We start from the raw sequence: 57,031 nt of genomic DNA, 5'->3' as shown, positions 1-57,031 counted from the left end.
CTCCGCCGAAATCGACGTCGGCAGCGGCGCATTTATAGGTCATGCCGCGCGACAGACGCAAGACATCGTCCAGTGCTTCATCGACGGTCGCATACGGTGCCATACGACAACCGCCGAGTGCCGGACCAAGTGTCGTATCGTGAATCGCGATGATGGCTTGAAGTCCCGAAATCGGATCGTTACAAAAGATGACCTGCTCGTGTCCTGCGATTTTTTCCATGATTGATAAAGATGTGTTTGTAGATGGATTGATCATGTTCATGTCAAAGCCTCCTTGGATTTCTAAGTAAGCGCTTTCATTTTTTAGTTTAAAAAACGTGTGTCGTCAACTTGTCCTCAATAAATCGTTTATCCAAAATGATTTGCGTGACTTCGCCGACGCCGATCAACCCGTGTTCGTTCGTGACGTCGATTTTTGTCCGGACGCGGTTGTCCCGCAGTTCCGTCACCGTCGCTATGATGCTGACCTGTGATCCGAGTGGTGCCATATTCAGATGTTTTACGTTGACTGCTCCCCCGACGCCTTCTTCTGACGATTCCAGATAAGGGAGGATGATTTTGCGGGCGGCCCACTCCATATGATAAACCATCGACACAGTGGAGTAGGCGGGATGGACGACGGTTCCTTCGAACTGTGCGAACATCTCTTCCGTGACGGTCGTTTCGACGCGTGCCGTCTGACCAAGGGCTAAACCAGGTTTCATAGAATCCTCCTCTATCTTCAAAACATATCTGTTTCTCTCCAAGTGGTCTTACCAAAAATAGTATAACACTTGTCACACGATATTTTATCAATCAGTTACAAAATGAGCAAACCATTTCAGAAATTTTTTCCAAACAGTAGTATGTTATGCCGTTTTATGATGGTGAAAAGACCTTAAATCCGAAAAATGACGAAGATTCGATTGGGTGACGAAAGATATGGGAGCTTTTAACAAAATGAATCATTGACAACATTGTGAACGTATCGTAGGTTTAACGTATAACTAAATTTAAACGGGCGTATTTTTATTGTGTTAAATGAATGGGGAGGTGCGCTATGTTTTATGATGAGGCACTTGAGACGATGACGCATGAAACACGACAACGACTGCAACTCAATCGTTTACGTGAAACGGTCCGGTATGCGATGGAACGTGTGCCGTTTTACCGGAAACGTTTTGAGGAAGCCGGGCTTGATGCTGTTGCCTTTGATCAGCTAGAAGATATCCAAAAACTTCCGTTCACCGGAAAAAGTGATTTACGTGAGAACTATCCGTTCGGGCTGTTTGCCGTCAAACAAGAAGAGGTTGCGCGCATTCACGCCTCGTCCGGAACGAGCGGCAAAGCGACGGTCGTCGGGTACACGCAGGAAGATTTGGACGACTGGGCAGGTGCCGTCGCACGTGGTCTCGTCATGGCAGGTGCAAAACGGACGGATTTGTTGCATAACGCGTATGGTTATGGACTGTTCACGGGTGGGCTCGGTTTACATGCCGGAGCAGAAAAACTCGGGATAACGGTCGTCCCCGTATCAGGCGGGAATACGGATCGGCAAATCACATTGATCGAAGACTTCAAACCGGCAGGGATTTGCGGTACACCTTCTTATGTGCTGCGCCTTGCAGAACGGATGGAAGAGCGGGGCATCAATCCCCGGACAACGGGCTTACGTTATGGAATTTTCGGAGCTGAACCGTGGTCGGAAGAAATGCGTCGGACGCTCGAAGAAAAATTGAATATTACTGCACTTGATATTTACGGACTGAGCGAAATCATGGGTCCGGGCGTCGCAATCGAATGTCCAGCGCAACAGGGATTACACATCATGGATGACTTGTTCATCACGGAAGTCATTGATCCCAGCACGGGGGAACCGTTACCAGAAGGGATGGTCGGGGAACTCGTTTTTACAAGTTTAAAAAAGAAAGCGCTTCCAATTATCCGCTACCGGACGGGGGACCTCGCTTCGATTACACGTGAAACATGCGCTTGCGGTCGAGCGACGACCCGGATGTCCCGGATTACAGGACGAACGGATGACATGATGATCATCCGCGGTGTCAACGTCTTCCCGTCGGAGATTGAACGTGTCCTATTGAAACAAGATGGTGTCACACCACATTATCAAATTCATCTCGTCAAACGACATGGACTTGATGCGATCGAGCTGCACGTCGAGCTCGAAGAACAGACGCAGCAGGAAGCAGTCATGCGAACCGTCTGTGAAGCCATCAAATCAGAATGCCTGATTTCGATTGAAATGATCTGTCACCCACGGTATGGCGTCAGCCGTTCAGAAGGAAAAGCAGAGCGGATTGTCGATCGTCGGACCGAAACGTCGGATAAAGAACCTGTTTAAGACAAGAGGAGGAACTCAACATGTACGATGCAACACACTTGTTCGAACCGGAAGTCATGACGGAAGATGAAAAGCTCGCCCGGTTCACGGAACGAATCGAGAACGGTGAAAAGATTGAAGCCGATGACTGGATGCCTGCGTTTTACCGCGATACGTTAATCAAATTGATTTCGATGCACGGAATCAGCGAAATCATGGGCGCCTTACCAGAGAAGGAATGGGTCCCGAAAGCCCCGTCCCTGCGCCGGAAGCTCGGCATCATGGCGAAAGTCCAGGATGAAATGGGGCACGGACAACTGTTGCTCCGCGTCGTCGAGGATTTGATGAAACCGTACGGGAAAACGCGCGGTGATTTGATGGATGACCTGTTTACGGGACGTCTGAAGTTTCACAACGTCTTCCACATGCCGACCCGTACGTGGGCAGATGCCGGAACGATCGGTTGGCTCGTTGATGGTGCAGCAATCATCACCCAGACGAACATGTTAGGGGCGTCATACGGTCCGTATGCCCGTGCCTTACAACGAATTTGTGCGGAAGAAGTGTTCCATGCGCAGCATGGTGAATCAATCATCATGGCACTTGCTGAAGGAACACCCGAACAAAAAGCGATGATTCAGGAATCACTGGATGAATGGTGGGAGTCGCTCTTGATGTTCTTCGGTCCGGCGACAAAAGAAACGACCGGAACATCGAAACAAGACATCACGATTGCCTATAAGATTCGGACGAAGACAAACGAAGAACTCCGCCAAAATTTCTTTACGAAGTATGTCCCGCGGATTCAATCGCTTGGACTGGTCATTCCGGATCCAACGCTCCGTTTTGACGAAGAATCGGGACAATGGATTTATGCCCAGCCCGATTGGTCGGAGTTTAAGAAAATCATTCAAGGCGGAGGACCGCGTTCGAAGGAGCGTCTCGCCTTACGCCGGACGTCTTATCAAAATAACGCGTGGGTCCGTGAAGCGTTGGCCAAGACGATGGCATGAAGGAGGGGAACGACATGACGGAAACATTTTATCAGGAGTTCGAAGTGTTTAGTAAACGGACGCCGAACGCCGCGATCACGCATCAATTCAGCTTGCTTGCACCAAACAAGGAAATGGCGTTACTGATGGCGCAAGAAAACTTCATGCGCCGCGAACCGGTCGTCGACATTTGGGTCGTCAAACGGACGGACGTCCGCGGCCTGACTCCGGACGAAAAGCAGATGTTGACGCGACTCGATAACAAGGATTACCGGACGACGAAAGGGTACGGCTACTTGAAGAAAAAGTGGCGCCATTATGAACAGCAGATGCTCGACGAAAAAGAAATCATGTCTTGGCAGGGAGGCGACTCGAAATGACGGAGCAAGAACGGACGGCGCTCGCAGCGTTACTGTATCAGTTAGCGGATGACGATTTTCTTTATGCGTTCCGCGGCTCGGAATGGCTTGGTCTGGCACCGCATATCGAAGAAGATGTTGCGTCCTCATCCATTGCCCAGGATTCGATGGGACACGCGGCGATGTATTATCAATTGCTCGAAGAGTTAGGGGAAGGGAAGGCGGACGCATTGGCACACGTCCGGCTGGCGCATGAACGAAAAAATTCGATTCTCGTCGAACGGGTCAACGGTCCCGGATACTACATGGAGACACCGGAATATGACTGGGCGTATGCCGTCGTCCGGAACTACTGTTACACGCTGGCGAAAAAAATCCGCATCGATGCTTTAAAAAACAGCAGCTATGCCCCACTCGCGGCAGCCGCCGTCAAAATCAATATGGAATTGTACTATCACCTGCTCCACTGGCAAACGTGGTTCACGCAACTGTATCAAGCGACTCCGACGGCACGTCAAAAGATGGATGCAGCACTTGAACAAGTGTTGGCGGACTTCGGCGACATGTTTGACTACGGGGAGCACGGTGACATGATCGAAGAGATGCAATTGATTGAAGGACAGGGGATCTTACTTGATCGGTGGTATCAGACATTGACGCCGACGCTCGTCGAGTTGAATGTCACGTTACCGGAGATGCGGATGTCAGCCAATGGCCGCAACGGTGAACATTCGGCTGACTTGAACGATGCCTTGTCGACGCTCGGAGAAGTCTACTTGATTGACCAGTCCGCCGTATGGTGAGGAGGGATGCGTCATGACGACGCTTGCGTTACAACAAGAAATCCAGGCCGCGCTCGATACCGTCAAGGATCCGGAAATCGATGCCGTCAGCATTCTTGATCTCGGTATGTTCGACAAGATGGAGTTGACGGAATCTGCGACCGGTTACGCGATTCGGGTGACGTTGCTTCCGACATTCCTCGGATGTCCGGCACTCGACATCATCAAAAAAAATACGATTGCAGCACTCGAGCAAATTACGGCGTTACAAACAATCGACGTCGTCTTCATCTTTGACCCGCCGTGGACGTCGGACCGGATCACTGAGCAGGGCATCGAGGGACTGAAGTCATTCGGGATTGCACCACCACGCGTCGTCGACGGATCTTGGGAAATTGATTGTCCGTACTGTGGTTCGACGTTCGTATCGATCGAAAACCTCTTTGGTCCGACGGCATGTCGCAGCATTCTGTACTGTAAAACGTGTAAAAATCCATTCGAGGCGATGAAACCCGTCTCTACTCTCATGTGAAGGAAGGTAATTGATATGGTAAAACTAATCGCGCTTTATAAACACCCGGAGAACAAGGAACAGTTTGACGAGCACTACTTCAATGTTCATGGTCCGATTACGGCTAAAATTCCCGGCTTACAAGAGATGACCGTGACGAAAATCGTTGGTTCACCGATGGGTGGCGAAGGAAAATATTATTTGATGTGTGAAATGGTCTACGAAAGTCACGAGACGATGCAGGCCGGTATGCGTTCACTTGAAGGGAAAGCATCCGGGAAGGACTTGATGAGCTTCGCTGGGGATCTCGTCACATTGATGATTGGTGAAGAAGTCCATGCCGATGCAACAGTACGTTAAAACAGCGATTGATGGAGCGGTCGGACGCATCACTCTCAATCGGCCGGAGCGGTACAACGCCCTCAACCGGGCGATGATTCGTGAAATCGTTGAAGCGATGGAGCAGTTCGACCGCGACGAAACGATTGGTGCCATCGTATTGAGTGGCGCCGGAAAATCATTTTCTGCCGGAGCAGACATCGACGAGATGGTAGAGGCAACACCGATTTCGATGGAGCTCCTGGACCCGTTCGCCGATTGGGACCGCATCAGTCGGCTGAAGAAACCGCTGCTCGCTGCCGTTCACGGCTATGTCCTGGGTGGCGGGTTTGAACTGGCACTTGCCTGCGATTTGATTTATGCAACAGATACGACACGGTTCGGTTTCCCGGAAGTCAATCTTGGTGTCATGCCGGGAGCAGGCGGAACACAGCGACTGACGAAACGGATCGGCCGGACACGTGCCCTCGAATGGTTATGGACGGGGGAGCAGATGACAGCAGATCAAGCGGAGCGTTTTGGGCTCGTCAACCGACTCGTCGAAGCCGACCGACTCGAAGCGACGGTATTGACCGTTGCCCACCGGATTGCGGCGCAACCGAAGATGTCGGTCCGCCTGATTAAGGATGCCGTCGATAAAGCCGGCGACTTGTCGATTCAGGACGGAATGGAACACGAGCGGAGAAATTTCTACTTGTTATTTGCGACAGACGATCAAACGGAAGGCATGCAAGCCTTTCTCGAAAAACGTCAACCTACATTCAAAGGAAACTAAAAAGGGAGTGGATGTCATGTCAACGGTACACGAAAAAACAATCGAAATGAAACGGTCGGTCTACCACCTCGTCATCAATGGGGAGCAAGTCGAAGGCACGACAGGCGAGACGTTTAAGACCTATAACCCGGCGACCGGAGAAGTCCTGGCAGAAGTGGCGAAAGCGTCCAAAGAAGATGCCGACCGTGCCGTCAAAGCAGCACGTGAGGCGTTTGACCATGGCAAATGGAAGATGTGGCCAGTTGGTCGTCGTGCGCAAATCCTGAACAAAATCGCAAGCATCATGCGGTCGCGCTTCAATGAAATCGTGGAACTCGAGATTCTCGATACCGGGAAATCGTTAGCGGCTGCGCAAGGACAAGTCACGCAGGCAATCGAAGACTTCGAATTTTATGCCGGGGCGATCGTCGGTCACCGCGGTGTCGTCAATAACGTGCCGGGACAATTCCACAACTACACAGAAAAAGAAGCAGTCGGTGTCTGTGCCCAAATTATTCCATGGAACTATCCGTTGATGATGGCTGCCTGGAAAGTCGCACCAGCGATCGCGGTCGGTTGTTCCGTCGTCGTCAAACCGGCAACGCTGACGCCGCTGACTGCCATCATTCTCGGAGAAATTTGTCTGGAAGCCGGTGTCCCGGCAGGCGTCGTTAACGTCATTCCGGGATCAGGACGCGAAATCGGAAACCATCTCGTCGAGCATCCGCACGTCGATAAAGTAGCCTTCACCGGTTCGACACCGGTCGGGAAAGACATCATGGGTCGGGCATCCGAGACACTGAAGCGTGTCACGCTCGAGCTCGGCGGCAAGTCACCGAACATCGTCTTTGAAGATGCGGATATCACGGCTGCTGTCGACGGCTCATTGTTCGGCATCTTCTATAACAGCGGTCAATCGTGTGAGGCACGGTCACGTCTTTACGTCCATGAAGACATCTACGAAACATTCATGGAACAATTCGTCGCGAAGACAAAGCAACTTGTCCTCGGGAACCCGTTCGATAAAGGGACACATGTCGGGGCAATCATCGATCAACAGCAACTCGATGTCATCGACGGGTACGTCCAATCGGCAAAAGCAGACGGGGCGACGATCCTTGCGGGCGGTCAAGTCGAACAGGTCGAAGGATTCGAAAAAGGCTTCTGGTATGCACCGACGATCATCACGGACGTCACGCACGAGATGAAAGCGGTCAATGAAGAAATCTTCGGACCGGTCGTCGTCGTCATGCCATTCAAAGATGAAAAAGAAGCGGTTCGTCTCGCGAACGATACGGAATTTGGTCTCGGTTCAGCGGTCTGGACGAAGGACGGGGCGCGGGCGACACGAGTCGCGAACCAAATCAAAGCCGGGATTGTCATGGTTAACTGTCCGTTCTCAGCCTTCCCGGGTACGCCGTTCGGTGGCTACAAACAATCCGGTTTCGGTCGTGAACTCTGTATCGAAACGCTTGATTTATATACGGAAACGAAAAGTATCTTATCGTATTACGGAAGCCGTCCGCTTAATCCGTTCGGACTGTAAACACCAACGTGCGGACGCGAGTCCGCACATTTTTTTATAAGGAGGAATTCAGATGATTAATCAGATTGTCGTTGTTGGATCAGGCGTCATGGGGCGCGGAATCGCCTACGTCGCAGCCGCAAAAGGATTCGAAGTCACACTCGTCGATATCGAAACTGCCTTGCTCACTTCTGCCAAACAGGAGTTGGAACGGATTGCCGAAAAAGGAATCGTCCGCGGGAAGATGTCGGCGGATGAAGTCGAACAACTGTTTTTGCACCTTCGTTTTTCGACAGACTTAACAGCGGCCGCAGCACACGCCGATCTCGTGATTGAAGCCGTCCCGGAACGGCTCGAGATTAAACAGTCCGTCTTCCGGACGATTGAAGCCGCAGCCCGGCCGGCATGTTTTTTCGCGACGAACACATCGACGATGAGTCCGACGGAAATCGCCTCGTTTACGATGCGACCGGACCGTGTCATGGCGATGCATTTCTTTAATCCGGTTCATCTGATGCCGCTTGTCGAACTCGTCCGTGGACTTGAGACGTCGGATGAGACCGTGACGGCACTGACGGGCGTCGCCGAACGGATGGGGAAAGAAACGGTCGTCATTCAGGAGTTCCCGGGGTTTGTCACGTCACGGATCAGTGCGCTCGTTGGTAACGAAGCCTTCTACATGCTGCAAGAAGGACTTGGAACGCCGGAAGAAATCGATAAGGCAATCAAGCTTGGGTTGAATTATCCGATGGGACCGTTCGAACTGGGAGACTTAGTCGGACTCGATACGCGCCTGCATAATTTACGTTACTTACATGAGAAGCTCGGAGAAAAATACCGTCCGGCTCCATTGCTCGAGCAATACGTCAAAGCGGGACGACTCGGTCGTAAGACGGGACGCGGAGTATATGACTATGCGGAAAGCGGGGTGAAGGCACCATGAGGCGTGTCGCGATCATCGACGCCGTCCGGACACCGATCGGACGGTACAATGGGGCGTTAAAAGACGTCCGGCCGGATGACTTAGGAGCAATCGTCATCGAAGCCTTACTCGCCCGTAATACACAAGTTGCCCCTGAAACAATCGAAGAAGTCATTTTCGGCAACGCGAACCAAGCGGGCGAAGACAATCGGAATGTCGCCCGGATGTCGGGCTTACTTGCCGGTTTACCGGTCAGCGTCGCCGGAACGACGATGAATCGGCTATGCGGTTCCGGACTTGATGCTGTCATCGCAGCCGCACGGGCGATTGCCTTAGGCGAAGGCGACGTCTATATCGCCGGCGGGACGGAAAGTATGACGCGTGCTCCATTCGTGATGGGGAAACCGGATGCGGCGTTCCCGCGTGGCAATCAAACGTTATACGATACGACAATCGGCTGGCGGTTCGTCAATGAACGGCTGGCCGAACAATACGGAACCGACTCGATGCCGGAAACGGCGGAAAATGTCGCGTCGCGTTACGGAATCAGCCGGGATGCCCAGGACGACTTCGCGTATACAAGCCAGTTCCGGGCGAAACAGGCGATCGATAGTCAACGTTTTGCGGACGAAATCGTTCCTGTTCGTTACGCAAATAAACGAGGAGCGATGCTTGAGGTCAGTCAAGATGAACATCCGCGACCGGAGACGACGCGCGAGAAGCTCGGCACATTGCGCCCGTTGTTTCCAAACGGAACGGTCACGGCGGGGAATGCGTCAGGTGTCAATGATGGTGCATCCGCTTTGTTATTGATGAGTGAGGAACACGCACGCGAGCTTGGACTGACGCCGCTCGGGTTTTACCGGGCAAGTGCGACGGCAGGTGTCGAACCTGCCATCATGGGGATTGGTCCGATTGACGCGACAAAAAAAGCGTTACGCCGTGCGGAACTGACGATCGAGCAACTCGACCTGGTTGAACTGAATGAAGCATTTGCGGCACAAAGTCTAGCCTGTATTGCCGAACTTGGTCTTGATGCAGACAAGGTCAATGTCAACGGAGGGGCGATCGCTTTTGGTCATCCACTCGGTGCAAGTGGTGCCCGGATTTTGACGACCTTGTTGCATGAAATGAAGCGGACGAACCGGACATACGGGCTGGCGACGATGTGTGTCGGGGTCGGACAAGGAATCGCCTTGATAGTCGAACGGGAGGGACTGACATGATTCATTTTGAACGAAGTGGACAACTTGCGCTGATTCGGATTGATCGTCCGGAACGGATGAATTGTTTTGATTATCCGACGCTGGTCGAGCTACAGGAACTTGTGGATGCCGTCAAAACGGACGAATCGGTCCGGGTCGTCGTATTTACCGGGACAGGGAAAGCATTTAGTGCCGGTGCTGACTTAAAAGAGCGGGTGACACTGAATGAAACAGAAGTCCGTCGGAATGTGCTGGCAATCCGTGAAGTCTTTGCGAGCATCGCGGCGTTGCCTCAACCGACGATTGCAGCAGTTAACGGTCACGCGCTTGGCGGGGGATTTGAGTGGATGCTTGCCTGCGATTTCCGGATCATCGTCGACGGCGCGTTGGTCGGTCTGACGGAAACGAGCTTTGGTATCATCCCGGGAGCGGGTGGAACACAACGCCTTCCGCGTCTGATTGGGGAGACACGGGCGAAAGAACTGATCTTTACGGCGAAGAAAATTGATGCCGAGACGGCAGAACGATACGGGCTCGTCTCGCAAGTCGTCGCGACAAAGGATGCGTTGTTACCGGCTTGCTTTGAACTTGCAGCAGCGATGCTCCGCAATGGGCCGATTGCCATTCGTCAGGCGAAACAAGCGATCGACGTCGGAATGGATGTGTCGCTCGCTGACGGCTTACGACTTGAAACGGAAGCCTATGAGGCAGTCATACCGACCGAGGACCGGCTTGAAGCACTCCGCGCCTTTGCTGAGAAGCGAACACCGCAGTTTCAAGGGAGATGAGGATGGTCGCCACCTGAAATAACACGTATACTAACGGTACACAAAAAAACGTTATATCAAAGAGAGAGTGAATGACATGAGTGCGAATACCCAATCGATGATTTTTACGATTTATGGCGATTACATCCGGCACTACGGGAATCAGGTTTGGGTGGGAAGTCTGATTCGGTTGTTGAAGGAGTTCGGACATAACGAACAAGCCGTTCGCGTTGCCGTTTCACGAATGGTCAAGCAAGGATGGTTGATTTCTGAAAAACAAGGGACAAAAAGTTTTTATTCGCTGACGGACCGTGGGGTCGAACGGATGGAAGAGGCGGCGCGGCGGATTTACAAGTCGACGCCACACGTCTGGGATGGAAAATGGCGGACATTGATGTATACGATTCCGGAGGAAAAACGTCAGATTCGGGATGAGTTGCGGAAGGAACTGACGTGGAGTGGTTTCGGTAACTTATCAAACGGGGTCTGGATTTCTCCGAACCCGCTTGAAAAAGAAGCGACACGTCTGATCGAGGCGTATCAGATTACCGAATACGTCGATTTTTTCGTCGGCGAATACCACGGACCGCAACAAGATCAATCGCTCGTCGAACGTGCTTTTCCGCTCGACGAGTTGCAAGCGCGGTACGAAGCATTCATCGTTGAGTACAGCCGGCGTTACATCGTCCACCAAAGCCAAATCCAACTCGGAGAGATGGATGAGGAACAGTGTTTTGTCGAACGGACGAAGCTCGTCCATGAATACCGGAAGTTTTTGTTTACGGATCCTGGTCTCCCGCAAGAATTACTTCCGGATGCCTGGAACGGACACCATGCGGCAGTATTGTTCGAACAATACTATCGCCTGCTTGCGGCACCGGCCAGCCGATTTTTTGAGTCGATTTTCAAAGAGACACACGACGTGACACAAAAAAGTGCTGACTACGATGCGTCGGAGCATCCATTGTTTGCGGAGCGGTCGTAAGCGCAAGTAACCTTGTGCTTACGACCGTAGCGTCAATTGAGAAATGAATCTATTACAGGTGAGCTCCGGTCTTCTGGAAGTTCACTTTTCGCATGTGGAAAACAGTTATTGTCCGAGCTGTTCCCGGAAGGCATACCCTTTATCGACATAGGAGTCGATTGATTCCTGAATCATCTCGAGATCAGCTGGTGTCAACTGCCGCACGACTTTACCGGGGGAGCCGACGATCAAGGAGCGGGGCGGGAACTTCTTGCCCGGGGGAATCAACGTATTGGCGCCGATGATACATTCTTCACCGATTTCGGCGTGATCAAGGACCGTCGCCCCCATGCCGACGATCGATCTGCGACCGATGCGACAGCCATGGAGAATCGCATTATGTCCGACCGTCACCTCGTCTTCAACGATGACAGGTGCCCCTTCGTATAAATGAATCGTCGCGTTGTCCTGGATGCTGCAACGCTTCCCGATTGTAATCGGTCCTTCATCCCCGCGTAATACGGCGTTGAACCAAACCGTTGACTCCTCACCGATCGTTACGTCACCGATTAAGAATGCTCCCGGCGCCACGAAGACGGTCTCCGCAAGTCTAGGTGTCGTATCACGATATGGAATATTCATAAAAACCCCTCTTTTCCGATTAATGAATTTCAATTCAGTCTTACTTAGTATATCATTCTTAAACAGCAGATTGGAGGAAGACGATGTCCCGATTATGTGAGTTACTGCAAATCCGCGTTCCCATCATCCAAGGCGGAATGGGAAATGTCAGTCATGCTGCCTTAACGGCAGCCGTCTCGAATGCCGGTGGTTTAGGAACACTCGGTTGTGGCACACGTTCGCCGGAAGAAATGCGCCGTTTGATTGAGCAGACCCGTCAATTAACAACGCATCCGATTGCCTTGAACATTGCGATTGGTGTCTCGCCGCATACGGAAGCCCTGATTGAATTAGCGATAGCAGAACAGATTCCGGTCGTGTCCTTATCAGCCGGAAACCCAGCACCCTATACTAAACGTTTACGGACGGCCGGAATTACGACGATTGCGGTCATCGCGTCAGTCAAACACGCATTAAAGGCAGAAACGGCCGGGGTCGATTTGCTTGTTGCAGAAGGTGTGGAAGCGGCAGGTATCAATTCACCGCTCGAGCTGACGACGCTGACACTGGTTCCGCAAATCGTGGATCATGTCAGACTTCCCGTCATCGCGGCTGGGGGAATTGGAGACGGTCGTGGACTTGCAGCCGCTTGGATGCTTGGTGCGTCCGGGGTGCAGCTTGGAACGCGTCTGATTGCGACGCAAGAAGCAGCCGTTCATGCGAACTACAAGAACCATCTCGTAGGAGCAACGGATCTTGAGACACGAATCATCGGTCGTTCCGTCGGCCGTGTCCGGCGTGTGTTAAATGGACCGTACGTTGCTGCACTACAAGGTGTTTCATCGCTTGATGAGTTTAACGCGAAGACGACAGAAGCGTATCACGTGACGGGTGCGGTCGATGGTGACGAGGTCAACGGGTATGTCAACGCCGGTCTCGTGTCTGGTCTCGTTACAGATATTCCGACCGTATCTGAATTATTCGAGCGGATGCAACAGGAAGCGTATACGCAAATTGAACGGGTGCGGGCCGATTATATGTAATGGATCAGTAATCAGTAAGGCGGATTGTTCCTGGGAAGACGAACAATCCGTCTTCGGACTGTAGACAACGTGCGATCGGGAGATCAAGCGTCGTTATTCGTTGCTTTCCCCGTAGGAGTCAACGAAACGTGACGCTTTTTAGGTGATATCGCTTTGAAGACGAGGCGAGACGGGGAAGCGCGAACGGATTGCATCCCGATATCGCATGGTTACGCCTCTTAATCGATTATCTACACGCTGAAGACGGGCAATCCGTCTTTTTTTATACAATTTTTTAAAATGGGACATTTGTCCTTTTCAGATAAGGTGAAAATAGTGTCTACTCATAACAGAAGAAACAAAAGGAGGTGCCTTAAAGTGCAGGGAGTTATATTCGCATTAATGAGTGGACTATTCATTGCGTTGCAGGGGATTTTTAATGCCCGTTTAGGAGATGCCATTGGTCCGTGGTTTTCGGTGACGATCGTTCATTTCGTCGGATTGATGGGGTGCTTAGCGATTTATAGTGTGGTTCGTGACCGGAAAATCGGCGGTTTTCGACAGCTTCCGCTCCTCTATGCCAGTGGCGGATTGCTTGGCGTACTCGTCGTCGTGACCGAACTGACGTCGATCCAGTTACTTGGCATGACGTGGGCGATGTGTTTGTTGCTCGTCGCACAAATTTTATGTGCATTCGTGATTGATTTGAACGGCTGGTTTGGTGTCATCAAAAAAAGGAGTAACCGGGGACAGTGGATCGGGATCAGTTTGATGCTTGCCGGAGTTGCGATTTTTTCACTGTCCTAAAGGGAGGATCTATGCAGACGATTGAGACCTATTTAAAACAGTACGACTTAGCGGATATTTTTACGGAGACCAGTAAAGGCTATTTACGCATCGAAACGTTTTCGGAAGGGGACCTGTTATGTGTGACGGGTGAACCGATTGACCGGATGTATTTCATCGTCGAAGGAAAAATTAAAATCTCTGCAGCATCGGCTGAAGGGAAACAACGGATTTTACGCTTCAAAAAGGCGATGACGGTGATTGGTGATGCGGAATATATCAATCAACGGGAAGTCTTGAATACCATCGAGGTGATTACGGACGTTGTGGCACTCAGCATTCCGTATGCGATCTTACGTGAGCACAATACGACGAACACCTTTTTACAATTTTTACTGCGGGTCATTACGACCAAGTGGTACGCGGACTCGAAATCAGCATCATTTCATGTCCTCTATTCGGTCGAAGAACGATTTGCCGGATATCTGTTATCGATTACCTCGGACGTTTCCGACAGTCTGTTTTATCAAGAGATGCGAACGTCGAATCTCCATGACGTCGCCGATTGGCTCGGGACGAGTTACCGTCATTTAAACCGTATCATCTCAACACTTTGTGAAGAAGAAATCTTGGCGAGACGACGCGGGAAAATCATTATTTTAGATGTAGAGCGGATTAAAGAAAAAGCGAACGGAAATAGTTACGAATAAGGAGGGGCTAGCATGGGACTAGGTATGTTTTGTGCGATTACGGCAGGAATGATGATTAGTTTACAGACGGTATTGAATGCACGGATGAGTCATGCGTTCGGGGCATGGGCGACGACGACCCTCGTCTTTTTTGTCGGGTTCATCGGTTCACTGTTTGCGCTACTCGTATTTCGGGGTGGCACATTCTCGAACATTCAAACGGTCGAACCGCTTTATTTATTCGGTGGTCTGGTCGGTGTCGGTGTCGTATTTTGTGTGATGCGCGGGATTCAGTTGCTCGGTCCATCGATTGCGATTTCGGTCGTCTTGATTTCGCAACTGAGTTTTGCATTATGTGTCGACTTGTTCGGTTGGTTCGGTTTACCGGAACTTGAGCTTTCGCTCGGACAAGTCGCTGGATTGCTTGTGATGCTAGCCGGTATTTTTGTGTTGAAACGATATCAAGTCGTAGAAATCGAATCTTCGGATGAGTTGTCGGAAAAGGTATCGTAATTCTTACGGTTAACTCTGGCAGTATAAAGTCGATTTTTTAGCGTGAAGACGAATCAGTAGTTGTGGAATGAAAGATTCGTTCTTTTCGTTGCTTTCCTCGGGCGAGGCGCAAGCCGTTGCTCCTTGATCCTCACGGACAACGAGCAGGGTCTTGCCAGCCTCTTGGCAGCGCGTGTTCACGCGCTTTTTCCCGTAGGAGTCAACGAAAAACGAAGCTTTCAGGGTGTACCGCAGAGAAAATCATAGAGTAGTGTTAGAGCACAGTCTGTCTCGAATCGCTTTGAAGACGAGATGAGACAGGGAAACGCGAACGGATTGCCTCTTGTTATAGCATAGTCACTCTTCATAAGAGTTTGTCTACATGCTGAAAGCCCGCACGAAGCGGGCTTTTTTAGTTTAGACAGATACTTCTTCTTTCCAAGCCACATCGATGAATTCATCGCGACCGGATGCTTTCCGGTCTTTTTTGTAGTGTTCCGGATTCTTTTTGTGGAAGTTTTGATGATAGTCTTCTGCTGGATAGAAGGCTTGTGCCGCTTCGATTCGTGTGACGATCGGTTGCTTAAAGCGATTGCTCGCAGCAAGCGCGTCACGTGAAGCAATCGCAGCAAGGCGCTGTTCTTCCGTATGATAAAAGATGGCAGGTGCGTATTGTGTCCCACGGTCCTGGAACTGTCCGCCGGCGTCAGTCGGATCCGTTTGCGGCCAGTAAAGTTCGAGTAACCGCTCGTATGAGAATAACGCCGGATCAAATGTAATCTCGACGACCTCCGAATGACCGGTCGTGCCTGTTTTTATTTGTTCGTATGTCGGATTTTCGATTTGTCCTCCTGTATAACCGGAAACAATTCCGTGAATACCGGGCAGTTCTTCGAATGGTGTCACCATGCACCAGAAACAGCCTCCTGCGAATGTTGCTTTTTCCATCTATATCTCGTCCTTTCCGCTGGCGGTAGTCGCCTTGTAATCATTCGTGCTCTGACAGCGAGAAAACGAAAACGACTCCTTTGCTTGGTTGCAAAAGGAGTCGTCGCTTTTTATCAACCAAAGCTTGCGCTTTGCTGGTCGTAGCACCTTGCCACTGAAGGCAGGTTGCTGGGACGTCATCGATCCAGATCTCTCAGTCCACTCTTGATAAGTGTTATATGAAGTTGATTAAATTCGTTATCATTGATGTGATAATAGCATCTCTAAAACGACAAAGTCAATCATTAAGATTGTAAGGCATGCAGGACGGTCGCACCTAGAGATTTCGCGCCGACGAGTAGTGCCCGTTCATCGATTTCATATTTCGGATGGTGTTGCGGATAAATCGTACTCCCGTCCGTTTTGGCGGACCCCGTAAAGAAGTAGCTTCCTGGGATACGCTCTAAATAATAGGCGAAATCGTCTGCTGCCATCATCGGTTTGAGTTCTTTGACATGGGCTTCACCTAAAAATGCAGTCGCCTCTTTAACGAGATTTGTTTCTACCGGATGATTCCAAAGGGATGGATAACCCGTCGTAAAGTCGATGGAGTAGCTCGCACCGATTCCGGCACACGTCGTCCGAGCAACTAAATCGACCTGCTGGCGTAACTGGTGACGCAGCGCTTCGTCGAATGTCCGGATTTCACCGACAATCCGTGCCTCACCAGTAACGATGTTCGGAGCCGTTCCGGCATGGAATGAACCGATTGCGATGATGGCAGGTGAAAACGGATCAACTCGCCGACTGACAAGGTGTTGGAGATTACAGACGAGTTGTGCCCCGGCGACGAGTGCATCTTGTGTTTTATGAGGGGCTTGCGCATGACCACCCTGTCCGTGGACAACGATTTCGAATTCATCGATGGCGCACAGCGTATGTCCTGCGTGATAGCCAATTGTTCCGACAGGTAAGTCATTTTCGAGATGCGTACCGAAAATTGCATCGACCCCGTCAAGACAGCCGTCTTCAATCATTTGAATGGCACCACCCGGGAAGACTTCTTCCCCGTGCTGATGAATGAACACGATTGTTCCGTGAAGGTCTTCTTGCAGTGCTGTAAAGGCCGAGGCAAGACCGAGTGCAATCGCCGTATGTCCGTCATGTCCACACGCATGCATGACACCCGGATGAATCGAACGGAAGGCGAGATCCGTTTCCTCCTGCAGTGGCAGGGCATCGAAATCGGCCCGAATGGCGATGGTCTTTCCAGGATGTTTTCCTTTGAGGGTCGCGACGATCCCGCTACCACCGACGTTCCTGCGGTAAGGGAGACCAAGCTCATCATAAAATGAGGCGATGGCGTTTGGTGTCCGCACTTCTTGAAAAGAGAGTTCCGGGTGACGGTGCAGATCACGACGTCTTTCAATGATTTGTTGTTCGAGTTGATCGAGTTGAGTGAAGAGTTGCTGTTGCATCATAATCATCCTTTCAGGTTTTTGAGGTATGACTTTCTATAAAACGGGTAGAGATAGGAGTAATGAATGATGAGGAGGAAAACAAGTCATGGGAGAAATTATTGTCAACGCGGTCATCACAGTCAAAGCAGGTTTAGCCGATCAAGTCTTTCCGATTTTAAGTACGGTCTACAAAGCTTCACAAAACGAGCCGGGGTGCTTGCGTTATAGCTTACATCAATCGATTGAAGATGAACATCAGTTCATGCTGTATGAAGTCTATCAAGATGAAGAAGCGTTAGAAGCGCATATTGCGTCAGACCACTATAAAGCGTATCGCGAGCAAATCGAATTGTACTTAATCGATCGCCAAGTTACGAAATATGCGGAAATGACATTTTAATGTTAGCTAAAAGAAGCGGACCTCCCGGGTTAGGGAAGGTCCGTTTTTTTAATCATTACATTGATTTGAAACCGAGGAAGTGCTCACGCCAGTGCGGCTCGTAAATTGAACTGATTTGCAGTTGTGATCCTCCGGCATGAATGAAGTGTTTACTATCTAACATGATCCCGATATGCGAGGGGCCATCCGTATACGTGTTTTCGAAGAAGACGATATCCGAGCGTTTTCCGGAACTGATACTTGTGCGTTGATTTGTAAAGAACGCTCCGTACCAGTAACCGCGGACATTCGTCCGTCCGCCGTATTTTCCGGCTTGGTTCGTCGCATAATGAATCAAGCCGGAACAATCGAATCCACCATTCGCCACGTTTTGTGATCCCCATGTGTACGGAGTACCGATATGGGCAACAGCAGCTTGAATCAACTTTTCGCCACGTGAATTATTTTTCTTGTCAACTTTTGTTTCGCTCGTCACTGTAAGGGCCGTCACCGGGATGTAGACGGGCGTCCAGCCGGACTGAATGACATAGAAATTACCGACGCGGTAACGCGGATACACACGCTTGCCTTTTTCGACCAACCCGGCACTTTTTGGACTGGCAGGTGTGTCATAAAATGAAGTCGTTGCTTTGACCGTATAGACTTTTGAACGATTGATGGCTTGCTCGTTATACCGCATATCCGGTTTGCTCGTTCCGATATAAGGATTGAGGACGTAACCCGTTTGACCATTCGGTAGACGGACTTGCCAAAAGTCATCATCAATCGATTTTAATCCGATCAATTTCGTTCCTTTGCTTAAGTGACTCGCCGGACGACTGTAGGCGACGTCAGCAGAAAAGAGTGGTGTTTGGTTGAAATGGACGTAAAAGACGGTCCCGACTTTGGCTTTAGATGTCGGTTTATTTAAACCGAGCCGACTTGAGTCAACGAATCCGAAGCGTGATCCGATTTTAACGCGTGTGTAGTAACCGCTTTTTCCGTAGGTCGTGATTAATGCTCCTTTTTTCAGTGTCCCAATGTTTCCGCTAAGACTGGCTTTTGGATGGACGACCAACTTGTCTTCGGTCACGTAACGTGTTCCTGTCGTCGCATACAGATCTGCTTTCGTTGCTGCGAGCGAACTCGTCAAGACGTATGCATATTCACCGCGGAAGATGATTCGGCTATAGGCGCCGCTCGTCCCGTAAATCGTCAAGAGCGTGTTCTTTTGATGATGCTTAAGAACCGTACTTGAACTGCTTGGGGATTGCTGGATCGGTGTTGTTTTTTGGATGTACAGGCGATTTGTTTTGGCATAGACTTTTGATTTCGCGAGTGAGCTCGTCAAGACGTACGCATATTCACCGCGGAAGATGATTCGGCTATAGGCGCCGCTCGTCCCGTAAATCGTCAAGAGTGTATTTTGTTTATGATGCTTCAAGACGGTGCTCGAACTGTTTGGCTCCACCTGAATCGGTGTCGTTTTTTGGATGTACAGGCGATCCGTTTTGGCATAGACTTTTGATTTCGCGAGCGAGCTCGTCAAAACGTACGCGTATTCGCCGCGGAAGATGATTCGGCTATAGGCACCGCTCGTCCCGTAAATCGTCAAAAGTGTATTTTGTTTATGATGCTTCAAGACGGTGCTCGAACTGTTTGGCTCTACCTGAATCGGTGTCGTTTTTTGGATGTACAGGCGATCTGTTTTGGCATAGACTTTTGAGTTCGCGAGCGAGCTCGTCAAGACGTACGCATACTCGCCACGGAAAATGATTCGGCTGTAGGCACCGCTCGTGCCATAAATCGTCAAAAGTGTATTTTGTTTATGATGCTTCAAGACGGTGCTCGAACTGTTTGGCTCTACCTGAATCGGTGTCGTATCTTGGACGTAAAGCCGATCGGTCTTTGCGTAGACGACGGAATCGCCGAGGTGCGCCGTCAATACGTATCCGTAGGTATCATTGATTCGGACGCGGGAATAAAGACCAGATGTCCCGTAAAGATCGACCGATTGATTCGGTGCTAGCGTCCCGATGACCGAACTTGTTGCTGCTTTGTCGTAAATGGATGTCGTTTGTTGGGCGTACTTTTTCCCGGTCAGCGGATACGATTCAACTTCCTTTGAACCGAGTTGTTTTGTAAGCACGAAGCCGTAAACACCATTGAACTGGACACGGGTGAATGTGCCGGACGTCCCGTATGTTTTGACGGTAGCATTTAAAGAATAGCTCCCAAGTTGTTTACTTGTCGTATCGGCATCTGTATAAATCACAGTTTGTTGTTGGGCGAATTGAGTGCCTGTCGTTTCATAAACAGGTGTCTTACTTAAGAATTTACTTGAAACGAAGACGTAAACGTCGCCTTGTTTAATCCGCGTGAAGTCACCCGATGTCCCGTACGTATCGATTAACGTATTTTGAGTGATTGATTTTCCTGTCGGCGTATCAATTGAAGCAGTCGTATAGGAAGGCGCGAGTGCTGTTATGTATTGCGAATCGATTTTTTGATAAACCGGTTGCTTTGCAAGTTGCGTTGTCTTGACGAAGCGATAGACGCCGTCGATTGAAATGCGTGTAAAGAGACCATCTGTGCCAAAGGTTTCGACGGCGGTCGTTTCTGGTAACGTCTTGACGAGAGTCGTCTCGTCAGCAGTCTCAAAAACAGGAGTTTCGGAAAGTGTGTACTGCGTTCCGGTTGCTTGTTCTGTTTCTGTTTGTTCTGTCACTTCCGTTGGTGTCGGATTCGTATCCGCGTGGCCTTGTAGTGGGAGAGACCCGAGTAACATGACAGATGCCGTGATACTCGTAAACCAATATTTATAAGATTTCATTCATTGAGCTCCTATCATTAAAATTGTAATTTAGCATGTCTAAAGATAAGTTTAGCACTTTCTTTTTGGAAAAAGAGCTGGATATCAGAAATAGTAAAAATGAACTAAATTATGGGAACGGTTTCGTAGGACATATTCCGCCGTGAATAAATCAAAAAAGAGACGGACGAATTTCGCTAGAAATTCGACCATCTCTTTTGGTGAAATGAAGTTATTCTGCTTCGTGATCAATCTGCCACTCCCAGTCGAGCATGCTGTAAATCAACGAATCGCGCCAGTGGTCTTCTAAATAAACGGTTTCCCGTAACAAACCTTCGCGCGTCATCCGAACCTTTTGCAAGACACGCTCCGAAGCGACATTTCGCGGATCACATGTTGCCGTGATGCGATGTAAGTTTAATTTTTCGAAGCCGAATTCGAGTAAAAATGTTGCAATCGATGTCGCGTAACCATTGCCCCATTCGTCAGGCGATAAAATATATCCAATTTCTGCGATTTTATGTTCTGTGTCGGTGACGATGAGCTCTCCCGCGCCAATGACATGATCGTCAGGAAAGGTGACGGCGAAGACATAGCGACGACGTGGACTTTCGAGTTCACTTTCAAGTGCATCGTGTAAAAACTGTTTTGTATCACTCTCAGAGTTCGGTCCCCACGACTGATACTGACTGGCGATTGGTTGTGAGGCATAGGAATGGACAGCTTCCAAATCTTCTGGTGTGAAACGTCGAATCCGAAGTTGATCGTTGATTTTGTAGCGCATGATGAGACCCTCCTCTTTGATTGATTCACTTATCTATATTGGCTAACGGTAGTGGATTCTCCTGTTTGACACATAAAATCAAGCGTGCTAGGGTGAAGACATCGAACGAAATAGCTAGCCTCTAGGGTTCCGTACGGCAACGTAGACTTGGACCGAGGGAGGCACATGAGTACACCTCATGCAACGGAGGGATAAAAGCCCGGGAGTAGAGCGTCTAGACGCCTGCTTCCGGGCTTTTTTTATTTTTTAGGATGAATGTTAGGAGGAAAAGTGATGACGAAATACTGGTTAGGAATTCTAGTGGCTTCCTTTTTTGAAGTTGCTTGGGTAGTCGGTTTGAAACATGCAGATAGCGTACTTGAATGGATGGGAACAATCATCAGCATCATCATCAGCTTTGCTGTCTTGATTAAGGCGAGTAACCATTTGCCGGTTGGAACAGTTTATGCGGTCTTCGTCGGCCTTGGAACAGTCGGGACGGTCATATTGGACATCATTTTATTTGACCAAAGTGCGTCAGTCATGAAGTTAGGATTGATTGGTGTGCTTTTGATGGGTGTCATCGGATTGAAGTTAGTCAGTGGGGAGGTGGAAGAATGAGTTGGTTGTTTGTCATTATTGCCGGATTGTTTGAGATGCTGGGTGTTGTCTTCATCAATACGTTTAATCAACACAAAACGTTCAAGAATGGTCTATTGATGTTTGGCGGATTCGGCTTGAGCTTCCTATTCCTATCACTTGCGATGAACGGATTGCCGATGGGAACAGCTTACGCTGTCTGGACAGGAATCGGGGCAGCCGGTGGAACAGTACTGAGTATGATTTTTTATCAGGAAGCGAAAGACTGGAAGCGGATAGTATGTATCGGTCTGATTCTTAGTGCGACGGTCGGATTAAAGCTGATTGGCGAATAAACATGTCAAATAGATTATTTTTTTATGGAAGAGCCGACTTGTTGGCATATTTTACAGAGAAACAGGAAATACTCCTTATAAGGATACGTTGTACGACAAAACGAACATAAGGGGAGATTCATATGAAAACGAAACAATACATCGGTACGTATTACTCGGAAGAAGAGTTAATCTCGAAAATGGATGAATTGCATATTCAGGGGCACCGTGAAGAAGATTTTTATGTCATCGTCAAGGAAAAATCAGATATCGAACTCGTCCGCAGTCAAATGGACGCGGAAATTGCGGCGACAAAACCATCTTGGATGGATCGGATCCGCGGCAACAAAGGGCGCGATCAAGAAGTCGATCAGTTGTTCGACTCACTTGATTTACCTGCAGAAGATGTAGAAGAACGTAAAGTCGAAGTCGAAGGCGGCGGATTCGTACTTCTGATTGAGGTTCAGGATATTCAGTTTGATCCGCATTTGAATACGGACAATACACATGAAGATGTCAAAGTCCGTTACGGCAGTTATGATGAGACGCACACATCGAGCGCTGCAAATTCAAATGCTCAACTCGGTTCAGGGAATACGCTTGATGTCGATCGGGACTCTAAGGAAGAACATGCCGAAGTTGATTTACACCGAGCCGGAACGGATCAGATGCCGCAAGACGAACAAGCCATCAATCGGGCAAAAGTAGAACAGGACCGCAAGCCGGACATTGCGATGCGTCGCGATGACGATTTCAAACGGCTCGACTCTGAGCGTGATGAAGAAAATAAGAAACAGACGCAGTCACACTCGGATGATGTAGCCGAGCAAGATCACGGAAACAATCTCGATCGTTAATCCGCTCTTGAAAAAGTTACTAAAAGGGAGGAGCCGAAAACGGCCCTCCCTTTTTTGATTATTTTTTATGCATTTCATCCGGATTCGAACCGGTTCGTTGATTTTGATTTAACGCATCAAGTTGTTGCATCTCAGTTGCTGAAAGTTCGAAGTCAAAGACTGCCAGGTTTTCACGAATTCGACTCGGCGTGACCGATTTCGGAATTGCGATAATCCCGTGTTGAATGTGCCAGCGGAGAATGACTTGGGCTGGTGTTTTGTCTTTTGTCGTCGCGATGTCCGTGATGACAGGTTCAGTCAAGGCGTCGCGTCCCTTCATGAGCGGACTCCATGCTTCAACTAAAATGTCGTGTTCCTTACAAAACGTCCGAATTTCTTCCTGACTTAAGAACGGATGTAATTCAATCTGATTGACAGCAGGTACGACGGTTCCTTCTTCCAGAATCCGCTTTAAGTGGGGGATATGGAAGTTCGAAACACCGATGGCTTTCGTTTTTCCTTGCTTGTACAGTTCTTCGAGCGCATGCCATGTGTCCACGTAACGATCTTCGTTCGGCATCGGCCAATGGATAAGATATAAATCGACATAATCGACCCCGAGTTTAGTGAGGCTTGTTTCGAAGGCTGCGAGCGTTTCTGCATATCCTTGATCCGCATTCCAAACTTTCGTCGTCAGAAAAATTTCTTCGCGCGGAATTCCAGAGTCACGTAATGCGCGTCCGACACCTGCTTCATTTTCATAAATCATCGCCGTATCGATTGAACGATAGCCGGCACGTAACGCTTCCAGTACTGCTTGATACACTTCTTCTTCAGGTACTTTAAAAACACCGTAACCGAGTTGAGGCATACTTAGACCGTTGTTGAGTGTGACGTGTTGCATGAGTGGAAGTCCTCCTTCATGTAATCGTTTTATCTTCATAAGTGTACGCTTATTCAGTATGAAAATCGAATGAAATGAGGGGTTGTAAGAAAGGAACAGTCTGCGTATACTGAGCAATAACAAATAATGGAATGAGGGGATTTAGATGATTCGTCAAGCAGTTTTGCAATACATACATGAAAAAGAAGCCGTATCTCAGCTTGACACGTTGCTTGGGAAGCGGAGTGGCGTGCTACTACACGGAGCAAAAGCCTTACAAGCGGCGAATCCTTACTTGCCAGCATTACCGAAAGTCCTGTTTCAAGGGCATTGTACGGATTTTCAAGTCGCGGAATTAGTCAAGGCATGTGCGACATATGACGTCATCGTTGCGTTAGGGGGCGGATCATTGATTGATACGGCAAAGAAAGTTGCTGTTCAATTGAACCGACCTTTGATTGTCATTCCGACGATCGTCTCGAATTGTGCGCCGTGGACGCCACTTAGCGTCATGTACGACACGCAAGGTCAATATCTTCGTTTTGATACGCTGCCGGTTGTCATCGAGGCACTTTTACTCGACCATCGGATTCTGTCGGCGAGCCCCTATGATTATTTTGTCGCGGGTCTCGTAGACACACTTGCAAAATGGTATGAGGCACGTGCTTTAAGTGGGATCACAGTGGAGAATCCAATCATTGAAATGGCTTTACGGGTTGCGGAGCAGTGCAAAGACCTCATCTTAAAAACACCAATCAGCGAGGAGATTTTTCGGGCGTATCCGTCCAGCATCGAACACTTGGTGGAAACCGTCATTCCGTTAGCGGGTAGTGTCGGCGGGTTTGGTGATGATGCGACGCGTGGGGCAATTGGTCATGGTGTCCATAATGCGATGTCTCCTTTTGCATCAACACATTCAATTTTACACGGAAGTAAGGTCGGATATGGTCTCTTGGTCCAGGAGCAGTTGTTGGGTGAAAGTGAAGCATACAACGAGTTGCGGACGTATTTACAAAAAAACGGACAACCGATAACGAGTCTTGATTTAGGACTGACATCGGTAGAACTTAGTCAGTTGGCAGCACGAATCGGACAAGAACCATTATGTCAGTTGATTGAGACGGATTTATCGCCAGCACGTTTACTGGGCGTGCTTAAGCAAAATGATGTCGAGATCATCACAACTTCATGAAAAAACAGCCCCTGCTTAAAAAATGGGGGCTGTTTTTCTTGTTATTGTGCCTTTGCGAATTGTGCGTAAGGTGCAGGGCGACCAAGCAGATATCCTTGGCCAAGATCGAAACCAAGCTGCCGGCAAAGCTCGAGTTCTTCCTCGCGTTCGATGCCCTCTGCTAAAATCTTGATTCCCATTTCTTTCGTAAGATGGCGAGCTTTTCGTAAGAAGGCTTCATTTTCTGCGACCGTATCACAGTTCGAGATGAAAGACCGATCGATTTTGATATAGTCCGGTTGCAACAACGTCAACATATCGAGTGTCGAGAAGCCGGCGCCGACATCATCAAGCGCGACTTGTATCCCTTGTTTTTTATATTGTTCGAAGACATGTTTCAAGTGATTGACGTCTTCAATTTTTTCCGTTTCGACGACTTCAAACACAAGACGACTCGGGTCGACATTATATCGTTCAACGATTTCGAACGTATGACGAAGGCAGTATTCTGGGTTATAAATCGTCGAGGGAAGGAAGTTGATGAACGTTTTCTCTGTTCCGCCAATATGATGTGTCGCGCGAATCGCTTCTTCGCGTGCGCGTTGATCAAGTCGTGAGTGGAGTCCCATCTTTGAAGCAGTCGAAAAAAGAATACCTGGTGACATCGAGACATTGTGATCAGCGGCGCGAAGGAGTGCCTCATTCGCGAACAGCGTGTTGGCCTGAATATCGTAAATCGGTTGCAGGTGACTCGTCATGTTACCTGTTTGGATGAAGTCGATGGCTTGACGATGACGTAATTGCTCGAGTAGAACAGAAGCGAGAAGCATTGGGGTAGAAAAGCGCGATCCATCTTTTCGACATGAGACGGGAACATCATTAATCTGTAACGTTGATTCAAGAAGCTCCTCTAACTGGTTAAACGATGTGTACGAATAAACTTGAGGGATGCTCGACTGGATATGTAAGGAGCCGGCCTCTATAAAACGAATCGTTGTCGTACATTCGGCGCAAGGATGCCACATAAAATGATTTCCACCTTTCCTGTAGAGAGATACATCTAAAAAAAGATGTATTTATTAAATTGGTTAAATACTTTACCCAAAGATAATTGAAATGTAACCTGAATTCAAACATTTAATACGCTATTGACCAAACTAAAAAAAGATAGAGAATTCGAAGAAAATCGAATCCTCTATCTTCTTTATCGGGTGATTGAAACGAAAAGTAAAACGATCGATCATGCTGTCATGAACAAAACCCAGCCCGTCGCGTGTAACAAAAGAGCAAGCGGGACAAGTAACTGGAATTTCGGTTTGCGTGTTTTATGACGTACGAGTTGCATCCCGAGTAATGAACCGAGCGCACCTCCGAGAAAGGCAATCCAAAGCAATGTAGCTTCCGGCGTCCGTTGCGCGTGTTGTTTCGCGCGACGTTTATCGGACCACATCGAGAAGAAGCCGACGACGGTCATCACGCCGTAAAAAATAAGAACCATGTATAATCCGTTCATTATTGTTCCTACCTTTCTGCGCCACCGCCGCCGGAACTACCGCCGCCACCACGACTTCCACCACCACCACCGCCACCGCCGCGCATAACGGCTGACAGAATGTTGATGATTGCGAAGAAGAACATGCCACCTGTAAATTTCATATCCAAGAACAATAACAGGACAAGGCCTGCACCGATGACGATTTTGACCCAAAGACTCAATCCCTCTTCAGCATTCGCTTTAGGCGGATCTTGTGATTCGAGTGACTGTTCCTTCGAGACGACACTGATGACGGCTTTATAGGTTTCTGAAGCTGCTTTTCCGTAATCGCCTTCGTCACGATAAGGAACGGCATATTGGTCGAGGATCCGGCCTGCCGTGATATCGGTCAGGACACCCTCAAGCTTGTAGCCAACTTCAATCCGGAAATTCCGGCTTTTTTCGTTTGGTGCCACGATCACCATGACACCGTTATCTTTTCCTTCTTGTCCAATCCCTTGGGCACGGAAGGTTTCATTCGCATACGTGCTCAAGTCCTGTCCTTTTAAGTCGGGGACAGTTTTTAAAACGACTTGTGCGGTCGTATATTGTTCGAGTTCCTGACCAAGACGAGCGAGTTCCGCTTCTTCCGACGCGGTCAGCAACTTTGCATCATCTTGGATGAAGAAAGCGGCTCCCGTGCGTTCTGATACGGCTTCGGCAGTCGGAGTCAGAAGGAAGAAAACGAGGAACGCACTCAAAAGGAGGCGCGTTCTTCGCCAAATCATTTCGAATCACTGTTGAAATCGACCGTTGGGTTTTCGCGGTCGCTTTCTGAAATTTCATAGTATGGTTTTTTATCAAAACCAAACGCCGAAGCATAAAGCGAAGTTGGGAAACTGCGACGTTTCTTATTGTAGAGTGTGACTGAATCGTTGTAATCTTTCCGTGCGATACCGAGACGGTTTTCTGTCCCTTCAAGCGTATCCATCAATGATTGGAATCGTTCACTTGATTTGAGGTCCGGATACGTCGTTTGTAAGGCGATTAATCCACGGAGAGAAGACGTGACTTGCTGGTCGGCTTCAATCCGTTGTTCTGTCGAAGCAGCGCGGGCAAGGCCGGCTTGTGCTTCTGCGATATCGCCGTAAACTTTTTCTTCTTGACCAGCGACACCTTTAACAGTCTCGACGAGATTCGGGATGAGATCCGCCCGTCGTTTAATTTGGTTATCGACTTGTGACCATTTGTTCGAAACATCTTCTTCGACGTTTACGAGACTGTTGTATTGTCCGATTGCTAAAAATGCAATGATGGCAACAACAGCAATTCCGATGATGAGAGGTAATTTAGAACCCCCACGATTTCTACGTGCCATAATTCGTTCACTCCTTTTTCTGTATCTCATCTACTATATACCCTAAACGGTTTCAATAAGTTTCAAAAAAACAAAAAACTATCAGCAAAAAACTGATAGTTTTTTTGTTTCTTACATGTAAACGACGATTGCAAGAATCCCAGCTAAGACAAGACGATAGATCGCAAACGGAACAAGTTTGATTTTATTGATCAGTTTCAAGAAGAAACGAATCGATAGTAGCGCAAACGCGAACGATGCAACAAAACCGACGATGTAAAAATTGAGGTGAGCCATTTCGATGTAATTCCAGTTTTTGACGAGCGAGAGGAAACTGGCCCCGAACATGATCGGTACGGCCATGATGAACGTAAAGTCAGCCGCCGTCCGGTGATTCATCCCGAGGAAGACCCCGCCGGAAATCGTTGAACCGGAACGCGAAAATCCTGGCCAAAGTGAAATACATTGGAACAATCCGATGAGTGCTGCTTGACGGTAAGTAATTTGGTCGAGTGTCGTCGTTTTCGGTTCTTTTGGACCGAGTTTATCTGCTGCAATCATCAAGATGGCACCGACAGCGAGACCGATGATGACGGTATCAATCGAAAAGAGATTTTCATCGATGAAGTCTTCGAACAATAAACCGAGCACGGCAGCAGGAAGCAGTCCGATTAAGACGTGACGCAATTTTAATTTGTGTGTGCCCGTCGCATCATGCTCGCCTTCGATTTTATAGAGTCCGATTAAGCTGAACAACCGTTTCCAAAAGACGACGATGACGGCAAGGATTGATCCGAGCTGAATGACAATCTTAAAGGTGTTCGCGGAATACTGAGTTAAGAATTCTGAAGTTTGAAGCCACATATCGTCGACGATGATCATATGACCAGTTGAAGAGACAGGGGCGAATTCCGTCATCCCTTCGACGAAACCGAGTAAGAGTGCTTTAAGTAATTCAATGATAGTCATGTTATTCTCCTTCTATATTTTACTATCTAAAAACATATCATGTTTCATTCTTCTGAGATAGAACTAATCTGAATATCGGGCGCAAGACCGATAACGAAAACACCTTGTCGAATGAATAAAAAAAGAGTAGGATGGACTTATAATCAAACGAACATTTGAATGAGGTGGAGGAATGGAAACGAAAACTGAGCGATTACGAATTTCAGGAATTGATTGTGCCAATTGTGCGGCGAAGGTCGAGCGTGGTGTTTCGACTGTCGAAGGAATCGAAGCGGCAAATCTTGATTTTACGGGACAAAAGCTTTATATCACTTATCAAGGAGAGGCACCGGATGACGCAACATACGATGCGGTCGTCAAACGGGTACAAGAATTAGAGCCGAACGTCGAAGTTTCTCGTGACGTTCCATCTGACGAAAGTCATGTTCATGACCACGGTCCATTTTTAACGAAAATGAAAAAGATTCAATACAGCATCGGTGGGGTTGCCTTCATCAGTGCCTTCTTTTTACCGAGCTCAATTGAACTTATCTCATTTGCGCTGGCTTACTTCTTAATCGGTTGGGATGTGTTACGAAACGCGATCCGAAATATTCGTCAGGGACAAGTATTTGATGAAAATTTCTTGATGGTCATCGCGACGGTTGGTGCTTTTCTAATTGGCGAGTACCCGGAAGCGGTCGCCGTCATGCTGTTTTATCAAGTCGGTGAGTTTTTCCAACACCGGGCAGTCGATCAATCCCGCAAATCGATTGCTGAATTAATGGATATTCGTCCTGAGACGGCAACTCTTGAAAATGGACAAACGATTAGTCCGTTACAAGTGAAGGTCGGACAACGGATTTTAGTCCGACCGGGCGAAAAGATTCCGCTCGACGGAACAATCCTTGAAGGAGAAGCATTCATCGATACCGTCGCCTTGACGGGAGAATCAGTACCACGACGTGTCCGCACGAACGATACGATTCTTGCAGGAACGATCAATACAGATGGGCGACTGTTGATTCAAGTCGACCGTCTCTATAGTGAGTCAACGGTCGCAAAAATTCTTGATCTCGTTGAAAATGCTTCGCGCCACAAGGCGCCGACGGAAAAATTCATCACCCGATTTGCTCGTGTCTACACACCGGCAGTCGTCGGGATTGCGACATTGCTTGCTGTCTTGCCTCCATTGTTTGTCACGGGTGCGACATGGGAGGACTGGATTTACCGGGCACTTGTTTTTCTTGTCATCAGTTGTCCCTGTGCGCTCGTCATTTCAATTCCGCTCGGGTTCTTCAGTGGAATTGGTGCCGCTTCAAAACGAGGGATTCTCGTGAAGGGTGGAAATCACCTCGAGTCATTACAACAGCTGGATACGGTCGTTTTTGATAAAACAGGGACCTTGACAGAAGGGGTCTTTGAAGTGACGGAACTCCGCCCGGTTGCCTGTTCAGACGAAGAATTATTGAAAGTGGCAACGCTTGTTGAACAGCATTCGAATCATCCGATTGCAAAGTCCATCCAACGGACATATGCAAGTTATGGTGAAGTGACGGAATCCGTTCAAGAGTATCGCGAAGTCGCAGGATCAGGTGTCGTCGGTCGCTTCGGAACGGATACGATTCGTGCCGGGAATGCCCGTTGGTTCAACGAACTTGGTTATGAGACGCTTGATCAAACGGCAGACGGGACGTACGTTCATGTCGCACGCAATGATACGTACCTGGGCTACATCCGAATTGCTGATCACATTAAAGACAGCACGGTTGAAGCACTTGTTCGCCTCAAGGCACTCGGTGTGAAGAAAACGATTATGTTAACAGGGGACCGCCTGGCAACAGCAGAAGTGATTGGTCGTCAAATCGGGATTGACGAAGTTGCAGCAGAACTATTACCTGATCAAAAAGTCGAACAACTCGAACTGATTTTGAAGCAAGCGGATGGAAAAGTGGCCTTTGTTGGCGACGGCATCAATGATGCCCCTGTTTTGACACGAGCCGATGTCGGAATCGCGATGGGCGGACTCGGCAGTGATGTGGCGATTGAAGCCGCAGATATCGTCCTCATGACAGATGAACCAAAGCAGTTGGTCGAAGCAATTGAGGTTGCCCGTGCGACACGAAAAATTGTCTATCAAAACATTTTCTTCGCACTTGGCGTGAAAGCCGTGTTTCTCCTGTTTGGTGCATTTGGTTTCGCGACGATGTGGGAAGCTGTGTTTGCGGATGTTGGTGTAACCGTCCTGGCTGTTTTAAATGCGATGCGCATCCTCAAAAAATAATTAAAGGTACACGTTGAAAGGTAAGAACTCAAAAGTCATTCCAATATCAATCTGAAAACTCCTTCACCGGCGATGAAGGAGTTTTTTTTGTTCAATCAGTTTGTTTTTAGCCTAAGGCGACATCAAGAATCATCATGACGGTAAAGCCGACCATTAGACCGAGTGTCGCTAAATCCGAGCCGTTTTCAGCTTGTGATTCAGGAATCAATTCCTCAACGACAACAAAAATCATCGCGCCGGCTGCAAAGGCGAGTGCGTAAGGCAGTAACGGTTGAATGAAGAAAACGGCAGCCGCCCCGATCATTGCCGCAATCGGTTCAACGATGGCGGACATTTGACCGTAATTGAAAGCGCGACGGCGTGACATGCCTTCACCACGAAGCGGAATCGATAAGGCAGCACCTTCCGGCATATTTTGAATTCCGATTCCGAGTGCGAGCGTCAAAGCACCAGCGACTGTCGCCCCGTCCATATTTAACGCAGCAGCACCAAAAGCGACACCGATTGCTAGACCTTCCGGGATGTTGTGCAAGGTGATCGCTAAAAAGAGCAGAGTTGCCTTTTTAAGACCGGTCGAAGGGCCTTCTGCATTTTCAAGTGGTGCGGATAAGTGTAAATGTGGTGTTACGAAGTCGAGTAAGCGAACGAAGAAGCCACCTGCTAAAAATCCGATTGCAGCCGGAAGCCAGGCGATGCCACCATCCTGTTCCGTAAATTCAATCGCCGGAGCGAGCAGTGACCAAAAGGACGCAGCGATCATGACACCGGCGGCGAAGCCGAGCATCATATTCATGACCTTTTTTTCAATTGTCGTAAAGACGAAAACAAGTGCCGCCCCAAGTGCGGTCAAGCCCCATGTCATCATCCCGGCGAGTAATGCCTGGATCACGACGGGGAGTGAAGTAAACCATTCAAACATACAAACATTCCTTCTTTCAAATCATAATTCAAGAGATAAGTGCATTATTGAAGCCCACTGTCACTCCTACCCGTTTTCAATCCGAACTAGTCGCATCAGGGGAATTTCGATCGGATTTTGACTCCGGACGTACAGAAGTCCTCGTTCGTGCTCGATTCGTTCGATGAATCCGGTCAGTGTGATATAGCTTCCTTCCTTATAATACGTGATTTCAAGTTCTTTTCCTTCCATTAATGCTTCTTCGAGGATGAATTGCCATGATTCTTGAAGTTGTTCATCGATGGGCGGTAGTGTTAAACGATGCGTATCTTTATAATAGTCGCGCAACAGTTGAATGTACTCCGGCATCAAAAACGGAATCCATTTTAAATTGCCACGGTCACGATACCGTGTCATTGCCGTCACCTCCCGGATGACCACCGACGAAGCGGAGGCGGCGCTTGGCGACACTTGTATCAAGAAAAGAAACAGCGAGGCGGATGGTTCCCTTCCCGTAACGGACGTTGACATGATCGATTGCCTTTAACAAGCGTTTGCGTTTCCAAACACGGGTATTGTCTTCGAACAACGACAGTTGCAGTGCACCTTGGTCGGGGACAAGTTGACCGAGCGAGACGGACAAAAAACGAATCGGTTCGTGTTCGAGCCAGTTCGGCTCGAACAGCTGAAGGATATGCCGCAGGATAATCCGTTCGTCTGAAGTCGGATAAGGGAGACGGAGTTGCTTTGAAAACCCTGCCCGGACGATATGTCTCGAGTAACGGACACCTAAGTGAACCGTCCATCCAAGTTGATTGGAAAAGCGGACGCGGGCTGCGACATCGCTTGCGAGCTCACTTAAGACCAGCCGAATCTGGTCGTATTCGTAATAATCACGCATTAGTGTCACGCCATGACCAACCGTCTTCTGTCGGGATGATGCCGGACGAAATAAAGCGGTCGGATCAATCGTCGTCGGAGATTGATCGATGCCCCATGCATGATGCCAAAGTTCGGCACCGATGACACCAAAACGTTCGTGTAGTGTTTCTAATGGTGCGGCCGCCAAATCGCCGATCGTCTCGATGCCTAATTGATTCAGATGGTGCTCCATTTGATGACCGATCCCCCACATCTTGCGAACGGGAAAGTCATGTAAGAGACGGGGGACATCAGCATAACCACAACGCGCAATGCCCTGTTTTTTCCCGAGTAAATCAAGGGCAAGTTTCGCGATGACGTTATTAGGACCAATCCCGATTCGGACGTGAATACCGGTTTGTTCCAGGATGGCTGACTGTAATTGGTTAGCAGCTTCAAAATCCGTACCGAAGAGGTGCTCCGTTCCCGTCATGTCGATGAAACTTTCGTCAATCGAGTATACCCGGATTGCTTCCGGTGGTCCGAATTGATGGAGCACATCGAGGACACGAATCGACGTTTTCATGTAGCATAACATGCGTGGTTCGACGAGGTGAATCTGCTTTCGTTCCTTGTACGGGAGTTGTTCAATCTGGTAGAGACGACTTGCCGTTTTGATACCAAGCGTCTTCAAAGCAGGGCTCGCCGCTAAAATGACGGAGCCGCTCCGTTTTAAATCGGAAACGACGGCTAATTTTGTTGTTAATGGTGGTAGATTTCGGTAATGGCACTCGCAACTGGCATAAAAAGAGACACTATCCACGCAAAAAATACGTTGGTTTGGAAAGTCCGCATCAGAAGACACGAAAATCACTCCTTTTAGAACGTTTGTTCTTATTTTATTTATGTTGATTCTAGCACGGTCTCAAAGTGTCTCAAATCAAAAATTGAAAAAGAGTGTACATGTCATCACTTTTTAGAGCGCAGCATGACTTTAGAAATCATCCTCTTGAGTCATATTTAGGTAACAGGTTTGGTACACTAAGGACTGAGAAGAAGAAGGGTTGGGAGAGAATGAAGAAAAAACCGATGATCCATCTACCGGATGTCCCGAATAATTTAGCAGTCGAAACATTTGCAGAAATCGAAATCGATGATCCGTACTTGTATCAAATGCTGTATGAAAAAGAAACGTTACCCATCGAGCTGACGGAGCGGATCGATGCCAATCAAGTCTGTTTTCGGAATGTCTCATTTGCGGGTCTCGTGTTTGATCGCGCGTCATTTGAAAATGTCCGATTTGAGCAGTGTGATTTGACGGGTTGTCAGTTCCGTGACAGTCGTTTTCATCGCGTTCTGTTTCAGGACTGTCGCCTGACGGGGGTTCAATTAGAAGAAACGACGCTTGATCATGTCACGGTAAAAGCATGCCAGGCGAATTACTTACAAGTGATTCGGACATCGCTCCGACAAGTAACGTTCGAGCAGACGGCGATGCGGGAGACACAATTCTTCGAAGGGAAACTCATCGATTTACGTTTTGAGGATGTTGAATTGATGGAAAGCCAGTGGGTTGAAACTCCGTTAAAAGGACTCGATTTGCGACAAGCGGACGTCTCGGGGATTACGATTGATCCACGCTTTTTGACAGGGGCGATCGTGACGGAAGGACAAGCAATCGCATTTGCCCGATTACTCGGTCTTGTCATTCCGCAAGAATGAACATGAAAAAACCGGACGCTGTTCCTCTTCCTTTTAGGGAAACGGAAAACGTCCGGTTTTTTTGTATTCATACGACTCTCGAAGGAGAGACTTAAAAGGAGAGCGTCTCGCCGTCGTCCGGAATCAAAAAGTGAGCGGAGAGATGATTTGCTGCTAAAAAGTCAGCGATCATATCGCGGCGGAGCAGGCAGTGATTGACAGCTTCGAGATGCGAGACGATGATCGTCGCTTCAGCCGCTGCCGCGTGGACCGCTAATAAATCACGTTCCGACATCGTGATCGGTTCACCGGTCTGGAACTGGGCGGCACCACTATTGACGACGATGACATCCGGTGCATAGGTATCAATCGCAGAATCGACGTCGTCACACCAAATCGTATCACCGGCGATATAGAGCGTCGGCTCATCGGGATGTGTAAAGACGAGACCGGATACGTGTCCCATCCGTTGTCCGATTTCGCCGACACCGTGTTGACCGTTCGTGCGGAAAACTTTGACATCACGGAGTGTCACACCCTGGTCGAACGGCTGAACGTCGGTGAAACCGGCTTCTTTAATGACAGAGGCGTCCGTCGCGTTTTGGGCATAGAGCGGAACCGTCTTCGGTAACAATTGTTTTGCGGCCTCATCGAAATGATCGGCGTGAAGATGTGTCACGAAGACGGCATCCGGGTCGAGTAAGGTCGAGACATCGACTGGTAAGTCGACAAGGGGGTTGCGGTGGGTGTTCGGTGTATGGTCGAACGGAGGAAGCGAACCCTTTTCACCGAGAAAAGGATCAATTAAAAAAACTTGGTTGGCATAGGTCAAGACGAGTGTCGCATTTCGAATTTGCTGGATGTTCACAGGCAATCTTCCTTTCTTGTACGAATCTTCCTCGTCTCATATTCCCGACTTGCCGAACCTTTAATCCAAAACATCATTGGTCCGGTTTAGGGAGAATTTTTTCCATGGCCAGGACATCGACGTAATACCCGTTTAACATTCCTTGTTCTTTAAAGGTACCGACGATTCGGAATCCGGCTTTGATGTAGAGTTTTTGTCCGATCCGGTTGAAGGGGAACGTAAAGAGAATCAGCTTATGCATGCCGTGAATGATTGCATGTTCTTCGATGATGTCGAGTAGTCGTTTTCCGATTCCTTGTCCGCGGTGGGTCCGTGTGATGTAGACGGACAGTTCGCCGACGGACTGATAGACGGGACGCGGATTGTAGGCATCGAGCGAAATGAAGCCAAGAATCTTTGACCCTTCATAGGCAACGTAACCAGCATGTCGCTCGGAGCGTTCACTGAACCATTGCTGCATGAAGGCGAGATCTTTCGTATCCGTCTCGAGCGTCGCGATCCGGTCTTCGATTCCTTCATTATATATGGCGAGCACGTCCGGTAAGTCGGTTTCTTGAACGAGACGAATCATCATACACGTCAGCTCCTTTTTGTGTCCTTTTCTTCATTATATCGGAGATGGATGAAACAAACGGCATGTTTCTAGAATAGGAAATGCTCCCGTACACGCGCTTTCCTCAAACATGTTTGTCAGACGACGTTTCCGTACAAAAAAAAGCCCAGGTCCTCTATTGCTAAAAGACTTGGGGCAGACCGGACTGAATTAGTTTGCTGAAGACAGGGCGTTCCGCTCGTAAATCGGCACCCAGCCGTCCGTCGTGACGAAGATTCGGATCGCCACCACTTTCCGGTCTTCCTGGAGCGTGAAGTAGTGGCGCGTGTTGACGGGAACGGAAATCAAATCACCGGGATTGAGCTCGATGTTGTAATAGCCGACCTCCTCGTCTTTAATCGCAAACACGCCATGGCCGCTGACGATGAAGCGGACCTCGTCATCGGTATGATGGTGTTCTTTTTGGAAGTTGACGAGTAATTCATCGAGATTCGGTGTCGTATCCGACAGTGCGATGATGTCAGCCGTCTGGTAACCGCGACGTTCCGAAACATCTTTAATCTCGTCCGCGAATGTCGTTAAAATCGTCTGTTTGTCGTCATCCGTTAATGTAAAGTTCTCGACGAGGTCGCCCGGTAACTTCGAGACGTCCCATTGTTCATATAAGACGCCGCGTGAGGCAAGGAATGAAGAGACCTCATTTTGATCCGTATACCGTTCGTTTGTCTGTTGGAAAAGTACTGTTGCCATTGTAAATTCCTCCTTTTAATGAATCGCCTGTCGGCACGTTTGTAGTTTTAAGGTGTAACTGAACAAAAACTCGAATGCTTCCAACTGTTTTTTCGCTTCAAAGGCAGTCGGTGCCCAGACGGTGATGCCGTGATTGCGAATCAGGACGGCGCCGCTCTCGGCATGTACATGTGCTGCAAAGGCAGCGGCAAGCGTCGGAATGTCGGCATGGTTCGGGATAATCGGCACACGGACTTCCGCATCTTCTTCCCAACGGCCGAGTGCCTTGATGATTTCCTGACCGGCAAACCGAATCTCGCCTTGGTCGCCGTACAGTTCCGAAATGACATTATTGTCAATCGTATGGACGTGAAGGGAACACCCGGCAGTCGTTCGGTTGAAGACCTCGACGTGGAGCAACGTTTCGGCAGAGGGACGACCCGTCTGTTCGCCGATCAGTTGACCGGATGCGTCGACATGGACGAAGTCGTCCGGTGTATCCTGCCGTTTGTCCTTCCCGCTTGCCGTCACGAGAAATTCAGTCGGTTGATCGGCTGTCCGGATGGCGAGATTGCCGCTTGTGCCGGGGAACCAGTCGCGTGCTGCAAGTTCCTGTTTGACGGCACGTAATTCTTCATATCGTTTTAAGAAGGTCATGTGTACACCACCTTTGTCTGCAGATGATTCAATATGTCATGAAAGTTTTCAAACGGCGTATACGGGATGCCGTGCTGTTCACATAGCGTGATCAGATAATCCCGTGCATAAACGTGATCCGCCTGCTTAGCCAGTTCAAAATCTGTTACGGAGTCGCCGATCGCGATGATCGTGTCACCGTTCTGCTTCAGCTTCCGGGCGATCGAGGTTTTGCAACAGCCGCATTGATTTGTACAGGTCGCGTCGCAGGCATGCGGCCATTCGATTCGAACCGTCTCCTGGCTGAAGTCACTGCCGTTGCAATAAATCGCTTCGTCCGTCAGTACATCCGCAAGAATCGGCTGGACAAAAAAGTCGATCCCGCCGCTGACGATGGAAAAATCAATCTCGTTTGATTTGGCAAAAGCGAGTAAGGTGTCGAAGCCGGGACGAATGACCGCCCGTGTCATCAAGAAATCAATGTAGTCCTGTTTTTGACTGGACGGAAGCAGCTGAAACATCTGTCCGACGCCGGACTGAATCGAGAGCGACCGGTCGAGCACACCTTGTTTTAACGGTTCAAATTTTTCCGGCGGAGCGAACTCCTGCATCAAGGCGATGATATTATCGTGCTCCGTTACTGTTCCGTCAAAGTCACATAAAATCCGGATCGTCATTTCGTGATCCCCCAAGCATCGAGAGCGACACGTAATTCCTCGTGCCGGTGGGCGGCACTTGTCAGTGATTCGCCGGCCAGTGCTGCGCCCAGTGCCTGGCGGAAAGCGATGACTCCGGCCGCAGCACCTTGCGGATGACCGTGGACACCGCCTCCGGCATTGATGACGGAATCGACGCCGAAATCACGAACAAGCTGGGCGACGAGACCCGGGTGGATTCCGGCGGACGGGACCGGGAGAATTGTTTTGGTCTCACCGATTCGGGTCGCTTCAACGGCAATCCCGCGGGCCAAGTCTTTGGCGAGGGCGACATTCCCATACGGCGACGGGAACAGTGTCAAGTCGGCACCGGCAATCCGCGGCAACGTTCCGAGCAGGACCGGGGCGGCAATCCCGTACTCGGGACTGGCGATCAAGGCACCGCTCAACGCCGGATGATTAAAGATCGGGACCGGGATTTCCGGATCGGCTGCCAGTTCCCGCAAGACATCAAGCCCGTATGTAAACGTGTTGAGCAGGAGGGCTGTCGCTCCGGCTTCGACCAGTCGTTTCGCCTGCTCTTTCAAGCGGAAGACCGGACCACTCAATGTAATCGCATAAAGGGCCCGTTTACCGGTCCGTTCATAGTGTGCATCGAGGACTTCCCGTCCAATCCGCGCCCGGTCGAGTGCCGGTGTCAGCGGATTGTCGTATAAGATTTCGTCATCCTTGACGAGATCAATCCCGCCGGCGAGCTGGGCTTCCAGTTGTTCCCGTAAAAAAACGAGATCCCGTCCGATGACGCCTTTGAAGATGCTCATCAACAGGGGGCGGTCATGGACTTGGATCAATTGGCGGACGCCCTCAATGCCGAATTTAGCACCGGGGAAATCCAGTGTGAACGAAGCGGGAAGCTGAAGATCCGTCAGTTTGATTTGACCGTCGAGTGACAGCTTGCCGAAGACGGTCGTCAAAATCGCCGAAAAGTCCCGTGAGACGTTGTGTTCCGGATAACGGATCGTGACATACCCTTTACCGTCGTGTTCTTCCGTATGGACGACTTGTCCTTTAAAGGATTCAAGCTGTTGTTGTTCCAAGTGATTCAAATCGGTCCATGAGCCGACCGTCAGACCGAGGGCGATTTGCTCTGCCCGTTTTGGTAACTGATCGGTCACGCCGAGTTGGTAAGTTGCGGTAATGTACACCATGATCGTCGTCTCTCCCTTGTTAAAAAATACAAAAATGGTCCCTCGTCAATGACAAGAGACCATGAAAAATTGCGCGTGGACTCTTATCTGTCAGCGTGTTAGCTGCAAGAATTAGCACCGTGCCAACTGGTCGGTTGCTGCGACATCATAGGGCTCGTCCCTCCGTCTGCTCTTGATAAGAATTGGATGAAATTGTGAAATCTAATTGCAATTTTTACATGAGATGGACGTGATGTCAAATAATTTTTTGAAAATTTATTTTTTTTGAAATCAGCTTCTATAGATGGCGGTCTTTTAAATGGTTTTTCACTAAAAATTGGAATTGACAGATGATTTAAGACGGGCGTAATATTCGAATCAACATCGAACACAACAACCACATATGACTCTTATCGTGAGTTGGCAGAGGGAATTGGCCCGAAGACGCCGCAGCAACCGACCATCCGGCACGGTGCTACATCCAACAGACATTCGTCTGAGAGATAAGAGGACGGATGATACCCCGCGCCTCTTTTCTATGACGAAAAGCGGCGTTTTTTTGTGTAGAAATGAAGGGGGAAGCAAGATGGCATATCAAGCATTTACAGAACAGGACGCCATTAAACGTGTCCGGGAACTCGGACTCATCGGACAGGAAGAAGCGACGGCAGAAGAAATCGGCGACGGGAACTTGAACTTAGTCTTTCGGATTCAGGCAGGGAAAGAACGTTTGATCTTGAAGCAGGCATTACCTTATGCAAAAGTCGTCGGGGAAAGCTGGCCCTTGTCACTCGAGCGGGCCTGGATCGAACAGTTGGCACTGAAGGAATTCGCAAAATACGCGACGCCATTCGTTCCACGGGTCTTTCATGCGAGTCATGAAGAAGCGTATACAGTGATGGAGGACTTGTCGCACCTGCAAATCGTTCGGACGGGATTGCTCGCAGGCGAAACCTACCCGCTCCTTGCTGAGCATGTCGGTTCATACTTGGCACGGACGTTATTTTTCACGTCAGATTTTGCGCTCGGTCCGGTCGGAAAAAAACAGGTCGCACGTGACTATTACAACCCGGATTTATGCGACATTACGGAAAAGTTAATCTTTACGGATCCGTTCTGCGACGCGGAAACAAACAATATCGAGAGCGGATTGGAAACAGACGTACAGCAGCTCTGGCAGGACGAAAAACTGAAGCGGGAAGTGGCGAAGCTCGAAACGTTGTTCATCACGAAAGGGGAGGCCTTATTACACGGAGACTTACATACAGGAAGCATTTTTGCTTCGGCGGGCGAAACGAAAATCATCGATCCGGAGTTCGCTTTTTACGGACCGTTCGGGTTTGATGTCGGTCAGTTCATTGCCCACCTCTGCTTTGCGGCGTATCCGAACTATGCTGAGTTGCGGGAGAAGCGGGTGAAGGATATCGATACGTTCTGGCTGACGTTTGCTTCGACGTTCACGGCACTGTGGGAACGGGAAGCCGTCGAACCTTTCCGGACGGTACCCGGGCTTGTCGATGATGTCCTCAGTACAATTCTCCAAGACGCGCTCGGTTTCGCCGGTTGTGAACTGATCCGGCGGACGATTGGTTTGGCACCGGTCGCTGATTTGGAACAAATTCCGGATGCTGCGACGCGCCTTGAACGGAAACGTCATGCGTTACGCCTCGGGACGGCATTGATTAAACGGCGCGGCGAATGTAAGACGTTTACCGATCTCCGGAATTTTGACGTGACGGAGGAATTGAGCCGATGAGCGAGTTTATCCGTAGTGTCATCTATGAGCGGGCGTGCTTAAAGATCCTTGATCAGACCCGTCTCCCGCAAGAAGAACGGTACGAAGTCATTCATGATTTGGCGCAAGCGGTTGAGGCGATTAAACAACTTCGTGTCCGTGGAGCGCCGGCAATCAGTCTGTTCGGTGGATTCGTCCTCGTGCAGGAAGCGTTCCGGACGACGGGATCGCTTGACGAGGTCAAACAAAAACTGTTGACGGTATCGGCGGAGTTACTGGCGACCCGGCCGACCGCCGTCAATTTGCGGAACGTACTCGATGCGCTCAATCAGCTTATCCTTTCGAGCACAACGCTCGAGGAACTGCCGAAACGTCTGGAACAAAAAGTAATTGCCCTTTATGAAGCCGATGCCAAGACGTCACGGCAAATCGGTGTGCATGCGTTGGAGCTGTTTCAAGCGGGAGACCGGGTGTTGACGATTTGTAACGCCGGATCGATTGCGACAGCGGCGTACGGGACGGCACTGGCCCCGTTTTATCTTGCGAAGGAACAAGGCATCCCGTTATCCGTCTATGCGTCGGAAACCCGGCCTTTGTTGCAGGGGGCGCGCTTGACGACATGGGAGCTGCAACGGGCAGGGATTGACGTCACCTTGATCACGGACAATATGGTCGCGCATACGATCAAGGAAAAGCAGATCACCGCCATCATCGTCGGCGCGGACCGGATCACCCGTAACGGGGATACGGCCAATAAAATCGGGACGTTCCAGCTGGCGTTACTCGCACGTGCCTTCGGGATTCCATTTTATGTCGCGGCACCGCTGTCGACGTTTGATGTGACGAGTTTATCAGGTGACGAGATTGAAATTGAAGAACGCGATGCTAGTGAAGTGACACAACTGGCGGGGAAAGTAACGGCACCAGCCGGAACAAAGGTCTTTAATCCGGCGTTTGACGTGACACCGCACGAGCTCATCACGGCGATCATCACGGAACTCGGCGTCATTGAACGGCCGAGCGTGGAAACGATCGAATAGGCGATTGGACAACAGGTCATCTAAACAGACAGGAGAGATCGAGATGAAAAAATTAGCATTCTTACTCGCACCGGCGGTCTTGCTGGCTGCTTGCGCCAATAGTGAAGCGACACCGACGAAAAAAATCAGCGGTGTGCCGGAAAGTGTCCAAGGCGACATCAAGATTGCCGTCATCCGCAATCTGGCGTCCGATGATCATACGAAACAATTTTTAGACGGTGCCCGTTCGGAAGGGGAGGCGCTTGGGTTTAAGGTCAACACGTTCATTTCCGAAGGCAATGACGTCAAGTTCAAGGAACTGGTGGCGCAAGCCGTTCAGCAGGATTATGACGGACTGATCATCTCGCACGGAAAAGAAGATTATGCCTACGACATGATTAAACCGGCGATCGACAAAGGGATTCAGGTCGTGACGTTTGATACGGTGACGAAGAAAAAGGACCAGACGTTAACAGGCATCACGGAGACGTTCCAGGATGATCACAAACTGGCAGAACTTTCACTCGATGAAGTGACGAAAGTGAAAGACGACAAGCCGGTCCGGGTCATCAAATTGTGGTTCGGTCCGGGGTTTGCACCGCTTGACCGCCGTCAGGAAATCTATAAGACGTATGAAGCGGACGGCAAAATCAAGACGCTTGAAACGGTCGGACCGACGAATTTCCAGGATGTCCAGGGCGATATCGCGACGAAGATGAACGCGATTCTCGCGAAATATCCGAAAGGAAGCATCGATGCCGTCTGGGGAGCGTGGGATGAAGTCGCAAAAGGCGCCTATAAATCCTTAAAAGACAACAAACGTCAGGAAATCCCGTTGATTTCAATCGATGTCTCGAATCAGGACATCAACCTGATGCGTGAGAATGGTAGCAACTGGGTGTCGACGAGTGCCGTTGATCCGCATTTGATCGGACAGACGGACATGCGCCTGCTCGCGAAAAAACTGGCCGGCGAAAAAACACCGGGCAGCTTTGATCTGGACGCTAAATTAGTCGAGCAAAAGGCGCTCAAAGCCGATACGACGATGTACAATCTCGATACAATCATCAAGGGCTGGAGCACATCTGAGAAATTCAATGAACCGTGGATGGAAAAACTGCGGAAAGCGAATGCTGCGAAATGACGCATCTGGACGCGACGAACCGGCTCGAGATGCGTGGGATTTCAATTGAATTCCCCGGTGTCAAAGCGCTTGATGCTGTTGACTTTTCCGTCCGCCGCGGGGAAATTCATGCGCTCGTCGGAGCGAACGGCGCCGGTAAGTCGACGCTGATGAAAGTATTGGCGGGAGCGCATGCGGCGTATGACGGGACGATTTCGTTTGAAGGTGTGCCGTTGACGATCGATTCGCCGCGTGCCGCGAAACGGGCGGGAATTGAAATCGTCTACCAAGAAGTCGATACGGCATTGATTTCATACTTGACGGTCGCGGAAAACATTTGCCTCGATTTGTTGACGAACGGACAGCTCAAAGGGGTCATCCGGCAACGCCGGTTGGAACAGATTGCACGGGAGGCGCTCGGGAAACTCCAGTCTTCGATTGATGTCCGGCAACGGGTCAGTGAACTGCGCCTTGCCGACAAACAGTTGGTCTTGATTGCCCGGGCACTCGTTCAAGACAGCCGTTTTTTAATCCTGGATGAACCGACGGCGCCGCTCAGTCAACGGGAGACGGAACGTTTGTTTCGCATCATCAGGGAACTCGCGACACGCGAACAATTGGGCGTGATTTTCATCTCACACCGCCTTCAGGAATTATTTGAAATCTGTGAATCGATTTCCGTCATGCGTGACGGAAAACTTGTCGCCCGCCAAGCATTAGCCGGGCAAACGAAAGAGACAATCGTTGAACAGATGCTCGGAAGACGTTTGCAACAGACGGACCGGCAAACCCGAACCGTCGGGCAAGCGTTGCTCGAGCTCAATCAAGTGATGGTCCCGGGTGAACTCAATCAGCTGTCATTGACGGTTCATGCAGGTGAAGTGATTGGAATTGCCGGACTTGTCGGAGCGGGAAAAACCGAGCTCTGTAAGACGATTTTCGGAGTGACTCCGACTGTGGCGGGACAGATTCGGATAGCCGGCGAACCGGCGACTATCCGGTCGCCGCACGAGGCAGTCAGACACGGGATTGGTCTGGTCCCGGAAGAACGCCGTAAAGAAGGCATCCTTGTCACGGATCCGATTTATCAAAACATGACCGCGGCAAGTCTCAAACAATTCGTCAATCGGTTCGGTTGGGTCAAGACGGGAACGGAACGGACTGCCGCCAACGCTATCATCAAACGATTGGCGATCAAATCAACGGATGAAACGCAACGCGTGGAAGGCTTATCCGGCGGGAACCAGCAGAAGGTCGCGATCGGCAAATGGCTCCTCGCCGATGCTGCGGTCCTGCTGCTCGACGAACCGACAAAAGGTGTCGACGTCGGGGCGAAACGGGAAATCTTCGACGTGATCGATCAACTGGCCGGACAGCAAAAAGCGATTCTGTATGCGTCCAGTGAATTCGATGAATTGCTGGCGGTGACGGACCGGATTTATGTCATGTATGACGGGAAAATCGTGTTCGAGACGAATACGTCGGAGACGACGGAAGACCAATTACTGCTGTATGCGACAGGGGGGATGACTTGATGAACGAGGTACTTCACGAACCAACGACGGAATCAAAACCAAACACGGAACGACACGCATCCGGTAAACGGTTGTTACGCTTTTTGAATGACTGGGGGATCGTCCTCGCAATCCTTGCACTCATCGTCTTTTTTGCCGTGACGGCACCAAGCTTTTTACAGGGCGCGAACCTGATTAATATTTTGCGCAGTATCTCGATTGTGACGATCATCGCAATCGGGTTGACCGTTTCGCTGACCGTCAACGGTTTTGATTTATCGGTCGGTTCGACCGCGACCTTTGCCAGCTCGCTCGTCGTCTCATTTTTTGTCTGGTACAGCCTTCCGCTTGGTCTGTCGATCGGCTTGGCGATTTTGATTGCCTTAAGCGTCGCGCTGGTCAACGTGTTATTGATCGTCAAATTCAAGATTCCCGACTTGTTTGCGACGCTTGCGACGATGTTCATCTTTGAAGGGGTGGCGATGACGTATACCGGCGGCGGATCAATCAGTGCCGGGATGCCCCGTCTCGACGGAACACCGACAGTCGGGATGATTCCGGAGTCCTTCCTAAAAATCAGTCAGGCACCGTGGATCATCCTAATCATGCTCGCCGTCGTAGCAGTGACGCATCTGTTTTTGAACCATACACGACACGGCCGCTTCTTATACATCATCGGCGGAAACCCGGAGGCGGCACACTTGACGGGAATCCCGGTGCACCGTTACCGGGCACTGGCCTATGTGATTGCCGGACTACTCGCGGCAGTCGGAGGAATCCTGCTTGCGTCGCAGGTTGGATCGTCACAGATTAATGCCGGATCCGGCTATTTGATGCCGGCAGTCGCGGCTGCCTTCATCGGTTCATCGTTTGCCGGACAAGGGAAACCGAACGCACTCGGGACATTAGTCGGAGCCTGCTTAGTCGGGATTCTTGAGAATGGGCTCGTTATGTTATCTGTTCCGTATTACTCATTGAATATTATTAAGGGGCTTGTCCTTGCACTTGCTTTAGCAACGACGTATTACCGGTTTCGAAAAAAATAATTAAAAAACAAGGTTTAACTTCGAATAGATTCGGTAATATTCAATATATGAAAGGATGGTGATGCACATGAATGATTATCAATGTAGAGGGAACGATCGCATGTCGCTTCGAGTAGAAGAGGATCACCGGACTTGACGAACGGAATAAGTTTATAGACACGGATTGTACCCGTTTTTTACGTGCACTCTGCACGAATCAAGAACGGTTTACGGCATGTAATCGTTCCTGAAACACAAAGGGGGAGTCGCTCTGCGGCGCCCCCTTTTTTGTGCGTATTGAGAGACTCATATGCCTTTCCAAAGGGACTACGGGTATGAGAAGATAGAAAGAGTCAGAAAATTCAACTACTAAAGAGCAAGGGGCCTGACAATGCGAACATACACAAGAGAGATTCAAGCAATCATCGACAACGTAGAAAAAGTAATCGTCGGTAAGGAAGATGTTATTACACAATCGTTAGCAGCGCTACTTGCCGGAGGACATGTCTTACTTGAGGATGTACCGGGGGTCGGGAAAACGATGCTCGTGCGCGCATTCAGTCGCTCAATCGGCCTGACTTTTAAGCGTGTTCAATTCACACCCGATTTACTCCCCTCGGATTTAACGGGTGTTTCGATGTATAACCAAAAAACGAGTCAATTTGAGTATCGTCCGGGTCCATTGATGGGCAATATCGTTCTCGCGGATGAAATCAACCGAACTTCTCCGAAAACACAATCGGCGTTACTGGAAGGGATGGCGGAAGCAAATGTAACGGTGGACGGAGAAATCCATACGCTTCCGAATCCCTTCTTTGTCATGGCGACGCAAAATCCGATTGAGCATGAAGGGACATATCCATTGCCGGAAGCACAACTCGATCGCTTTTTAGTCAAAGTCGAGATGGGCTATCCGGATTTTCAGCAAGAGATGAAGTTGCTGAATCGATTCGAACGCGATGAACCAATCGACACGATCGAATCGGTCATCGGGCGCGACGAATTGTTACGGATGAAGGAAGAAGTCAAGGAAGTCCACGTTTCACAACCGGTTAAAAAATATATCGTTCAGCTCGTCCAGGCCACGCGTGAGCATGCTTCGCTTTACCTTGGAGCCAGTCCGCGTTCATCGATTGCTTTAATGAAAGTCGCGCAAGCCTGGGCTTATATGGAAGGGCGGAAATTCGTATTACCCGATGACGTGAAACACCTGTTGACACCCGTCTTATCACACCGGTTGATTTTGACGGCAGATGCTCGCTACCACGGACAGTCGGCTGAACGGGTATTGGAACAGGTGAAAAAAGAAGTTGCGGTGCCGATTCAACACGACGTGGAGTCTTTATGAAACGGTGGCAAATCGGCTGGCGTTATGCCGTCCTGCTCCTGATGGTCACGGCATTGTGGATTTACGCCCGTGTGGATGGTGGAAATGTAGCCTCGTTACTGTTCTACGTCATGGCAGGTTTGACTGTCTACTGGACGATTTTTTTAATCTGGCCCGTGACGAAAGCCGTCGCGACGCGAGAAGTTTCGAATAAGATGTTGATTGCCGGGACGGACATTCCTGTCGTTTTACAAGTTAGACGAAAATACCCTTTTCTTGTCGGGACCGTCGAAGTAACAGAGGAAGTACCGGAAGCATTGAGTGCGGAGCGTTTAGACATTCGGCGCTCGTTACGTGCCCATTACCGGAAGACGGAACAGATTGAATATGTCATTCCATCGATTCGTCGTGGACTGTATCAGATTCCGGGTTGTGTGATTGAAATCACGGATCCGTTCGGTGTATTCATGCGAAAAAAACTCTATCCGGTCGAAACGTATCTTGCGATTGAACCGGCACGGCTCGCGACGCAGTTGCCACATGAAGACGACCGGGGGGACGGCGGAATTTCGCCCGTCTCGCTCGATTTGCGGCAGTCATCCTTTACCGTCGTTGGAGTCCGGGAATATGTCAGTGGCGACCGGATGAACCAGATTGATTGGAAGGCAACGGCGAAACGCCAAGGTTTGATGACGAAGACATTTGAACGGGAACAAGAGCGGGAAACGACAATTGTTTTTGATGAAGGAACGGTGAGTGATGCGCAGTTCGAACGGAGCATTTCGATGCTTGCCGATGCGACCGATCAACTCAACAAACGGCGCTTGAATTACCGGATCCATCTCGTCGGTCATGCTGTCCAGTCCCTGTCCCTACCGCTTGAAGGGGCGAAGCTGACACATTATTTGATGACGGCTCAACCGAGTCGGACCCGTTCATTCATTGAGTCGTGGGAGTATTCCTCAAAAGCATTACGTCTGAGTGGAAACGTCCTCTTCATCACGCCGGATCTTGAATCGAATAACGAGATGTGGATGTCTAAAATCAGACAGGAAGCGACCGTGCATGTCTATACGCCGGAAAGGAGGGGGAGCCGATGAGTCGACGACTGATTTGGAACTTACTCGCGGCGTTACTACTTGCGAGCTTCATGCCCCCGCTACTGGAACTGACGACGTTTGACAGCATCGTTCCTTTCTTGCCGCTTCTTTTGACACCACTCCTGCTATCGCACGTCCGAAGACGGTGGTTTTTAAGTGGCAGTCTACTTGCTTTGATGGTGTCTTTTTACTTCATCTTGACACCAGGAGAGGCACCGTGGCGACTATTAGGTGAAATTACGGATGATGTATCACGTGTCATCAATGGGGAGTTGCCGGGACGACCGGCCTTCGCCTTATCGATCGGTCTAATTAGCTTTTTAATCGGCTACCTTGGTCGCCGAACCTTCCCGAATCGAGGATTTGTTGTTGGGTTGACCGTCGGTGTGATCGGTTTCATCGCCTATTGTGACACATGGACGGATTACTCGGGTGACCAGTTCATCTTGTATCCAATCCTCCTGGCATTACTTTTGTTGTATGCGACAGAAATCAATGAACGACCGACTGCCTCTTACGTTCGGCCGATTAGTGCCTTGTTGATTATCGGTGTAACGATCGTTGCGGCACTGCAAAGTCCGGTCATCACAGCGACGTGGCAAAACAGTTGGTATGACTGGACGTCACGTTTTGAAGGAGAAGGTACATCGACGAATGCGATTCAAAAAGTCGGATACGGCTCGAACGATGAACAGCTCGGTGGTCCATTCCAAATGGACGACCGGGAAGTTTTTCAAGTCGAGAGTGAAGGGAATCGTTACTGGCGGGTCGAGACGAAGGACGTCTACACCGGTAAAGGTTGGATTTTATCGGAGTCAAGTCCGGAGATTAACGGGCGTGGTTTCTTCTCGCACTTTGGCGATGACGTCGAGACACGTGAAGAGAGTGCGACGTTCAAGTTGGCTCGCGAGTTGCCGTTTGTCCCTTACAATGGAGATAATGTGCGCTTGACGGCAGATGATCAACGGCAAAATCTTTTAATCAACCCGGAAAATCAAAAAATTTCGTATCTTGACGATGCAACGCGCCAGCAAAATTATCAGATTCAGTACGCGTATCCACTGTTTACTGAAAAACTACTCCAAACGGATGAACCGGTAAAACTTTCAGAAATGGAACAAGATCGTTACCTGCAACTGCCGGGAACATTACCGGACCGGGTTCGTGATTTAGCGGCTGAGATCGTTGCTGATGAAGAAACACCGTGGGAGCGCGCGAAAGCGATTGAAAATTACTTCGAGCAAGAAAACTTTGAGTACAATACGGAAGATGTTGCTGTCCCGGCAGAAGATCAAGACTATGTCGATCAATTCTTGTTCGAGACGAAGCTCGGTTATTGTGATAACTTTTCGACTTCAGCAACTGTGTTACTACGGGCGGCTGGATTACCGGCACGCTGGGTAAAAGGATTTACAGGTGGCGAATCCGATGTCATCGGTTCTGCTGTCACGAGTTATACGGTCCGAAACAAAAATGCCCATTCCTGGGTCGAAGTCTACATCGAAGGACCGGGTTGGGTACCGCTCGAGCCGACTGTAAGTTTTGACGGTACAGGGCAATATACGATCAATCAAGAGACTGATAACGAAACGGAACAATCAAATCCGCAACGGGATACAGAGACAGATACGGAAACGGCAACACCGAACCGTCCGCAGGAAAATCTTCTCGATGACGCCCAAGCGACGACAGCGAATCAGGCGGAAAAACGTTCGATTCCCGTCTGGCCGATCATTGGTGCGTTGCTCGGTCTTGTGTTCCTCTATCTGTTTAGAAAACCAATCAGACGAACGGCCGCAATTCTCTTCTTCCGTAGCCAAATCAAACGACCGGAAGGATTCAAACGGATGTATCGCTTCTTGCTCCGACGTCTCGATAAACAAGGGTTCCATTATAAGGATGGACGGACGCTCGCGGAACTTGCACATGAAGTCGATGGGTATTACGAAACGTACGCGATGCGCCCGTTGACGGATGCCTATGAACGGATGATTTATGGTGGTGAGACGTTGTCGCTCGAAAAGAAACGTGAATATTTCGAAAATATGATTCGTCGCGTAGAGGGTTGATATTTTTGAATTGATACAGTTACAATGAGAACAACGTAAATCATACATGCATCTCCTTTGTATATACTCGCGGATATGGCGCGAGAGTCTCTACCGGGTCACCTTAAACGACCTGACTATGAAGGAGCAGACCCTTCGTATACATTTTTTTGTGAAGCGGCCTGCTCTTTTTCCATTTATTCATGGGGGAAGAGTGGGCTTTTTTCATAGGGGTACGCATGAAACTTGAAAGGCGGGAATAGATTTGGAAGCACATTTGGACCAAGAAATGATCCTCGTCCTCGATTTTGGAGGTCAGTACAACCAATTGATCACACGACGCATCCGTGATCTCGGAGTTTACAGTGAACTGCATTCGCACAAGATTACGGCAGCAGAAATCAAAGACATCGCACCAGCGGGTATCATCTTCTCCGGTGGACCACGCAGTGTCTACGCAGAAGACGCGTACCGCTGTGATCCGGAAATCTTCGAACTCGGAATTCCGATCTTTGGTATTTGCTACGGCATGCAATTGATGTCGCAACACTTCGGTGGGACAGTCGAGCGTGCCGGACACCGGGAGTACGGAAAAGCGACATTGACGCTGAACGATCCGTCCGCGATGTATGCAAACTTACCACTCGAGCAGACGGTCTGGATGAGCCATAGTGATCTCGTCACAACGGTTCCGAACGGTTTCGTCGTCGATGGGACAAACGTTTCCTGCCCGATCGCTTCCATCAAAAACGAAGAGTTAAAAATGTATGGTGTCCAGTATCATCCGGAAGTCAACCACACGATGTTCGGCAAAGAACTCTTGAAAAACTTCCTGTTCGAAGTCTGTCAGTGTACAGGCGACTGGTCGATGGAGAACTTCATCGAAATCGAAATCGCGAAGATTAAAGAAGAAGTCGGCGACAAAAAAGTTCTTTGTGCCCTTTCAGGCGGTGTCGACTCGTCTGTCGTCGCAGCACTGATTCATGCGGCAATCGGTGACCAATTGACATGTATGTTCGTCGACCACGGTCTCTTACGGAAAGGGGAAGCGGAAAGTGTCATGAAGACATTTGCCGATCACTTCCACATGAACGTCATTAAAATCGACGCGCAAGACCGTTTCCTGAACAAATTAAAAGGGATTTCAGATCCGGAGCAAAAACGTAAAATCATCGGTAACGAATTCGTTTACGTCTTCGACGAAGAAGCGTCAAAATTGACGGATATGGACTTCCTGGCCCAAGGAACGCTCTATACGGATATCATCGAAAGCGGAACGGATACGGCACAAACGATTAAATCACACCACAATGTCGGTGGATTGCCGGAAGACATGCAGTTCAAATTGATCGAACCGATCAATACGTTGTTCAAGGACGAAGTCCGTGCACTCGGTAAAGAACTTGGTTTGTCGGACGAAATCGTCTGGCGTCAGCCGTTCCCAGGACCCGGTCTCGGCATTCGTGTCCTCGGTGAAATCACAGATGAGAAACTTGAAATCGTCCGTGAATCTGATTTCATCCTCCGCGACGAAATCAAAAAAGCCGGTCTTGAACGTGAAATCTGGCAGTACTTCACGGTCTTGCCACCACTTCGTTCAGTCGGTGTCATGGGTGACGAGCGGACATACGACTATGCAGTCGGCATCCGTGCCGTTACGTCAATCGACGGCATGACGTCGGACTGGGCACGCATCCCGTGGGACGTGCTCGAGAAGATTTCCGTCCGGATCGTCAACGAAGTCCAGAACGTTAACCGCGTCCTGTACGATGTGACGTCGAAACCACCTTCAACGATTGAGTGGGAGTAAGAACTAGACTTGCTGAGGAAATTCGTCTCATGAAGCCTGTCGTACCAACGCTTTAAAGGGGATAGGTGAAAAGAAGTCCGTTTCACCTTCAACAATTATATTTAAAAATGAAGCTCTCTTTTGTTCGCATTATTTGTGAATGAAAGGGGGCTTTTTTCGTGACTAAAATCATGGAACTGTTGGATGACTTTAAACTAAACCAACAAATTCAAGGGAGGAGACCACGATATATCGAGATGTGCATCGGGCACTTGATATAATATGAAGTGAATAACTAAATGGAGTAGGTGGCGAACCATTATGATTGATTGGACATGGGCTGAAGTTGATCGATTAGAGCATCAAGAGAAGTGGAATGAAGCAAAAGAATATCTTTTAAAAGCATGGCAACAAAATCCCATAGACTTAAAAACTGTGATTCGACTGGGCTTTTTTTGTTGGTATGTCGTAGTCGAACAAGGACCGCTAGGAATTACAGATGCAGATGTAGATATGGATGAATTAGAGTCGTTACTGGAGGAAGTTACACATTTCGGCTTAGCGCATTTTATGACGAATGAGGATTTTCTCTGGTGTTTTGGTTATATGATTTCTGTGTTTCCCTATTATTTTGGCGACTATGAACAGTGGGAAGAAAAAGGGATTTCTATGTTAAAACGTGCTTATGAATTGTATCCTGAGGAACCTGTATATAAGTATTCTTACTTAGGATATTTCCCGAATACCTATGGAACACTTAAGAATGAATTAAAGCAGATACAACCTGTTTTAGAAGATCGATTTAAAGGAGAAGGCTTATTGACAGAATACTTTAAAGAAGTACTCCGTCAACGTTAACTTTCAATAAGGAACAAGCTCCATATGAATTAAGAATTTGTTTCCAATCGGAAGAGCGACTGTCAGTTACTTTCTTTTTCGCGTGATGCGTCTACAACATTTCTGTTTCTTTTCTTCAAAAAAACGTGTGTTTAAATATAGACTTTAGTAACTTAAAAAGAGAGATATCAATCAACAGACGAAAAAAGGAGTTGGAGGAAGGCAATGAACGGACGCGATTGGGTTTACGATCATGCCAAATTAGTATTGATTTTTTAAGTAGTTCTCGGTCATATAATCGAGCCCTTTATTTTAAAAAGCCCAGAGTTGGAAAGTGTATTTAATTTTATTTCTTCCATATGCCAGCTTTCATTTTCATATCGGGTTATTTTACAAAGGGGGAATTAACTCTTAAAGCCGGGCTGAAACTGTTTTTTGGATTATCTTGTGTTATTCATCCTGATACAACTGGTATTTGTAGCGGTGATGAAAGGGAACGGAATTGACCAATATCAATTCTTGGCGGTACAACCGGCTTATATCTATTGATATCTGTTTGCGATGTTTGTCTGGAGTCCCCTGCTGCCGGCGGTTCTTTGGCTGAGGCGATCCGTCAAGATGGGAATCGGGCACATTTTGTTGGTCAGTATGCTGGCCAGCCGGCTACATCGATCAAATCGGCTGAGCATGGAGCTTATCGCGCATTGTCGTCTTTTTTCCGTTTTATGTGCTCGGCTATTACTTCAAGCGTCGTGGATGAATCATCTATCAGGTGTTCCCGAACCGCGGGATGGCTTTAGTGGTCATGCTGGCTAGTGCTCTAATGATGTGGACATGGCCAAACCTTTTTCAGTTTGATTTGCTGAGTGGAGCGAATTCATATTTCAAGATGGGGTTAGATGAAACTGGATTAATCTTGCGGCTTGTTCTGTATATGATTCAGTGTCTGATGATCATGGCATTCTTTACGTTGTTGCCGAGAAAACCATTCGTAATTTCCCATCTTGGAACGAAGACATTGACGATTTATATTCTCCACGGTTTTATCGTCAAAGGACTGGTCGCTGCGTCTTACTTTGATGAGCTCACAATCGGACGAGTGCTTTTTCTTCCGATGTTAGCGGCAGTCCTCGTGATGGTCTTTGGAAGATTGCCCATCCGTTTTCAGTTATTGCCTTACATATTAAAGCAAAATAACCGTGAGAAGAAAAACAAAGAAAAAGTCAGTCAGTCTAAAAAAACGCTTCCAAAACCGAACGTTCGGCTTATTTAATCCACTAAATTTCGCTTTTATGGTTGACCGTCTATTTTGAGCGTGCTACGATGTGTCTGTTCTTATTTTAAATCATCTACTAAAAAACAAAAAATAATGCCGTATAATTCTGGGGATATGGCCCGGAAGTCTCTACAGGAACACCTTAAAGGTTCCTACTACGGCGTGCACTGATTTCTGGTGTGCGCTTAAAGAAACGGCTTTTACCGCTTAGGTAACTGCCGTTTTTTTCGTTTCTTGAGACGGCTTATTTGGAAAGAAGGCAACCATGAGCACACAGATGAAACCGCAACAACCTAAACAAAAGGAGAACGCGATCGCGCGATTCTTCGACTTCGACGGACTCGGTACGAATATGCGGACAGAGTTCATCGCCGGTATGACAACATTCTTCGCGATGGCGTACATCTTATTCGTTAACCCGAATACGTTAGCAGACGCCGGGATGAATCCTGGGGCTGTCTTCGGTGCAACGGCGCTTGTCGCCGTTATCGGTTCAGTCACGATGGGCTTACTCGCGAATTATCCGATTGCTCTCGCACCCGGTATGGGATTGAACGCGTTCTTCGCCTACAGTGTCGTCATCGGCATGGGGATCCCGTGGGAAACGGCATTATCCGGTGTTTTAGTATCGGGTCTTGTCTTCATGGTACTCACGGCATCAGGGATTCGTGAAACAATCATCAATGCGATTCCAGAACCACTTAAAATGGCAGTTGCTGCCGGAATCGGTTTATTCATCGCCTTCATCGGTTTGAAAACAGGTGGAATCGTCGTCGCAAACGAAGCGACGCTCGTCTCACTCGGTAACTTGGGTCAAGGGACAACATTGCTTGCGGTGTTCGGTTTAGTCGTTTCAGCGATCTTAATGACACGCGGAATTAAAGGCGCCATCTTCTTCGGAATGATTTTGACGGCAATCGCGGGAATGATTTTTGGATTGATTCCTGTTCCGTCAAGCCTTGGGGAAATCGTTTCAGCTCCACCGAGTATCGCACCGACATTCGGACAAGCGTTCCTTCACTTCAATGAAATCTTTACTGTCCAGATGGCAGTCGTCATCTTAACGTTCTTCTTCGTTGATTTCTTCGATACAGCGGGAACACTCGTTGCCGTCGCGAACCAAGCAGGATTAATTAAGGAAAATAAAGTTCCGCGTGCAGGACGCGCCTTAATCGCTGACTCAACAGCAACAGTCGCGGGTTCAATCCTTGGAACATCAACGACGGTTTCATACATTGAATCAAGTGCAGGTGTCGCAGCAGGCGGTCGCTCAGGAATGACGGCAATCGTAACCGGCTTATTCTTCGGACTTGCCTTATTCTTCTCACCACTTCTCGCCGTCATCACGGCGCCGGTCACAGCACCGGCACTCATCATCGTTGGTGTATTAATGGCATCCTCACTTCTCCAGATTGATTGGAAAAAGTTCGAGTATGCAGTTCCAGCCTTCTTGACAGTCATCATGATGCCACTTACGTATTCGATCGCAACGGGAATCGCATTCGGGTTCTTATTCTATCCAATCACGATGATCGCGAAAGGTCGCGCGAAAGAAGTACACCCGATCATGTACGCCATGTCACTCGGATTCCTAGCATACTTCATCTGGTTACACTAATTTTTCTTATTAAGCTGACGTCTTTCTTCTATATAGAAGAAAGGCGTTTTTTTAATGGAGAGTAGGGAATCAACAAACAGGAGGTGATGAACGTGTTGGAAAAACTAACAGGTCCGATATTCGAACGACTCGCTGTCGATAAACGTCTTATTCGTGTGGCCCGAGCAGTCGGCTTACCTTTAGGGGGAACATTATTCGTAGGAGGGCAAACAATCGATGAGACGTTCCGAACAGTCCGGACGTTGAATGTGCAGGGGCGGGCAGTCACGATTGATTGTTTAGGAGAGTTTATTCACAGTGTGCAGGATGCAAAGGCGATTGCGGATGAATGCATTGATGTTTTGTACCGATTAGAGAAAGAACAAGTGGATGGACAAATTTCATTAAAGTTAACATCCGTCGGCGTGCGGTTAGATCCGGAACTCGCCCTCATGCAGATGGAGCGTATCCTTGAAGTCGCACTTCAGCTGAATCGTCGGGTGACGATCAACATGGAAGAGTACGAAATGACTGAGTCGATTTTGAAAATTTTCCGTGTGCTTCAGTTCTCTTACCCGAACCTTGGCGTGGCGCTTCAAGCAAATCTGCACCGTAGTCGTTTTGACTTGGATCAACTCGAACCAATGACCCGGATCGTAAAAGGGGCATATACGGGGTCGAAAGAACATTACATCGAGGATAAGGCGATGGTAGATGCCAACTATCTTCTATTAGTAAAACAGAATTTGATGAAAGGACGTTATACGCAAATCGCGACACATGATGACGATATGATTGAGGAACTACTCGACTTTATTCGACAAGCTGACATTTCAGATGAGTGTTTTGAATTTCAAATGCTTCAAGGGATGCGACCGCAACGTCAGAAAGAGTTGGTCAATTCAGGATATCGTGTTGTCGTGTATGTACCGCACGGAGTAGACTGGTATACGTACTTGATGAGACGTCTGGCTGAACGACCTGCAAATATCGGGTTTACTTTATTGAGTATGTTAAGACTCTGATGCTGTATGTAAAACGCAAAACAGCTTTTTGTAAAGTTTTTTTAAAATAATGCTTGTGTTTGTCGAATTTTGTTGTTATATTAATAAATGTTCCAGCGAGACGCCTTTTATAAACGGTTTGTTGGGGCTGAAAAATCTTTTCAAAAACACGGTTGACATAATCAAAACAACCTGTTAATCTATTAAAGTCGCTAACACGACACGACGAACTTTGAAAACTGAACGATGAGGCAAAAAACGTATCTTCGGATACAAACAATGAATGAAGC

At 48.9% G+C, this 57,031-nt stretch carries 58 protein-coding genes and 5 riboswitches (1 of these 63 cut by a window edge); of the genes, 36 read left to right on the top strand and 22 right to left on the bottom strand.

Features of this window, described 5'->3' with window-relative positions:
- Both KNQ05_RS12310 and KNQ05_RS12305 read right to left on the bottom strand, forming a co-directional pair.
- On the bottom strand, positions 1–262 hold the 5' portion of the coding sequence (locus tag KNQ05_RS12310; protein WP_088836209.1) for a Leu/Phe/Val dehydrogenase. The gene continues 884 nt to the left of window position 1, outside the view; 262 of the gene's 1,146 nt are visible here — the first part of the coding sequence; its start codon is at positions 260–262; its stop codon lies off the left edge, out of view.
- A gap of 46 nt (positions 263–308) precedes the next feature.
- Entirely contained in the window at positions 309–704 is a 396-nt protein-coding gene (locus KNQ05_RS12305) for a thioesterase family protein (protein ID WP_088836210.1), read from the bottom strand.
- 335 nt (positions 705–1,039) lie between these two features.
- On the opposite strand from KNQ05_RS12305, the gene KNQ05_RS12300 reads away from it, so the two are divergent.
- From KNQ05_RS12300 to paaX, 12 genes are all read left to right on the top strand, one after another.
- Positions 1,040–2,341, top strand: a complete 1,302-nt coding sequence (locus tag KNQ05_RS12300) for a phenylacetate--CoA ligase family protein (protein WP_214767221.1) — start codon at positions 1,040–1,042, stop codon at positions 2,339–2,341.
- A 20-nt stretch (positions 2,342–2,361) separates the two neighbouring features.
- Positions 2,362–3,333: a 1,2-phenylacetyl-CoA epoxidase subunit PaaA gene (paaA, locus tag KNQ05_RS12295; protein WP_088836212.1), complete on the top strand. Its 972-nt coding sequence runs from the start codon at positions 2,362–2,364 to the stop codon at positions 3,331–3,333.
- 14 nt (positions 3,334–3,347) lie between these two features.
- Positions 3,348–3,692 carry a 1,2-phenylacetyl-CoA epoxidase subunit PaaB gene (gene paaB, locus KNQ05_RS12290; protein WP_214805527.1) on the top strand — a complete coding sequence of 115 codons (345 nt, stop codon included), beginning with the start codon at positions 3,348–3,350 and terminating at the stop codon, positions 3,690–3,692.
- On the top strand, positions 3,689–4,474 hold the full coding sequence (paaC, locus tag KNQ05_RS12285; protein ID WP_214805525.1) for a 1,2-phenylacetyl-CoA epoxidase subunit PaaC: 786 nt from the start codon (positions 3,689–3,691) through the stop codon (positions 4,472–4,474). Before paaB ends, paaC begins: the two co-directional genes overlap by 4 nt.
- A 13-nt stretch (positions 4,475–4,487) precedes the next feature.
- The gene (gene paaD / locus KNQ05_RS12280; protein ID WP_088836214.1) at positions 4,488–4,985 is read left to right on the top strand and encodes a 1,2-phenylacetyl-CoA epoxidase subunit PaaD; all 498 of its coding nucleotides are present in this window, start codon (positions 4,488–4,490) and stop codon (positions 4,983–4,985) included.
- 15 nt (positions 4,986–5,000) lie between these two features.
- The gene (locus tag KNQ05_RS12275) at positions 5,001–5,324 is read left to right on the top strand and encodes an EthD family reductase (protein ID WP_029332541.1); all 324 of its coding nucleotides are present in this window, start codon (positions 5,001–5,003) and stop codon (positions 5,322–5,324) included.
- The gene (locus KNQ05_RS12270) at positions 5,302–6,078 is read left to right on the top strand and encodes an enoyl-CoA hydratase/isomerase family protein (RefSeq protein WP_214770467.1); all 777 of its coding nucleotides are present in this window, start codon (positions 5,302–5,304) and stop codon (positions 6,076–6,078) included. The genes KNQ05_RS12275 and KNQ05_RS12270 overlap by 23 nt, the downstream gene beginning before the upstream one ends.
- A 16-nt stretch (positions 6,079–6,094) precedes the next feature.
- Positions 6,095–7,603 carry an aldehyde dehydrogenase family protein gene (locus KNQ05_RS12265; RefSeq protein ID WP_214805515.1) on the top strand — a complete coding sequence of 503 codons (1,509 nt, stop codon included), beginning with the start codon at positions 6,095–6,097 and terminating at the stop codon, positions 7,601–7,603.
- A 52-nt stretch (positions 7,604–7,655) separates the two neighbouring features.
- A complete protein-coding gene (locus tag KNQ05_RS12260; RefSeq protein WP_214805513.1) occupies positions 7,656–8,525 on the top strand; it encodes a 3-hydroxyacyl-CoA dehydrogenase in 870 nt (289 codons plus the stop codon).
- Positions 8,522–9,730 carry an acetyl-CoA C-acyltransferase gene (locus KNQ05_RS12255; RefSeq protein ID WP_214805511.1) on the top strand — a complete coding sequence of 403 codons (1,209 nt, stop codon included), beginning with the start codon at positions 8,522–8,524 and terminating at the stop codon, positions 9,728–9,730. The genes KNQ05_RS12260 and KNQ05_RS12255 overlap by 4 nt, the downstream gene beginning before the upstream one ends.
- The gene (locus tag KNQ05_RS12250; RefSeq protein WP_214805509.1) at positions 9,727–10,497 is read left to right on the top strand and encodes an enoyl-CoA hydratase-related protein; all 771 of its coding nucleotides are present in this window, start codon (positions 9,727–9,729) and stop codon (positions 10,495–10,497) included. The genes KNQ05_RS12255 and KNQ05_RS12250 overlap by 4 nt, the downstream gene beginning before the upstream one ends.
- 76 nt (positions 10,498–10,573) lie before the next feature.
- Positions 10,574–11,461 (top strand): phenylacetic acid degradation operon negative regulatory protein PaaX, encoded by an 888-nt coding sequence (gene paaX, locus KNQ05_RS12245; RefSeq protein WP_088836220.1) that lies wholly within the window; start codon positions 10,574–10,576, stop codon positions 11,459–11,461.
- 105 nt (positions 11,462–11,566) lie between these two features.
- Here paaX and KNQ05_RS12240 read toward each other — a convergent pair whose 3' ends face one another.
- On the bottom strand, positions 11,567–12,082 hold the full coding sequence (locus tag KNQ05_RS12240; protein WP_214767199.1) for a gamma carbonic anhydrase family protein: 516 nt from the start codon (positions 12,080–12,082) through the stop codon (positions 11,567–11,569).
- 83 nt (positions 12,083–12,165) lie between these two features.
- Here KNQ05_RS12240 and KNQ05_RS12235 point away from each other — a divergent pair, with 83 nt between their 5' ends.
- The 4 genes from KNQ05_RS12235 (at position 12,166) to KNQ05_RS12220 (ending at position 15,071) form a co-directional block, all read left to right on the top strand.
- Positions 12,166–13,104, top strand: a complete 939-nt coding sequence (locus KNQ05_RS12235; RefSeq protein WP_214805508.1) for an NAD(P)H-dependent flavin oxidoreductase — start codon at positions 12,166–12,168, stop codon at positions 13,102–13,104.
- Positions 13,105–13,461: 357 nt separating this feature from the next.
- A complete protein-coding gene (locus KNQ05_RS12230; RefSeq protein WP_214767195.1) occupies positions 13,462–13,890 on the top strand; it encodes a DMT family transporter in 429 nt (142 codons plus the stop codon).
- Between the two features lie 11 nt (positions 13,891–13,901).
- Entirely contained in the window at positions 13,902–14,579 is a 678-nt protein-coding gene (locus tag KNQ05_RS12225) for a Crp/Fnr family transcriptional regulator (RefSeq protein WP_214770488.1), read from the top strand.
- Between the two features lie 12 nt (positions 14,580–14,591).
- On the top strand, positions 14,592–15,071 hold the full coding sequence (locus tag KNQ05_RS12220; protein WP_214767191.1) for a DMT family transporter: 480 nt from the start codon (positions 14,592–14,594) through the stop codon (positions 15,069–15,071).
- 396 nt (positions 15,072–15,467) lie between these two features.
- Here the strand turns inward: KNQ05_RS12220 and msrA are convergent, their stop codons facing one another.
- Both msrA and KNQ05_RS12210 read right to left on the bottom strand, forming a co-directional pair.
- Positions 15,468–15,998 (bottom strand): peptide-methionine (S)-S-oxide reductase MsrA, encoded by a 531-nt coding sequence (msrA, locus tag KNQ05_RS12215; protein WP_088836228.1) that lies wholly within the window; start codon positions 15,996–15,998, stop codon positions 15,468–15,470.
- 107 nt (positions 15,999–16,105) lie between these two features.
- A riboswitch (SAM riboswitch) is annotated at positions 16,106–16,212 on the bottom strand.
- A gap of 70 nt (positions 16,213–16,282) precedes the next feature.
- Entirely contained in the window at positions 16,283–17,455 is a 1,173-nt protein-coding gene (locus KNQ05_RS12210) for a M20 metallopeptidase family protein (protein ID WP_214803335.1), read from the bottom strand.
- Positions 17,456–17,543: 88 nt separating this feature from the next.
- Here KNQ05_RS12210 and KNQ05_RS12205 point away from each other — a divergent pair, with 88 nt between their 5' ends.
- Positions 17,544–17,837, top strand: a complete 294-nt coding sequence (locus tag KNQ05_RS12205) for a putative quinol monooxygenase (protein ID WP_029332555.1) — start codon at positions 17,544–17,546, stop codon at positions 17,835–17,837.
- 55 nt (positions 17,838–17,892) lie between these two features.
- On the opposite strand, the gene KNQ05_RS12200 is transcribed toward KNQ05_RS12205, so the two are convergent.
- Positions 17,893–20,649: an SH3 domain-containing C40 family peptidase gene (locus tag KNQ05_RS12200; protein WP_251132242.1), complete on the bottom strand. Its 2,757-nt coding sequence runs from the start codon at positions 20,647–20,649 to the stop codon at positions 17,893–17,895.
- A 211-nt stretch (positions 20,650–20,860) separates the two neighbouring features.
- On the bottom strand, positions 20,861–21,412 hold the full coding sequence (locus KNQ05_RS12195) for a GNAT family N-acetyltransferase (RefSeq protein WP_214805506.1): 552 nt from the start codon (positions 21,410–21,412) through the stop codon (positions 20,861–20,863).
- A gap of 273 nt (positions 21,413–21,685) precedes the next feature.
- Here KNQ05_RS12195 and KNQ05_RS12190 point away from each other — a divergent pair, with 273 nt between their 5' ends.
- The 3 genes from KNQ05_RS12190 (at position 21,686) to KNQ05_RS12180 (ending at position 23,162) form a co-directional block, all read left to right on the top strand.
- Positions 21,686–22,012, top strand: coding sequence for a DMT family transporter (locus tag KNQ05_RS12190; protein ID WP_088836231.1), 327 nt, complete (start codon positions 21,686–21,688; stop codon positions 22,010–22,012).
- Entirely contained in the window at positions 22,009–22,326 is a 318-nt protein-coding gene (locus KNQ05_RS12185; RefSeq protein ID WP_088836232.1) for a DMT family transporter, read from the top strand. Before KNQ05_RS12190 ends, KNQ05_RS12185 begins: the two co-directional genes overlap by 4 nt.
- A gap of 122 nt (positions 22,327–22,448) precedes the next feature.
- A complete protein-coding gene (locus KNQ05_RS12180) occupies positions 22,449–23,162 on the top strand; it encodes a general stress protein (protein WP_088836233.1) in 714 nt (237 codons plus the stop codon).
- A 58-nt stretch (positions 23,163–23,220) separates the two neighbouring features.
- Here the strand turns inward: KNQ05_RS12180 and KNQ05_RS12175 are convergent, their stop codons facing one another.
- Entirely contained in the window at positions 23,221–24,045 is an 825-nt protein-coding gene (locus KNQ05_RS12175) for an aldo/keto reductase (protein ID WP_214805504.1), read from the bottom strand.
- A gap of 145 nt (positions 24,046–24,190) precedes the next feature.
- Here KNQ05_RS12175 and KNQ05_RS12170 point away from each other — a divergent pair, with 145 nt between their 5' ends.
- Positions 24,191–25,216, top strand: a complete 1,026-nt coding sequence (locus tag KNQ05_RS12170; protein WP_214767177.1) for an iron-containing alcohol dehydrogenase family protein — start codon at positions 24,191–24,193, stop codon at positions 25,214–25,216.
- A 41-nt stretch (positions 25,217–25,257) separates the two neighbouring features.
- Here the strand turns inward: KNQ05_RS12170 and KNQ05_RS12165 are convergent, their stop codons facing one another.
- From KNQ05_RS12165 to KNQ05_RS12145, 5 genes are all read right to left on the bottom strand, one after another.
- Positions 25,258–26,220, bottom strand: a complete 963-nt coding sequence (locus KNQ05_RS12165; protein WP_088836237.1) for an EAL domain-containing protein — start codon at positions 26,218–26,220, stop codon at positions 25,258–25,260.
- A 215-nt stretch (positions 26,221–26,435) separates the two neighbouring features.
- A complete protein-coding gene (locus KNQ05_RS12160; protein WP_369834755.1) occupies positions 26,436–26,708 on the bottom strand; it encodes a DUF1294 domain-containing protein in 273 nt (90 codons plus the stop codon).
- 8 nt (positions 26,709–26,716) lie between these two features.
- Positions 26,717–27,457: a TPM domain-containing protein gene (locus KNQ05_RS12155; protein WP_088836238.1), complete on the bottom strand. Its 741-nt coding sequence runs from the start codon at positions 27,455–27,457 to the stop codon at positions 26,717–26,719.
- A complete protein-coding gene (locus tag KNQ05_RS12150) occupies positions 27,454–28,047 on the bottom strand; it encodes a LemA family protein (RefSeq protein ID WP_214805502.1) in 594 nt (197 codons plus the stop codon). Before KNQ05_RS12150 ends, KNQ05_RS12155 begins: the two co-directional genes overlap by 4 nt.
- Before the next feature lie 111 nt (positions 28,048–28,158).
- Entirely contained in the window at positions 28,159–28,995 is an 837-nt protein-coding gene (locus KNQ05_RS12145) for an undecaprenyl-diphosphate phosphatase (RefSeq protein WP_214805500.1), read from the bottom strand.
- 172 nt (positions 28,996–29,167) lie between these two features.
- On the opposite strand from KNQ05_RS12145, the gene KNQ05_RS12140 reads away from it, so the two are divergent.
- A complete protein-coding gene (locus KNQ05_RS12140; protein WP_088836241.1) occupies positions 29,168–31,258 on the top strand; it encodes a heavy metal translocating P-type ATPase in 2,091 nt (696 codons plus the stop codon).
- Between the two features lie 106 nt (positions 31,259–31,364).
- On the opposite strand, the gene KNQ05_RS12135 is transcribed toward KNQ05_RS12140, so the two are convergent.
- The 3 genes from KNQ05_RS12135 to KNQ05_RS15830 all read right to left on the bottom strand — a co-directional run bounded on the left by KNQ05_RS12135 (position 31,365) and on the right by KNQ05_RS15830 (position 33,882).
- Entirely contained in the window at positions 31,365–32,177 is an 813-nt protein-coding gene (locus KNQ05_RS12135; protein ID WP_029332569.1) for a ZIP family metal transporter, read from the bottom strand.
- Between the two features lie 66 nt (positions 32,178–32,243).
- Positions 32,244–32,573: a YolD-like family protein gene (locus KNQ05_RS12130; RefSeq protein ID WP_214805498.1), complete on the bottom strand. Its 330-nt coding sequence runs from the start codon at positions 32,571–32,573 to the stop codon at positions 32,244–32,246.
- Positions 32,557–33,882 (bottom strand): Y-family DNA polymerase, encoded by a 1,326-nt coding sequence (locus tag KNQ05_RS15830; RefSeq protein ID WP_214767169.1) that lies wholly within the window; start codon positions 33,880–33,882, stop codon positions 32,557–32,559. Before KNQ05_RS15830 ends, KNQ05_RS12130 begins: the two co-directional genes overlap by 17 nt.
- Before the next feature lie 209 nt (positions 33,883–34,091).
- Here KNQ05_RS15830 and KNQ05_RS12120 point away from each other — a divergent pair, with 209 nt between their 5' ends.
- A complete protein-coding gene (locus KNQ05_RS12120; RefSeq protein WP_088836244.1) occupies positions 34,092–34,739 on the top strand; it encodes a pentapeptide repeat-containing protein in 648 nt (215 codons plus the stop codon).
- 91 nt (positions 34,740–34,830) lie between these two features.
- Here the strand turns inward: KNQ05_RS12120 and KNQ05_RS12115 are convergent, their stop codons facing one another.
- The 6 genes from KNQ05_RS12115 to KNQ05_RS12090 all read right to left on the bottom strand — a co-directional run bounded on the left by KNQ05_RS12115 (position 34,831) and on the right by KNQ05_RS12090 (position 39,368).
- Complete coding sequence (locus KNQ05_RS12115) at positions 34,831–35,586, bottom strand: MBL fold metallo-hydrolase (RefSeq protein ID WP_088836246.1); 756 nt, start codon at positions 35,584–35,586, stop codon at positions 34,831–34,833.
- Between the two features lie 73 nt (positions 35,587–35,659).
- A complete protein-coding gene (locus KNQ05_RS12110; RefSeq protein ID WP_214767163.1) occupies positions 35,660–36,160 on the bottom strand; it encodes an arsinothricin resistance N-acetyltransferase ArsN1 family A in 501 nt (166 codons plus the stop codon).
- A gap of 189 nt (positions 36,161–36,349) precedes the next feature.
- A complete protein-coding gene (locus KNQ05_RS12105) occupies positions 36,350–36,889 on the bottom strand; it encodes a 1,2-dihydroxy-3-keto-5-methylthiopentene dioxygenase (RefSeq protein ID WP_214805496.1) in 540 nt (179 codons plus the stop codon).
- 15 nt (positions 36,890–36,904) lie between these two features.
- Positions 36,905–37,525: a methylthioribulose 1-phosphate dehydratase gene (locus KNQ05_RS12100; RefSeq protein WP_088836250.1), complete on the bottom strand. Its 621-nt coding sequence runs from the start codon at positions 37,523–37,525 to the stop codon at positions 36,905–36,907.
- On the bottom strand, positions 37,522–38,181 hold the full coding sequence (locus KNQ05_RS12095; RefSeq protein WP_214805494.1) for a 2-hydroxy-3-keto-5-methylthiopentenyl-1-phosphate phosphatase: 660 nt from the start codon (positions 38,179–38,181) through the stop codon (positions 37,522–37,524). Before KNQ05_RS12095 ends, KNQ05_RS12100 begins: the two co-directional genes overlap by 4 nt.
- The gene (locus KNQ05_RS12090; protein WP_214805492.1) at positions 38,178–39,368 is read right to left on the bottom strand and encodes a 2,3-diketo-5-methylthiopentyl-1-phosphate enolase; all 1,191 of its coding nucleotides are present in this window, start codon (positions 39,366–39,368) and stop codon (positions 38,178–38,180) included. Before KNQ05_RS12090 ends, KNQ05_RS12095 begins: the two co-directional genes overlap by 4 nt.
- 80 nt (positions 39,369–39,448) lie before the next feature.
- Positions 39,449–39,550: riboswitch (SAM riboswitch) on the bottom strand.
- Between the two features lie 204 nt (positions 39,551–39,754).
- Positions 39,755–39,857: riboswitch (SAM riboswitch) on the top strand.
- A gap of 76 nt (positions 39,858–39,933) precedes the next feature.
- Here KNQ05_RS12090 and mtnK point away from each other — a divergent pair.
- The 13 genes from mtnK to KNQ05_RS12025 all read left to right on the top strand — a co-directional run bounded on the left by mtnK (position 39,934) and on the right by KNQ05_RS12025 (position 56,762).
- Positions 39,934–41,103 carry an S-methyl-5-thioribose kinase gene (gene mtnK / locus KNQ05_RS12085; protein ID WP_214805490.1) on the top strand — a complete coding sequence of 390 codons (1,170 nt, stop codon included), beginning with the start codon at positions 39,934–39,936 and terminating at the stop codon, positions 41,101–41,103.
- Positions 41,100–42,122, top strand: coding sequence for an S-methyl-5-thioribose-1-phosphate isomerase (gene mtnA / locus KNQ05_RS12080; protein WP_214805488.1), 1,023 nt, complete (start codon positions 41,100–41,102; stop codon positions 42,120–42,122). The genes mtnK and mtnA overlap by 4 nt, the downstream gene beginning before the upstream one ends.
- 43 nt (positions 42,123–42,165) lie before the next feature.
- Complete coding sequence (locus KNQ05_RS12075) at positions 42,166–43,245, top strand: sugar ABC transporter substrate-binding protein (protein ID WP_214805486.1); 1,080 nt, start codon at positions 42,166–42,168, stop codon at positions 43,243–43,245.
- A complete protein-coding gene (locus KNQ05_RS12070) occupies positions 43,242–44,759 on the top strand; it encodes a sugar ABC transporter ATP-binding protein (protein ID WP_214805484.1) in 1,518 nt (505 codons plus the stop codon). The genes KNQ05_RS12075 and KNQ05_RS12070 overlap by 4 nt, the downstream gene beginning before the upstream one ends.
- Positions 44,759–45,784, top strand: coding sequence for an ABC transporter permease (locus KNQ05_RS12065; protein WP_204251417.1), 1,026 nt, complete (start codon positions 44,759–44,761; stop codon positions 45,782–45,784). Before KNQ05_RS12070 ends, KNQ05_RS12065 begins: the two co-directional genes overlap by 1 nt.
- A 370-nt stretch (positions 45,785–46,154) precedes the next feature.
- A complete protein-coding gene (locus KNQ05_RS12060; protein WP_214805482.1) occupies positions 46,155–47,111 on the top strand; it encodes an AAA family ATPase in 957 nt (318 codons plus the stop codon).
- A complete protein-coding gene (locus KNQ05_RS12055) occupies positions 47,108–48,190 on the top strand; it encodes a DUF58 domain-containing protein (RefSeq protein ID WP_088836260.1) in 1,083 nt (360 codons plus the stop codon). Before KNQ05_RS12060 ends, KNQ05_RS12055 begins: the two co-directional genes overlap by 4 nt.
- The gene (locus tag KNQ05_RS12050; protein WP_214805480.1) at positions 48,187–50,259 is read left to right on the top strand and encodes a transglutaminase TgpA family protein; all 2,073 of its coding nucleotides are present in this window, start codon (positions 48,187–48,189) and stop codon (positions 50,257–50,259) included. Before KNQ05_RS12055 ends, KNQ05_RS12050 begins: the two co-directional genes overlap by 4 nt.
- A 37-nt stretch (positions 50,260–50,296) precedes the next feature.
- Positions 50,297–50,398: riboswitch (purine riboswitch) on the top strand.
- Between the two features lie 129 nt (positions 50,399–50,527).
- Positions 50,528–52,048, top strand: a complete 1,521-nt coding sequence (gene guaA / locus KNQ05_RS12045; RefSeq protein ID WP_088838417.1) for a glutamine-hydrolyzing GMP synthase — start codon at positions 50,528–50,530, stop codon at positions 52,046–52,048.
- Positions 52,049–52,348: 300 nt separating this feature from the next.
- The gene (locus KNQ05_RS12040; protein ID WP_088836262.1) at positions 52,349–52,885 is read left to right on the top strand and encodes a hypothetical protein; all 537 of its coding nucleotides are present in this window, start codon (positions 52,349–52,351) and stop codon (positions 52,883–52,885) included.
- Between the two features lie 769 nt (positions 52,886–53,654).
- Positions 53,655–54,137, top strand: a complete 483-nt coding sequence (locus tag KNQ05_RS15690) for a hypothetical protein (RefSeq protein WP_239456813.1) — start codon at positions 53,655–53,657, stop codon at positions 54,135–54,137.
- Positions 54,138–54,216: 79 nt separating this feature from the next.
- Positions 54,217–54,318, top strand: a riboswitch (purine riboswitch).
- Between the two features lie 135 nt (positions 54,319–54,453).
- On the top strand, positions 54,454–55,758 hold the full coding sequence (locus tag KNQ05_RS12030; protein WP_029332579.1) for an NCS2 family permease: 1,305 nt from the start codon (positions 54,454–54,456) through the stop codon (positions 55,756–55,758).
- 92 nt (positions 55,759–55,850) lie between these two features.
- Complete coding sequence (locus KNQ05_RS12025; RefSeq protein WP_214770528.1) at positions 55,851–56,762, top strand: proline dehydrogenase family protein; 912 nt, start codon at positions 55,851–55,853, stop codon at positions 56,760–56,762.
- Positions 56,763–57,031: the final 269 nt, after the last annotated feature.

Origin of the sequence: Exiguobacterium sp. s125, assembly GCF_018618605.1 — a bacterium.
Lineage (GTDB): Bacteria > Bacillota > Bacilli > Exiguobacteriales > Exiguobacteriaceae > Exiguobacterium_A > Exiguobacterium_A oxidotolerans.
This window is presented reverse-complemented; position numbering and strand designations above follow the sequence as displayed.

Bases quoted from the DNA above. Each gene is read 5' to 3' on its own strand.
- KNQ05_RS12305 (WP_088836210.1), bottom strand. From the start codon at position 704: ATGAAACCTGGTTTAGCCCTTGGTCAGACGGCACGCGTCGAAACGACC.
- KNQ05_RS12300 (WP_214767221.1), top strand. From the start codon at position 1,040: ATGTTTTATGATGAGGCACTTGAGACGATGACGCATGAAACACGACAA.
- paaA (WP_088836212.1), top strand. From the start codon at position 2,362: ATGTACGATGCAACACACTTGTTCGAACCGGAAGTCATGACGGAAGAT.
- paaB (WP_214805527.1), top strand. From the start codon at position 3,348: ATGACGGAAACATTTTATCAGGAGTTCGAAGTGTTTAGTAAACGGACG.
- paaC (WP_214805525.1), top strand. From the start codon at position 3,689: ATGACGGAGCAAGAACGGACGGCGCTCGCAGCGTTACTGTATCAGTTA.
- paaD (WP_088836214.1), top strand. From the start codon at position 4,488: ATGACGACGCTTGCGTTACAACAAGAAATCCAGGCCGCGCTCGATACC.
- KNQ05_RS12275 (WP_029332541.1), top strand. From the start codon at position 5,001: ATGGTAAAACTAATCGCGCTTTATAAACACCCGGAGAACAAGGAACAG.
- KNQ05_RS12270 (WP_214770467.1), top strand. From the start codon at position 5,302: ATGCCGATGCAACAGTACGTTAAAACAGCGATTGATGGAGCGGTCGGA.
- KNQ05_RS12265 (WP_214805515.1), top strand. From the start codon at position 6,095: ATGTCAACGGTACACGAAAAAACAATCGAAATGAAACGGTCGGTCTAC.
- KNQ05_RS12260 (WP_214805513.1), top strand. From the start codon at position 7,656: ATGATTAATCAGATTGTCGTTGTTGGATCAGGCGTCATGGGGCGCGGA.
- KNQ05_RS12255 (WP_214805511.1), top strand. From the start codon at position 8,522: ATGAGGCGTGTCGCGATCATCGACGCCGTCCGGACACCGATCGGACGG.
- KNQ05_RS12250 (WP_214805509.1), top strand. From the start codon at position 9,727: ATGATTCATTTTGAACGAAGTGGACAACTTGCGCTGATTCGGATTGAT.
- paaX (WP_088836220.1), top strand. From the start codon at position 10,574: ATGAGTGCGAATACCCAATCGATGATTTTTACGATTTATGGCGATTAC.
- KNQ05_RS12240 (WP_214767199.1), bottom strand. From the start codon at position 12,082: ATGAATATTCCATATCGTGATACGACACCTAGACTTGCGGAGACCGTC.
- KNQ05_RS12235 (WP_214805508.1), top strand. From the start codon at position 12,166: ATGTCCCGATTATGTGAGTTACTGCAAATCCGCGTTCCCATCATCCAA.
- KNQ05_RS12225 (WP_214770488.1), top strand. From the start codon at position 13,902: ATGCAGACGATTGAGACCTATTTAAAACAGTACGACTTAGCGGATATT.
- KNQ05_RS12220 (WP_214767191.1), top strand. From the start codon at position 14,592: ATGGGACTAGGTATGTTTTGTGCGATTACGGCAGGAATGATGATTAGT.
- msrA (WP_088836228.1), bottom strand. From the start codon at position 15,998: ATGGAAAAAGCAACATTCGCAGGAGGCTGTTTCTGGTGCATGGTGACA.
- KNQ05_RS12210 (WP_214803335.1), bottom strand. From the start codon at position 17,455: ATGCAACAGCAACTCTTCACTCAACTCGATCAACTCGAACAACAAATC.
- KNQ05_RS12205 (WP_029332555.1), top strand. From the start codon at position 17,544: ATGGGAGAAATTATTGTCAACGCGGTCATCACAGTCAAAGCAGGTTTA.
- KNQ05_RS12200 (WP_251132242.1), bottom strand. From the start codon at position 20,649: ATGAAATCTTATAAATATTGGTTTACGAGTATCACGGCATCTGTCATG.
- KNQ05_RS12195 (WP_214805506.1), bottom strand. From the start codon at position 21,412: ATGCGCTACAAAATCAACGATCAACTTCGGATTCGACGTTTCACACCA.
- KNQ05_RS12190 (WP_088836231.1), top strand. From the start codon at position 21,686: ATGACGAAATACTGGTTAGGAATTCTAGTGGCTTCCTTTTTTGAAGTT.
- KNQ05_RS12185 (WP_088836232.1), top strand. From the start codon at position 22,009: ATGAGTTGGTTGTTTGTCATTATTGCCGGATTGTTTGAGATGCTGGGT.
- KNQ05_RS12180 (WP_088836233.1), top strand. From the start codon at position 22,449: ATGAAAACGAAACAATACATCGGTACGTATTACTCGGAAGAAGAGTTA.
- KNQ05_RS12175 (WP_214805504.1), bottom strand. From the start codon at position 24,045: ATGCAACACGTCACACTCAACAACGGTCTAAGTATGCCTCAACTCGGT.
- KNQ05_RS12170 (WP_214767177.1), top strand. From the start codon at position 24,191: ATGATTCGTCAAGCAGTTTTGCAATACATACATGAAAAAGAAGCCGTA.
- KNQ05_RS12165 (WP_088836237.1), bottom strand. From the start codon at position 26,220: ATGTGGCATCCTTGCGCCGAATGTACGACAACGATTCGTTTTATAGAG.
- KNQ05_RS12160 (WP_369834755.1), bottom strand. From the start codon at position 26,708: ATGAACGGATTATACATGGTTCTTATTTTTTACGGCGTGATGACCGTC.
- KNQ05_RS12155 (WP_088836238.1), bottom strand. From the start codon at position 27,457: ATGATTTGGCGAAGAACGCGCCTCCTTTTGAGTGCGTTCCTCGTTTTC.
- KNQ05_RS12150 (WP_214805502.1), bottom strand. From the start codon at position 28,047: ATGGCACGTAGAAATCGTGGGGGTTCTAAATTACCTCTCATCATCGGA.
- KNQ05_RS12145 (WP_214805500.1), bottom strand. From the start codon at position 28,995: ATGACTATCATTGAATTACTTAAAGCACTCTTACTCGGTTTCGTCGAA.
- KNQ05_RS12140 (WP_088836241.1), top strand. From the start codon at position 29,168: ATGGAAACGAAAACTGAGCGATTACGAATTTCAGGAATTGATTGTGCC.
- KNQ05_RS12135 (WP_029332569.1), bottom strand. From the start codon at position 32,177: ATGTTTGAATGGTTTACTTCACTCCCCGTCGTGATCCAGGCATTACTC.
- KNQ05_RS12130 (WP_214805498.1), bottom strand. From the start codon at position 32,573: ATGACACGGTATCGTGACCGTGGCAATTTAAAATGGATTCCGTTTTTG.
- KNQ05_RS12120 (WP_088836244.1), top strand. From the start codon at position 34,092: ATGAAGAAAAAACCGATGATCCATCTACCGGATGTCCCGAATAATTTA.
- KNQ05_RS12110 (WP_214767163.1), bottom strand. From the start codon at position 36,160: ATGATGATTCGTCTCGTTCAAGAAACCGACTTACCGGACGTGCTCGCC.
- KNQ05_RS12105 (WP_214805496.1), bottom strand. From the start codon at position 36,889: ATGGCAACAGTACTTTTCCAACAGACAAACGAACGGTATACGGATCAA.
- KNQ05_RS12100 (WP_088836250.1), bottom strand. From the start codon at position 37,525: ATGACCTTCTTAAAACGATATGAAGAATTACGTGCCGTCAAACAGGAA.
- KNQ05_RS12095 (WP_214805494.1), bottom strand. From the start codon at position 38,181: ATGACGATCCGGATTTTATGTGACTTTGACGGAACAGTAACGGAGCAC.
- KNQ05_RS12090 (WP_214805492.1), bottom strand. From the start codon at position 39,368: ATGGTGTACATTACCGCAACTTACCAACTCGGCGTGACCGATCAGTTA.
- mtnK (WP_214805490.1), top strand. From the start codon at position 39,934: ATGGCATATCAAGCATTTACAGAACAGGACGCCATTAAACGTGTCCGG.
- mtnA (WP_214805488.1), top strand. From the start codon at position 41,100: ATGAGCGAGTTTATCCGTAGTGTCATCTATGAGCGGGCGTGCTTAAAG.
- KNQ05_RS12075 (WP_214805486.1), top strand. From the start codon at position 42,166: ATGAAAAAATTAGCATTCTTACTCGCACCGGCGGTCTTGCTGGCTGCT.
- KNQ05_RS12070 (WP_214805484.1), top strand. From the start codon at position 43,242: ATGACGCATCTGGACGCGACGAACCGGCTCGAGATGCGTGGGATTTCA.
- KNQ05_RS12065 (WP_204251417.1), top strand. From the start codon at position 44,759: ATGAACGAGGTACTTCACGAACCAACGACGGAATCAAAACCAAACACG.
- KNQ05_RS12060 (WP_214805482.1), top strand. From the start codon at position 46,155: ATGCGAACATACACAAGAGAGATTCAAGCAATCATCGACAACGTAGAA.
- KNQ05_RS12055 (WP_088836260.1), top strand. From the start codon at position 47,108: ATGAAACGGTGGCAAATCGGCTGGCGTTATGCCGTCCTGCTCCTGATG.
- KNQ05_RS12050 (WP_214805480.1), top strand. From the start codon at position 48,187: ATGAGTCGACGACTGATTTGGAACTTACTCGCGGCGTTACTACTTGCG.
- guaA (WP_088838417.1), top strand. From the start codon at position 50,528: ATGATCCTCGTCCTCGATTTTGGAGGTCAGTACAACCAATTGATCACA.
- KNQ05_RS12040 (WP_088836262.1), top strand. From the start codon at position 52,349: ATGATTGATTGGACATGGGCTGAAGTTGATCGATTAGAGCATCAAGAG.
- KNQ05_RS15690 (WP_239456813.1), top strand. From the start codon at position 53,655: ATGGCTTTAGTGGTCATGCTGGCTAGTGCTCTAATGATGTGGACATGG.